This window comes from Acidobacteriota bacterium, assembly GCA_016196065.1.
Lineage (GTDB): Bacteria > Acidobacteriota > Terriglobia > Terriglobales > Acidobacteriaceae > Acidiflorens.
The window spans coordinates 1-57,671 of the sequence record JACPYL010000010.1 but is presented as its reverse complement, the minus strand read 5'-3'; the positions used below and the strand labels follow the sequence as shown (position 1 = coordinate 57,671).

Below are 57,671 nucleotides of genomic sequence, written 5' to 3'. Positions count from 1 at the left end.
GGATTGTGCGCCAGATGCTGCCGTAACTTCTCTTTCAACACTACGACGGTCGCAGGCTGCTGATCAGCGATGTTATGCGTTTCTCCTGGATCGGCGTCCAGATCATACAATTCGGGCTGCGGAGCATCGATGTAATGAAAGCGCTCGGACTCCAGCGCGTGCAGCGGGCTCCATCCAAACGAACTGAACGGGTAAAACGTTTCGCTGTACGCCGGTTCGTGTTTTTCTCCGTCGGGTCCGAACAGAGGCTTCGCCTGGAGCTGCTTTTCGATCGAATCCTTAACACCGGCCAGCCGCATCATCGAAGGCGCGATGGCGGCGGTTTCCACGGGTTCCACGCGGCGTCCAACCTGAATGCCGCTACCAGCCTGGGGTTTGACAATGAGCGGGACGTGTACGGTGGCGTTGTAAATGAAAAATCCGTGCTCGTCTTCGCCGTGCTCCGCCAGCGACTCACCGTGATCACTGGTGGCGACGATTACTGACGAGTCATACAACTTGTTTTGCTTGAGGAACGCGATCAGCTTGCCGAGTTCGTGGTCAGCGTAGGCGATTTCGCCGTCGTACAAATGGCCTTTGTACTCGCTGCTGTAGGGCTCGGGGGGATCGTAGGGATTGTGTGGATCGTACACGTGCAGCCACAAGAAGAAAGGACGTCGCGGAGTCTTCTTCAGCCAGGCGATCGCATGGGTCACGCTCTCTTCAGCGCGGCGATCGACCAGGCCGATATCTTTTTTCTGAAATGTTTCCGCGGAAAAAGCGTCGTCGTAGAGATCGAAACCGCGACCAAGGCCCCAACTACGATCAAGGACAAACGCGCTCACTACCGCTCCGGTGGCATAGCCAGCCTGCTGGAACGCCTGCGCAACCGAGCGAAAGTGGGGAGCAAGAGGCTGTCCGGTGAAATCCTGGACTCCATTTTGAAATGGGTACGTGCCAGTAAGAATCACTGCATGAGACGGCCACGTCAGCGGCACTTGCGAGATTGCGCGTTCAAAGACGATGCCGTCATGCGCGAGTCCATCGAGTGTTGGAGTTTTGACGGACTGAGCGCCGTAACAGGAGACATGATCCGCGCGCAGAGTGTCGATGGTGATCAGGATGACGTTCGGCCTGAGCGGCGCTTTCGTAGGCGGGACGGGCTTTTTGGACTGGCCATGCACCGCCGACGCAGTTAGCAGCACGCCTGCTTGAAGAGAAACGAGCAACCTGCGGAATTGTGGGAAGCTCGGGCGCATGGATCTATTGTGGCGGCGCGTGGGCGCGACGCATTTCCTGTTCTGCTTCTGCAGTGAGTCCCTTGGCAGCCAGCGCTTTAGCCAAGGATTCGTGAACACTCGGTTCCTGTGGCGCCAACTCCACTGCGCGACGTAATTCTACGAGTGCTTCGTCGAGCTTGTCCTGATAGAGCAACGTTTCACCCAGCGCGCGATGGCTGCGAGCTAACTCGGGATTGACCGCAAGCGACTTCCGAAATGCTTCGGCAGCAGACTCCAAATCTCTCTTCTGAATGAACGCCACTCCCAGATTGTACGCGGCCTCAAAGTTCGTGGAGTCGAGCGCCAGGGCGCGTTGCAAGGTCACAATGGCGGGATCGATTTGTCCAGCGTGGGCTTGCGCCATGCCAAGATCAAATACCGCGAGGGAATAGTCAGGACTCAGTTGAACGGCTTTTTGTAACTCCTCGACCGCCTCTGGAAACATCTTGCTGCGATAGTAGTTCTTGCCTTGCAGATAATGCGCCGGCACCGATTGCGGATCGGTCTTGAGTACTGTCTTCAATTTCTCAATCGACGACGGATAGCGGCCGTGCTGGCTGTCCGCGATCGCATCGGAAATCAGTTCGAAGGCGACAATGCGGTCTTTGGGGTCGGGCAGGCTACGATCGGTAATCGTAGGATCGCTGCCACCGGAAAATCCCGCATAGCCGAGGGACTTGAGGCGCTCCATCAGCGCGGGATCGAGAGGCGTCTTCTCAGCCATCTCTTTTCCGGCACTGTAATCCCGGATGAGTGCGGCTAGCTTCGCGCGCATTTCTTCGCCCACAGCCTTCTTATCTGGAAGCAGATTGTGCTGCTCGCCGGGGTCTTTCGCGAGGTCGTACAGTTCAGGGCGCGGTGCGTCGATAAAGTGGTACTTCACGTTCTCGGTGCCGCGGAGTTCGCTCCAATTGAAATGAATGCGCGGCAGGAAACTCTCGCCGTATAGACTGCGCTCGCGGTCTATCTTGTCGCCATGGATTGCCGGGAGGAGGGTGCGGCCCTGTACTTGCGACGGTATCTCCGCTCCGACAACCGATAGAACGGTTGGCATCAGGTCGACCAGCGAAACAGGGGCGTCAATTTTCATCGCTGCCGATTTTCCAGGGAGACGAATCATGAGCGGGACGTGCATGGTGGCGTTGTAGATGAAAAAACCGTGCGTTTTTTCGCCGTGTTCGCCGAGGCTCTCACCATGGTCTCCGCTCAAGACGATGACAGTGTTCTGATAGAGGCCCTTGTCTTTCAGGAAACGGAGAAGGCGTCCGACCTGCTCGTCGGCGAATGCGATCTCTCCGTCATACGGATGCGATGCGTACTCAGAAGCGTAGGGCTCGGGTGGTCGATAGGGAAAATGCGGATCGTACAGGTGCATCCACAGAAAGAACTTCTTTTGCGAATTCTTGTTGAGCCAATCTAGTGCCTGGTCGGCGACAAGGTTGCCGGGGCGTTCCATCTCATCGAGATTGGCTTCTTCCAGGCGGCTGAAGTCAAAGTGGTCGTAGTAGAAATCGAAGCCCTGGTTGAGTCCAAATCTGGAGTCGAGGACAGCGGCGGCGATAACCGCGCCGGTCGCATATCCGGATTGCTTGAGCACCGTCGCCAGCGTAGGCTGCTGCGAACTGAGTTTGTTGGCGGCAAAATCGTGCATGCCGCTGAGCATGGGATAAGTGCCGGTCAGCATCGCGGAATGCGAAGGGAGCGTGACGGGAACGGTCGTGAATGCGCGCGTGAAAAGCGCTCCTTCGGCAGCAAGTCCATCGATGTTGGGAGTCTTGATTTGCTGGTAGCCGTAGCAGCCGAGATGGTCGGCGCGAAGCGTATCAATGGTGATCAGGACGACGTTGGGAGAAGACTTCTCTGGCGTTTGCGCGGTAACCCTCAGCGCAGTCATCGCCGTGAGAAGGAGGAAGAATCGCCGGAAAAGGAGGCGCATCGCTGAAGACTGATTATCTCATGGCACGAATCTCTGCCTTCAGTCTTGGGGCGTCATTTGGTGTCGGTCACACTCACGATGAGTAAGACCAAGCCGATGGCAAATACCAGTCCGAAACTACACTGCGAGATTACCGGCAAGTAGCTATCCGGAAATAATTCCTTGTATTTTTTCGCAACTCTCCAGCCATCTCGGTTCCACCATGAAAAACGTTCCTCCGGAGGGAGCCGGTTGTTCACAGCAACCTTCATAGAAATGTCGGAAATCGACGCTATGGAAATTAGCATGACGAGGACAATCACAATGAGTGCCGGCATGGCAAAATCCTGGCATGATTCTGGAAATAAGAGAAGGCTCGACTTGGATTCGTCCCTCCCAGTTTTCCTGAAAGACTGTGATAGGCTGGCTTTCATGAGGCGATTGGCCCTTGTATTGTGCGCGCTTGCGCTGCTGACCCCTGCGTGGGGACAAGCGGCGGCACCGCGTCCCGCTGCTCCGGACGTGTTTCTGATCACAATCGATACGCTGCGGGCTGACCACGTCGGCTGCTATGGATACAAGGACATTGAAACGCCGGCATTGGACGCGCTTGCGGCCGACGGCATTCGATTCGCGCACGCGTACACGCATAGTCCGATTACCAACACGGCGCACACTTCGATTCTGACTGGCCTGTTGCCAAGCCAACATGGGGTGACCGATTTTGGAGTGCCGCTCGCTCCGCAACATGCTACATGGGCCGAGTTGCTGAAGAAGAAGGGCTATCAGACGGCTGCATTTATTGGCACCGTAATTTTGGACAGCAGTTCGCTGGCTCCGGGCCTCGACAAAGGCTTTGATTTCTATGACAACTTCCCCGCGAAGACAGAAAGTAAGGATCGTTTTGGTCGCGTCGAACGGCGTGGGATGGACGTTGTAAAGCACGCCGAGGGCTGGCTCGAGAAACACCGCACTGGCCAGAGATTTGTTTGGGTGCATTTGTTCGATCCGCACGACCCTTATGAACCACCGCCGCCTTTTTCGGAGAAATATAAGAACCCCTATGACGGGGAAATCGCATATGCGGACTCGGCCCTGGGAAACTTTATCGCCTTTCTAAAGAAGACCGGCGCCTACCCGAATGCGGTCATCATCGTTGTCGGCGATCATGGCGAGGGCCTTGGCGACCACGGAGAAGAGACGCATGGGCTCTTCCTTTATGACTCGACGCTGCATGTGCCGATGATCCTGAAGCTGGGCGGCTCCGCGCATCACGGCGTAGTGGTCGATTCGCAGGTGCGGAGTACCGATATTCTCCCGACCATTCTTTCGCTCACCAAGATTGCCGCGCCTGCCGAGTTGACGGGCGAATCGATGCTTCCGCTCATCCAACAACCGTCGGGCAGCCACGATCTATTGGCGGAGACCGATTATCCTCTGCGTTTTGGTTGGGCTCCGTTGAAGGCTTTGCGCGCAGGAAATGTGAAATTGATTGATGCGCCCCGTCCGGAGCTGTATGACTTGAAATCCGATCCGGGGGAAATGAAGGATATCTATCCCGCTGGCGGCGATTCGTTGAAGAGCATGCAAGCGGAGTTGGCCAAGTGGAAGCAAAAGGCTGGCGTGGACGAAGCGGCCAAACCTGGCGCAGGACTCCCCGATCCGAAAGACAAGATTGAAGTGCAGAATCTGTTGCACCGAAGCATGCTGGCGTCTGACGACAATCGCTCTGCCGACTCACGGGGGTTTCTGGAGAAAGCGCTGGCACTTGATCCCACGTCGCCGACCACACTGCGCCAACTCGGCGAAAACGAACTGGCGGCAGGAGATTTCGCCAAGGCCGCGATTCATCTGAAAAAAGCGCGGGAAGTGCGCCCGGAAGATTCGACGGCGGCATTCGAACTTGGAGAGGCGATGCAGAAGACCGGCGACTTCGCTGGAGCCCGCGACGCGTTGGAAGCCAGTTTGAAGATGGTCCCGAGCCAGATGCCCGCGCGTTTGCTGCTGGGCCGCGTGTATCTCGACCTGAAAGACCCCAAGAACGCGCAAGATCAGTTTGAAGCCGCATCGCTGGTCGATTCGAATAATGTCGACGCTCGACTTGGATTGGCCGAAGCGCAGATTCAGCAGTCTGATTTTGCAGGCGCATTGCCGGATCTGGAAGCATTGACGAAGAGTGATCCAGCGAATACTGCCAGCTTCAGGTTACTGGCGCGCGCCTATCGAGGGCTGGGACGGGAGCCGGAGGCGAAGCAGGCCGAGGCGAAAGCGGCCACGGCAGAGAAAAAATAGGACGCGGTGGCTTGGAATGAAGAGCATTCACAGTCTTTTCATATTCCCGGCCTATACTCTAGCCTGGCGTTCGCGCTCGTTTCCCCATGGTACAGACCCGCACATCCTCGAAAAAGAAAGTGAAAGGGGATTCGAAGCCCTCTCGCCCTGCGACGCGATCCAAGCCCGCCGCACCTGCTGAGATTGCTGACGACGAACTATCCGCGATGGTATTGCGCGCCTGTGGGATTGCCCGCGACTCCGTCTTCAACGTGCGCGATTTTCTTGCGGACAATTCCCGCATGGCGTTTCTCGCTATCAAGGAATGTGAAAAAGAGTTGGACCAGATTGAACGTAAGATTGACGAACTTCTGCCCGATGCAATCACGCGTGTCGACGAGGTGAAAGCGCGCCAGTTGCTCGCTTGCCTGAAATTCATCACGGACCTGGAACGTATCGGGGATCTCTCGTACAGCGCCGTCATGCAATTGCAGGCGCGTCGCGACAAACTGCCGGCAGAGGATTCCAGGCAGTTGATCGAGATGGCTACCTTACTGCATGGGATGCTCGACCAGGTACATCACGGATTTGAAAAGCGCGAGGTGAGTTACGCGCGCGACGTCCTGCAAACCGATCCGGAAGTGGACCGCATTTGCCATGCCCTGTTTCAGCGGCATCTGGCGGAAAACAGCGATGGCTCGAAGCACTTCGACATTCTCCTAACTGCGCAGGCTTTGGAACGGATCGGCGATCATGCCAAGAATCTCGCTGAGGAACTCTACGGCCTGGCCGAAGGCCGATCCCTGCGGCACAACGCAAAAAAACCGTCGTCGAACTAATGAAAATCGTGGGACGCGGTTTCGGCTTGCGTGACGCTCAAAGACGCCACTTTTTCCGCCTTGATATGAATCACGTTGTCCTGGTTCTGCAATATTCCCTCGATCATCAGGAAGCGTTCGGAAATTAGTAGGACGCGATTTTTTTGCAGCAGGTCGGGAGCGATAATTGCGTTGGCAATTCCAGTCTCGTCCTCCAGGCTCATGAACATCATTCCTTTGGCGGTGCCGGGACGCTGGCGAGCGATGACACAGCCTCCTACACGCAAGCGGCGTCCATTGGGGATCTGCGCGAGGTCGGAGGCACGATAAATTCCAAGTTTCTTCATCTCGGCACGGCGGTATTGCATGGGATGCGGGCCGATAGTCAGGCCAGTCCCGTTGAAATCTGCGACTAAACGCTCTTCTTGGTTCATGATCTGAAGCGGAGAGTGCGCATCAGATTCGGGGAGTTCATCGAGCAAAGGTCCCGACCAGCGGACGGCACGTTCGACTTGCCAGAGCGCGTCGCGGCGATGAAAAGAACCAGTGGTTAGTGGTTGGTGGTTAGCGGTAAGTTTTGATCTAACCACTGACCACTGACCACCGGCCACTGAATTCAGCGCGCCGATTTCCGCCAGCGTGGTTAATTCGGCGCGGCGCAATTCCGGAACGCGACAGGCGAGGTCATGAATCGAAGCGAACGGTTGCAGGCTGCGTTCCCGGACTAGCGCCTGGCCCGCAGGCTCGCGCAGGCCACGAGCATAATTCAACCCCAGACGGACGGATTGCTGAGTGCTGAGTGCTGCATGCTCCAGCGTGCATTTCCAGTCCGATCGTGTCACGTCGATCGGCAGCATTTTGAGTCCATGGCGCTGCGCGTCTTTTACGATCGTGGCGGGAGAATAAAAACCCATGGGTTGATTGTTCAGCAAAGCGGCTGTAAAGGCGGCAAGGTAGTGACACTTCAAGTAGGCGCTGGCGTAGGCGATCAGGGCAAAGCTGGCGGCGTGCGATTCGGGGAATCCATAGAGCGCGAATGACGTGATGGACTGGATGATCTGTTCCTGCGTTTCCCCACGGATTCCGTTTTGCGTCATGCCGGCCCGGAGTTTTTCTTCGATGGTCTTCATGCGCGCTTCCGAGCGTTTGAAGCCCATGGCACGGCGCAGTTCTTCGGCTTCGCCCCCGGTGAAGTTTGCGGTGATCATGGCCATGCGCAGCAACTGCTCCTGAAACAGCGGCACCCCGAGAGTGCGGCTCAATACATTTTCGAGCGATGGGTGTGGATAGGTGACGGCTTCCCTGCCCTGACGCCGCTTGAGAAACGGGTTGACCATGTTGCCCACGATCGGTCCGGGCCGAATGATCGCGACCTGCACGACAATGTCGTAAAACCGCTGCGGACGCAAGCGCGGCAGGCAGGACATCTGCGCCCGGCTTTCTACTTGAAACATTCCTACCGTATCGGCTTTTTGTAGCGTGGAATAGACCGCGGGATCGTCAGGCGGAAGATGTGCCAGATCTACTTCCTCTTTATTGTGATGGCGGATGAGTTCGATCGAGTCCTTCAATACGGCCATCATGCCGAGGCCGAGGAGATCGACTTTGATGATACCGAGGTCGGCGCAATCTTCTTTGTCCCATTGCACAACCACGCGATTGGGCATGGAGGCAGGCTCCAGCGGAACGACGGAATCGAGGCGGCCCTGGCAGATGACCATGCCGCCGGAATGCTGTCCCAGGTGGCGCGGGAGATCCTGCACGGCGAGGCACAACTCGAAATATTTTCGGATGCGCGGATGCTTGAGATCGAGCCCGGCATCGCAGAGACGGCGGTCGAGGGCATCGTGCTCGTCGCGAAACTCCCAGGTAGCAACCGCGGAGGAGATTCGCTTCAACGTGTCGGCGTCGAAGCCAAGCGCTTTGCCCATTTCGCGTGCGGCCATGCGGTTGCGATAGGTAATGACATTGGCGGTCATGGCGGCGCCGCGCTGGCCGTAACGTTGATAAAGATATTGGATAACGCGCTCACGTTCGTCACCGCTGGGTAGATCGAGATCGATGTCGGGCCACTCGCCGCGCTCTTCCGAAAGAAAGCGCTCAAACAATAATTCCATCGCTATGGGATCGACTGCAGTAATGCCGAGCGAGTAGCAGACGGCGCTATTGGCGGCCGATCCGCGGCCCTGCACGAGAATATTTTCCTGACAGCAGAAGCGGATCAGGTCCCAGACGATCAGGAAATATCCTTCGAGATGAAGTTTTTCCATTAACGCAAGTTCGCGCTCAATCTGGCGTCGGGCGCGCGCTTTCAGGTCGGGAGTGGCGCGGCCGTACCGGCTCTGAAATCCTTCGCGAGTGCGCTCGCGAAGAAACGACATCATCGTCTCGCCTTCAGGGACGGGATAACGCGGGAATTCGTATCCCAAATCGTTGAGCGTGAACTCCAGACGCTCGGAAAGCTCCTGCGTGTTGGCGATGGCCTCCGGGAAATCGGAAAAGAGAGCCTGCATTTCAGCCGGCGACTTCAGGTGACGTTCGGAATTTCGCGCGAGCAGGCGTCCAGCGGTGGCGAGCGTGCGGTGATGGCGGAGCGCGGTAAAAGCGTCGGCGAGTTCGCGCGCGCGCGGGATGGCATAATTCACACCGTTGGTGGCGAGCAGCGGGAGATTCAACTGCCGGGCGATTTGAACGGCAACGCGGTTGCGAGATTCTTCCTCTCGATGAGCGTGGCGCTGGAGTTCGACATAGACATTTTTCTGGCCGAATAATTCTGCCAGCCGCTGAACGATTTCCAATGCTGCCTGTGGGCCTTGTTGTAACGCTGCCGCGAGCGGACCTTCCTCGCCGCCGGTCAAGCAGATCAATCCACCGGCGTGCTCGGCGAGGTCCAGTCTGTCGGCGCAGGCGCCTTCTTTTCGCCCGACACGTAACTTCATGCGAGTGATGAGTCGGCAGAGATTTTGATATCCGGCTCGAGATGTTACGAGCAACGGAAGGCGGGATTCGCCACGGAGACGTCCGTCGGCTTCGTTCAGGACAGGGTGTGGTGAAAACGAATTCCATGTCACCTCCGCGCCGATGTGTGCTTTGATGCCTGCTTTCTGGGCGGCCAGATGAAAACGCGGCGAGCCGTAGACTCCATCGCGATCCAGCAGGCCCATGGCCGGCATACCCAGCCGAGAACAGGCTTCCATCAGCGACTCGGGAGCGGAGGCACCTTCAAGAAAGCTGAACGCGGAACGGGAATGGAGTTCAATGTACACAAACCTGTTGCTAGTTGCCAGTTGCTGGTTTCCAGTCTGTAAACTTCCGGCGACTGGCAACTAGAAACCAGAAACTAGTGACCGCCTTAGTCATACATTCCTTCCAGCCACCAGTTCCGCGACAACTTGTCTTCGACCAAGCGGTACAGGATGATTTCGTTTTCTGCGGGGACGGCGATGTCCCATTCTTCGCGGGACCATCCTTCCTGTTCATACCAGTCGCCGGAAGAGCGCCAGGGACCGGCCGTCCAGACGATTTCACCCGCGATTTCATGGGGAGGAAGGCATTTCAGGCGCATTGGCGTGCCGTTTCTCACATTTACGATGGCGCGCAGCGGTGGACGAAATAAGCGCAAGGCAATCACAGCACTCATTTTTTCCTGCGCGTTTTCCTGCTTGCTCTCTTCGAGGCGAATGCCGTCATTTTCTTGCATGAACATTTCTTTCTTCTTTTTGTTCGACGATTTCCTGATTTCAGGTTGAGCCGGAGCAAAGGGCTGTATCTGAAAGGCCCCGTCGCGATGCGTGTCCAGTAATTCGGCTGCACCTACTCTTCCCTGCCCGACGATCCCGGCAATGCGAGCCAGTGTCAGTTCTAATTTTTCTGGCTCAGGAAATACGGGAAGAAACAGTCCACTCTGCGCCGGCCGTGGACGGGCAGGCTCGGCGGCGAGATGGATTTTCAGGATCGGCGCACCCGGCGGGTGCGATTGCAAGTCCAGTTGCAAGAGCTTGAGAAACACTTTCGCATCCAGCATCGGGACAGGCAGACGCAAAGTGCGCGTGAATGTCGAGGTGTTTTCGGGATCGCAATCTTCTGCCTTGTCCACGAGTTCCAATTGCAACTGAATTTCCTGCACGGCCAGCGCGCGCGCATCCAGACGGGCACACAACTGCTCCAGCATGCGATTCAACAGAAATGCCAGTGGTTCAAGCAGCACAATCGGATGTTCGAGTTCGATGTCCTCTTGAAATACAGGTACGCATTCAAACAGGCAAAGATTGCGGGAAGCGCTGCCCCGCGCCAGTTTCAACAGACGGATGCCCTGTTGTCCAAGCCGTTCGGCGACGGGCACTTCGGGAAGAGCCGAGAGAGCACGCAGATTGCGGACGCCCCAGCGATCAAACGTCTCCAGCCAGCGCGCGGCCTCGTTTGCGTCGGAAGAAAAACTTTCCAGGAGCACATCGACCGGCAACTCACCGAGACGCTCTGCTTCGCGTCCTTGCGGAATCAACGTCACGCCAGGAAAACCGCGGGCCGCCAGCACGGCGGCATCGGGATTGGCGGCCACAGCAACATTTGCTTCCAGCCCCATGGAAGAACTGCGACGCGCCAACTCACAGGCAATTTTCGGCAAAGATCCGAACAACGGCTCCAGTCCCGCAAGGTTCAGAAGTATGGTGTCGGGCGCGGTATCTTCTACTTCTGGGGAAAATGACTGCGCACAATCGAGCAAGGCGGCGTGCGCGGATGTTTCCTGCAGTTCCGAACGCGAGCGGAACATGAGGTTCTCCCACGCTTCTAACTGCGATTTTGTAGCGCCGGTTTCGACGTCCAACTGACGGGCTTTCTCGTTCAGAGCCACAACTTTCTCGAGTGGCGCCCACCCGGCGAGTACGACTACGGGCTTTCCACGAAGCTCTGGTTCGGAGCGAATCAGTGCTTCGGCGGGAAAATTCGGAATGAAGAGGCAGGCAAACATGGAGCAGGTCACAGGTCTTAGGTCACGGGTGTCAGGCAGAGCTTTTAGCTTTTAGCTTTTAACTAATCCTTTTAACCTGACCAGGCGGCTCGGGTTGTAAAGTTCATTACGGATTTGGGCTGCTTGCGTTCCAAGCGCGAACGAAGGAGTTCAGCATTGATTTCGAATTCGTCGAGCAATTCGGTATGTGACAGTCGGCCCGCTATATGCGGCGTGCAGAATGCTGCGTGCTTCTTCCCAGTGATCTGTGATCTACGGCCTGTCACCTTCATTAATATTGACGAACAGCTGCCGGCGATTGGCTGCTGTTCCATGATGAGAAACACGGTCGGTGTGTGCTCGACGGCTCGGCGATAACGGAACCAGGATGCAAGCGGGATTCGACGCGCGCTGTGTGCCGGAACATCCGAAAGATCAAGTACGATCATTCCGAATCCATTGCTTTGCAGAAGCAGGTCGGTCACTTTCAGAACCTGCTCCAACGAAGATTCCCACTCCCGCCGATGGTTGTTGAAACCTGAATTGGAAGTCTTGGATTTGCGATCCCGCAGCGAACCAGCAACTGGAAACTGAAAACTGGGAACTGTTTTCCTGCATCGCACCCAGAGCAACCGTTCCATCGCCACCCCGGCGGCTGCAGCCGAAGCTGGATTCATGGCATCGCTGGCATCCACCAGCGCACAGACTTCTCCACGCCGGGTGGCACAAGCGAGCGCAGCGAAGAGCACGCTGGTTCGGCCAGAAGAAGCTGGTCCATAGATTTCCGTCAGACAACCGCGCGGAAAGCCGCCGGTCAACGCATCCAGTTCCCGAATCCCGCAGGAAACCATCTCGGGCGCCGGACGCACATGCAGACGCGAAGCCGGCGTGATGGCATTTGCGAATCGGGGGAGCGCTTCCAGCTTTGTCAGGAGCGCTGCGCTCGAACGAGCCGGAAAAATAAAAGGGCGGCTCATCGCCGCCGATGAAAACACCGGAGAAGCAGACATAAAACCCTCAGAATTTCAGAGAACACAACGGATTCGAGCAGGCTGTAGTTTCGCTTTTTATTCGCCTAAAAGATATTGATCTTCGTCCCCGGAGTTGTCAAGGGGCGAAACAAAAAATCGTGGAGTTTTGGCAAGTTGCAGGCTGGATTGGACTTCCGAGACGATCCTCTTTGCCGCAGAACAAATGAAGCGCGGGGATTGCGGCTGCGGCCACGGCTGAGCCCGGCCAGCTTTGTTATAATCACCTTCTGTCGTGGCCGGGGCGCTATCGTCTAGGGGTTAGGACGGAAGATTCTCAATCTTCAAACCCGGGTTCGATTCCCGGTAGCGCTACCAAATACCAACGCTTACCCCCGCCACCGCTACTTCTGTTCTTCTTCCCCTAACGCAAATGCCACGTACATCCCTCCGCTTGGATCCGTGGGTCGGCCTTTTCCGCCAGTGGCGTGCACAACTACAAACTGGCGTCCGTCTACTTCGTATGTAACCGGAGTGGCGTTGCCGGACATCGGCAGTGTCGTCTCCCACAGCAAGTTTCCGGTGGTCTTATCGAAGGCGCGAAATTTTCGATCGAAGTTGGTGGCTGCGATAAAGACCAGGCCGCCCGCAGTCACGATGGGGCCGCCGTAGTTCTCTGTCCCGGTGTCTTTGACGCCCTTGGCAGCCAACTCTGGATATTCTCCCAAGGGGATTTTCCATGCGTATTCGCCGGTGTTGACGTTGATCGCATTCAGCGTTCCCCATGGCGGGACGACTGCCGGGTAGCCATCGGGATCGAGGAACTTGTGGTATCCCGTGAACCGGTACTTTGCGGACGGGTCTACATCTCCGTCGACTTCGATTTCCTTGCTCCTTCCCGTTATGACGTAGTCGACGAGCGCGCTCACGTCTGCGGGAAGTAATGACGGAAATCCGGGCATTCGACCAGAGCCTTCCCGGACGATCTTCGCGACCTCTTCTTCACTTCGCTTCTGTCCGATGTTCACGAGTGAAGGCAATTGGGGAGGCGCGCCTGTGCGATCATCGCCGTGGCAACTGGCACAGTTGCGAAGGTAAAGTTGCCGTCCTGACTTGCCAGCCTCATTCTCCACAAGGCTCGACGTCCACGGGAGATCGTTGGCGTTTACATACAACAACCCGGTCGAGGGATCATAGGCAGATCCACCCCACTCGGCGCCGCCGTCAAATCCGGGGAAGATGACCGTGTCCTGGCCGACGCGGAACGGCACGAACTGTCCAGCGCTGTGCAGAGTGCGAAAGCGCTCGACCGCCCATTGATGCGCTTCCGGCGTGCGCGTGGTCAGCATGTCTTCGCTCAACAATTGGCGCGCGAATGGAGCGGGCTTGGCAGGCAGCACCTGGGTCTTGGCCGCCACCTCGCCGGGAGTAGAACTCGCCGGAGCGGATTGCGATTCCATCGGATAGAGCGGTGCACCAGTCTGCCGATCAAATAGAAATAACGACCCGTGTTTCGTGGTCTGCGCTAGGGCGTCGATGCGATTGCCATTTTGGTCGACCGTGACCAATGTCGGCGGCGATGGAAAGTCGCGATCCCACAAGTCGTGCTTCACAGCCTGATAGTGCCAGATGCGTTTTCCGGTCGCGGCATCGAGCGCCAGCAGCGTGTTTGCGAACAGGTTGTCGCCAACGCGATCCGCACCGTAGAAATCGGTGGCCGCCGATCCGGTTGGCACATAGACGATGCCGCGCTCCTGATCGAGCGCCATACCGGTCCAATTATTAGCGGATCCCGAGTAGGTCCATGCCTCTTTCGGCCACGTTTCGTATCCAAGTTCGCCGGGATGCGGAATGGTGTGAAAACTCCAGCGCAATTTCCCCGTGCGCACATCGTAAGCACGGATATCGCCGGGCGGCGAAGGGAGCGCCTCGGGATTGCGCCCGCCCACGATCAGCAGGTCTTTAAAAACGATGCCGGGGCTCGTGAGTACGATCGATTGCTTGGAGGGATCGCGTCCCAATTCTTCTCGAAGGTCGATTCGCCCTGCAACCCCAAATGTGGGGATCGGCTTACCTGTTGCGGGATCGAGCGCATAGACCCAGCTTTGCACTGCGGCAAACATGCGCTTGGTCTTTCCATCCGACCAGAACGTCAGGCCGCGATTAGGTCCGTCACCTTCCACTCCGGAGTCAAACTTCCATAGCAATTTTCCGGACGCACCATCGAGCGCGACCACGTGATGTTTCGGAGTGACGCCATACAGAATGCCGTCGATGACGATCGGTTGGGTCTGCGAGTCTCCACGCCCTTCGGCGGCGTCCCATGTCCACGCGACTCGCAGGCGCGCGACGTTCGAGCGATTGATTTGGGTGAGCGGCGAGTAACGCTGGCCGGAGGAACCACCGCCATACACGGGCCAATCCTTGCCAGGCTCCGCGCCCCAGCTAAGCGCCGAGACAAGAACGATCGCTGCGAACCATTTTCCAGTTGTGATTGTCATTCTCATTTCTGACTTGTATCAGATCCCTGCGTTGTCACTCCGACGGATTTTGCGCTGCCTTCTTCCTATCAATCGTGGCGTTGGCGATGAGCGGGTTGGCCCAAAAGCCGACACTGAGAACAATGGCAAAGGTGAAGTAGAGAAACGCCATGCCGCTGCGGAGGCCGACGTGATCTCCGATGCGCCCGACAATGAGCGGGACAACGGCGCCGCCGATTCCCATCCCCGTGCCGAGGATTCCAGCGAATGATCCGTGGTATTCAGCAACGGAATTTAACGCCAGCGAAATCACAATCGGCCACATGACCGACGCGAACAGGCCTATGGATGGAAAAGCGATGACGGAGATCCGTGCGGGTCCAAACAATGCCAGCGTCAGGCAGCACAACGCGCCGATGGAAATACCGATTAGAACTCTTCGGCTGTCGTAGATCTTGAGCAGCAACATTCCTACCAGACAGCCTGCCGTCATCAACCCCCAGAACCAGGAGACGGCTGCGGCGCCGGTCGTGTGCGGATCAAAGCCGTGATACTGCGACAGGAACTTTGAAATCCAGTCAGCAGTTCCCTGCTCGCAGCCCACATAGGCCAGCATCGCGATGAAGTACATCCAGACGACTTTCTTGCGCATGAGGTGGCGATACATGTCAAAGGATCCAGCGCGTTCCTCCGCGGTGTGCTGGACTTCTGGAAATTTTGAGGCACCCAAAACCGCCATCATTACGAGCGTGGCAGCGGCGAAGATCCAGTAGATGGAAGCCCAGGGAAGTTCAGCTGGCGTGAGTCGCCCTAGTAGATGCAAGAACGCATTCTGGTCCGGAGTACGATGAGTGAGGTTCACGACCAGATAGGAATAGATCCACGGGCTGAGAAAGGAAGCGCTGCCAAATACAAATTGTGCCAGCGATGAGTAGAAAGCGTAGTTTTCTTCGCCCCCGGAGACGCGCAGTACGGGATTGATGGCGACCTGCAACACGGCCATGCTGGCGCCGATCACAAAATACGAACCCATCGCCACGCGATACTGCGGAAAGAGAGCGAAGCTGAGCGATCCCGCGAGAGCGGCAGCAAAGGCACAGATCATCACTGGTTTTTCGGTGAAGCGCTCCATCAGGAAGCCGGCAGGGATGGACATCACTCCGAACGCGATGAAGAAGGCGAATGCCAGAAAGGCAGCGGCGGTCAGGCTCAGGCTGAAGCTGGTAATGATGTCGGGCACGATCGGCCCGAGAATGTTGGTCAACAGTGAGATCACGAAAAACGTGATCATGATCAGAGCGACCATGGTGCGGTTTCTTGTCATAGGAAATCTGGCCGTCAAACTTCGGGAGGATACTACACTTCTTGCGCAAACCTGTGATGCCAGACGCGGGCGGCTCCAATCAGGTTCGCATCGTCTCCAAGTGAGGCGAGGGCAAGAACTGTCTTTTCATAGGGAACAAAGCGGCAACCCCGGCAGATAGTTCGGCGAATCTCCTCGAGAAACAGGATGGCACACTTGGCCACGCTACCTCCCAGGACAATCATGTCAGGGGTAAATAGATTGATCAGATTAGCCAGTCCCAGTCCAAGATAGTGGCCTTCGCGTTGCACAACGCGGAGAGCGGAGGGATCCCCAGCGAGCGCCAGTTCACAGATTTGTTTTCCGCTAATGTTCTGCCGACGCTTGTCGTCAGTAGCCTGGAACCACGCGACCATCGCTGGACCCGCCGCAAGGGCTTCCCAACATCCGTGGAAGCCACAGGAACACAGCGGTCCCGAGGGATCAATTACCTGATGGCCGACTTCAGGGTGCGCGCCATCGACGCCGCGATAGAGTTTGCCATCGAGGACAATGCCCCCGCCGATCCCGGTCCCGATTGTGACGTAAATGAGGCGGGACTGCCCCTTCCCCGCTCCCCATCCTGCTTCGCCCAGGGCACCCGCATCGCCATCATTTTCGATGGCGACCTGCACGCCGAAGGCTTGGGCCAGATCCTTCACCAGGTTTTTGTGCCGCCAATCCGGAAGGAAATCGACTTCGCCATATTCTCCGGTCAGCGGATCGACGGGCCCGGTTGATCCTATGCCGATGCCGGCAATATTCGTGCCCGCTTGCTTTGCGGTTTCGCGCAGCATGCTGGCAGTACGCTCAAGGCCAACGGCATAGGTGGAATCGGAGCCAGTGGGTGCGTCCATCTTGGCCAGGACGACACCATTCGCGTCGACGATGCCGACCGAGAGTTTCGTGCCACCGATATCAACGGCGCCAATCATGGATGGGGAGGTCCAGGTGACGATTGAATAAACTAAGAGTGATTAGGGTTAACGGTGTGAGCGACGATGGGAGCGCTATACCAACGATACTGGGAGGGCAGACGCTTGTAAACAGCGTCTGCCCTCCAGCTTAGCTTAGCCTTTTATCGTTCTGCTGGCTTCGTCCCAGGTCACGGCCTGTTTACGAATATACGATTCGTTAGCCATGTGGCAGGCGAGAGCAGCGTGATGACCGAAGACTGCATCTTCAACGACCGGCTTGCGGGAACGCACGGCTTCGAAGAAGTTCCAAAGGTGCGGGTGCATGTCGTCGTAGTCTGGTCCTTTGTAGGTGATCGTCTCTGGCATCGGTTCGTGGCCGAGTTTCGGAGTGTTCTCCGCGCGCCACTTCTTCTCGTACGCATCGCGCATCGCATGCGGGAAGCCGCCAGCGTAGTAGCTGGGAGCGGTGTCGATGCCGGCTTGCGGAGTAAAGCTGAGACCGAACTCGCCCATCTCCAGAATGCCTTTCGAACCCTGGAAGCGGTAGGTCTCGGGCATTTCCGTGCCCAGGCTCAAGCGCATGTAGACGGGAATTTCGCCGTACTGGTAGAGGCTGGCATGGACGTCAGGCATATTGCGACCGTCTTTCCAGCGCAGTATTCCACCCATCGCCATCGCGCGTTCCGGCGCCTTGTTCCAGTTGAGAACGAACATCATGCCGCTGACCAGATGAACGAGCAGATCGCCTGCGACGCCGGTTCCGTACTCTTTCCAGCAGCGCCAGCGCGCGAAGATTTCAGGATTGAACGCCCGCTTTGGAACCGTGCCTTGCCAGGTATCCCAGTCCAGGTTTTGCGGTGAAAGATCCATGGGCGGCGGATATTCCCATGCGCCGGTCGGATCGTTGCGGCCGAGCCAACCTTCGACCATCATCAGGTCGCCGAGCATGCCCTGATCGACAATCTCCTTGGCCTTTTTGCAGATCAGCGAACTGACGCGTTGCGAGCCAATCTGCACGATGCGATTGTTTTTCTTCGCGGCCTCCGCCATATCAACGCCTTCGGCGGCGGTGTGCGACATCGGCTTCTCGCAGTAAATGTCTTTTCCCGCAGAGACAGTGTCGATCACAACTTGCTTGTGCCAGTGATCCGGAACGGCAGCTACGATGCAGTCGATGTTCTTGTCTTCGAGCAGTTCGTGATAGTGGCGTGTTGCCGGCAAATCGGCTTTGCCGGTGATTTCGCGAGCTAATGTGTGGCGCCCATCGTAAAGATCGCAGGCGCGCACGCACTCGATTCCGGGCAATTCAATGGACTGGGCGAGCAGGCCGCATCCCTGCATGCCGATGCCGATGATTCCAAAGCGCAGCCGATCACTGGCAGCAACAGCACGAGTGGATGCGAAAAGAGGTTCGGGTTCAAGCAGGATCGCGTTCGCAGCCAGCGAGACACCCGCGGCTGCGGCACTAAGTCCTAGGAACTTGCGGCGTGATAGAGAATCTTTGTTCGTCATGAAGCCTCCTGGGGCGTGAGTTGTCAGGCTGCTACTTTGTCAATTTCTTGATGGCGACTGACTTGAAGAACACGACGTCGGTGTCGCTGTGATTTTGCAATCCCATGTAGCCTTCCAGAGGCCGCGGGCCAAGTTGAGGCTCAAAGGGGAACTTCCGAGCCGGGACCGGATCGCCTTCCTTGTAGTCGGTCACTTTGACACCGTTCAGCACAACAACGGTATGCGGGCCGTCCAGAGTGATCTCCATCGTGTTCCACTCCGGACCAGGCTTGCCGGGCTTGGCCAGCGGCTTGGTCAACGAATAGAGAGTGCCGGTAATGTGATAGTCGTCTTCGTTGGATTTCTCCGGTTCGTTGTCGATTTGCACTTCGTAGCCGTAGTGCACGGGCATCCATTCTTCGCGGGGTTCGAGCGGAATGCGGATGAAGACACCAGAATTGCTGTTGTGGTCACGCATCCGGTATTCCACATGGATGACGCAATTGCCTAACTTGCCTCCCGTCCAGTAGAGCAGGCCCATGCCGCCTTCGCTCTTGATCAGTCCGTCTTCTACCCGGTGACTGCCGGGGCCGACGTGCTTCCACCCGGTCAAATCTTTTCCGTTGAATAATTGCTGCCACTCTCCCGCTTGCGCTTGCAAAGCGAGGGGCACAAACAAAAGAAGCGTACACAGACCAAGTTGAAACCGACTCATATTTTTTCCTCCGGCGATATTCTAGTCCTTATTTCGCATCCTTCGGCGCACTGACTTCTGCGGGCAACAATCCGAATTCATCTTCCACGACATAAGAGCAGAGGCGGAACGAGTCGGAATCCACTCCAGCCAATCGCGCCAATCGTTCAGCAGCAAGCTGGGCAGGGATCGCATCGACTATAAACTGCCAATCTGGCGGCATCTGCGGGATTTGAAAAACCAGATCGGCCGCGTCCGCTGGCAGATTCTGGCCCACCAGCAGGACTGGCGCGCCAAGTTTCTTCAGGTCGCGCGCGACCGCCAAGTCTGCCTCACGCATGCGATGGCCGTCGATCCAGAGTGCAAAGCGGGTCGTCTTGGTGAAGATCTCCTGCGGGCCGTGGCGGAAACTGCTCGCGCTCATGGCGGTGGCGGGTGATTTCGCGCCTTCTTCCCAGAGTAGACGAGCCTCATGGGCTGTGCCGAGACTGCATCCGCGTGCCAGAAAATAGACTGTGGCGCCGGGCGAGAGCCATGCGGTGTTCTCTATTTGCCGCTGCCAGCCGGGGATATCGCGCTCCGTCTGCGCAATTCCGGATTTGATGGCATCCGCCAGCCCAGCACTGAATTGATCGACCGTGGCTGCTGCCAGTGCCCCCACGGCGGTCGCGAGCGTGGAGTAAGTGTTCACCGAGATCGCGTGGTCAGGCTCGGCAGGAATGACGAGCGGGATCTGCGCCTGGGCGGCAAGGGGTCCCTCTGCTGCGTTGGTCACGCCGATCACGGGGATCGCAGCTTCCCTGGCCTTTGCCAGCAAGCTCACGATCTCCGTGGTGCGTCCGCTGCGGGAGATCGCAACAACTACCGAATCGCGGGGAAACTCCGCGCCGTACAACAACTCTGCGACGTCGCGCAGATACACCGGACACCTTCCGCGATAAAACAATGGCGCTGCGGCCAGCGCCGCGTGCCAACTGCTACCGATGCCGGTTAGAAAGACGTGGCGAGCGCCGCGTACCACGGTTGCGGCTTGCTGTAGTGTGGCGTTTCCGGGACCTGACAAGTGATCAACCGCTCGTTGTAGTTCGAGTGGCTGGCGAAGGATGTCACGCAGAAAGTGGGTCATATTGCATACCGCAGGCGAGGAGCGGTAGCCGATCCCCTTCTTGGAAACCGGTAATGAAACCGGTTTCGTTTCGCACACCCTTGTAAGCGGCGCGAGCCGCTGTTGTCAAGAGAGCTGCTTAACGTCCGACAAAATGCTCGAGGGCCTCGAGGTCGGCCGTGGTGCGGTCATAGTATTTCTGCGCCTTAGCGAGATCATTGTGCTCGGCGGCGTCCTGAGCGCGCGAGAGGTTGATCTTCATACTCTCCTCGCGCTCGGCCATATCGCCGCGCAGTCCGTATCCGGCAGCAGCCTGCTGCTGCTTGAGACGATCGAGGCTGGCATTGACAGAGGCAGCACGGGCGGCGAGATGGTCGATCTCGTCGCGAAGCTCGTCCAGTTGCTTCGCGGTCGTGTCTTCGCTTCCCTGCTTGGAGTGCATCTTGCCACCACCTTTGGCAAGGACGACAGGGGCCTCTGGCACTGGGTTTTCCACGACGGGTGCAGGGGCGGGTTCAACCGGAGCGGGCGCCGGGGCCGCGACGGCTTTTTGCGCCTGATCGTCGGCCTTCCCCCGTTTAGGGAGGTAGATTCCGGCAAATACCAAGCCCGCAAGTACGATAAGCGCTCCGAGCGTCATGTACAGGCCACGGTGACTGGCCGGGGCTGGAGGCGGAATTGGAATGCTTGGAGTCGCTGCCACTTGCGTTCCGGCGGGCACCGCAGCCGCGAAAGAGGCAATCTGGCTCACCGAAGTCGCAGGCGATGCCGGGCGGCCCATGGTCGCGGTCGCATCCCCCGTCGGAGCGAACGCAGGCGCCTGGACGTCCGCCACAGCAGACGTTCCCCGCACATTGTTCAGTGCGTTGCGAAATGCGGTTGCCGTCTGGAAGCGCCGGGCTGGTTCTTTAGCGATTGCGATCAAGATGATCTGATTCAGCGCAGGCGGAAGTTCCGGTTGAAACTCCACCGGGGGCCGGGGCACTTCGTTCACGTGCGCCGCCATAATCGAATAGTCGCTGCCGGAATTAAACGGCTTCTTGCCAGTCACCATCTCGTACAGACAGACGCCGACGGAATAAATATCGGAGCGCGGATCGGTGGCCTCGCCTTTCACCTGTTCTGGCGACATGTAATTCACGGTGCCCAGACTTGTCCCAGCCTGGGTGAGCGTGCGATCCGAATCCGAGCGGGCGATCCCGAAATCCATCACCTTCACGAGCCCCTGCGGAGTGAGCATCATGTTGCCGGGCTTGATATCGCGATGGATGACGTTATGCTCATGCGCGTAGCCGAGCGCGTTCAAAACCTGATCGATGTAATTGATCGCGTCGGCAACCGAAATCGGCGCGCCCGACAGGTGAGTCGCCATCGACACGCCTTCGACGTACTCCATGATCATCACCAACTGGTTTTCGTTGGTGAAGGCGGTGCGCAGCTGCGCGATGTTGGGATGGTTCAGGCTGGCCAGAAGCTTGATTTCGCGAAGAAAACGAGCAGCGAGTTCCTGGCGTCCAGCCAAGTCGGGCAACAGGATCTTCATGGCCTCGATACGGTCCGAAATCGTGTTGCGGACCTTGTATACCCGGCCCATTCCGCCTGCGCCTAGCTCAGAAAGAATTTCGTAGTCGCCAATTCGCTTGATTTCTTCGGTCACGTGGAACTCCTGGGAAGTCGGCTGGGGATGCCGCTTTTAGGACAGAAAACTAAGGCGGAAATTATCCCTCGGGCCGGGGGGTGGGTCAAGAGGATAGGTGGGCCCGTCGGCCCCAAAATGGCCAAATCAGCACGCCGGGACACTATTTCGGAGCCCCGACCTGCTTAACAAGCGCTCGAAATCGTGAATCACCATGCAGCGCGGCAAAACGATGGCTTTGCCCAATTGAGATTAAGTCGCCCACATCCTTCTCGTTGGCCTTTCCCAGCCAGTAAACTGCCTCACCCTTTTGGCCTAGCCCGGAATAAATCGTTGCCAAGTCCAGTGCGGCTCGCGATCGTTCCGGCCAAAGCTGCTTGAGGTCACGAATCGCTAGTTCCGCGTTGCCGCGATCTCCTGCCACGGCATAGGCATATCCAAGAAGACCGTGCATCTCCGACGATTCGCCGCCCAATTGCAGTGCGAGCTTATACTCGCGGATCGCCTCGGGATAGATTTTCTTGTCTTCGTACCACATGCCAAGTACGGCATGGGTTACGGCGGAGTTGGGATCAATCTCCAAAGTCTTCTTCGCCCGGTCGAAAGCTTTGTCGTACTCTCCGTTTTCCTGCAAGATTTTTGCCAGGTTCGCGCCGACAACTGGCGACAACGGATCCAGTTCCACGGCTTTTTCGGCCTCGGCAAGTGCCTCCGGCTTTCGGCCCATAAAGGACAGGTACATGGAATACCAGTGGTGCGCCGGCGCATAGCCGGGATTGAGTTGAAGAGCACGCTTGAATTCTTTCTCGGCGCCAGTCCAGTCCCTGTCGAAGCGGTACAGCAATTCCCCCAGGGAGTTGTGCGCTTCAGCAAGTCCGCTGTCCAGATCGAGCGCTTTTTGCAACGCTTCCCGCGCCAGGCGAGGGTTATCGGCGAGCTGGGCGATGTCCGCGAGGCCGGTATACGGGGGAGCATAGTTCGGATCCTTTTCGATCGCCTGCTGAAAGAACGATTGCGCTTTCTCGTTACTATTCCGCTTGTTAAAGAAGAAACGTCCTTTCAGGTAGTCTTCGTACGCTTCGGGATCAACCGCTTTCGTGCTTCTCAGTGCTGCTTGTTCGTTGGGGGTCAATTCAATCCGGATCTGGTCGGCGATCGCACTCGCCACCTGTTTTTGCAGCGACAAAGTGTTGCGCAAGTCGCCCTGGTAGCTCTCAGCCCACAGATGCTTGTCAGTAGACGCTTGGATAAGCTGCGCTGTAATCCGAACCTGGTTGCCCGAATGAAGGACAGTACCCTCGACGATAGCGTCTACATTCAGCTCTCGCGCGATCACGGGCAAGGGCCGTCGCGCCCCTTTGTAAGGCATCACCGAAGTACGGGAGATCACTCGCAGGGCGCTGATCTGGGCCAAGTCGGTGATGAGTTCATCGGTCATTCCATCGGCAAAATAATCCTGCGTATCGCCGGAAAGATTTTCCAGCGGAAGGACAGCCAGTGATCGAATGGGGCTCGACAAAGCATTCGTTGCGGAACGGTCGCGCCAACGCATGATCGCGACCGCGAGGAGAGCCAATAGAACGAGTGCGACTCCGATGAACTTCCAATTCAGTTTGGGGGAAGAGGTTTGCGGTGTAGCTGGCGCAGCGACCCCGGCATCATTCCGCGGGGAGTCTTCGCCGGGCTTTCCGGCGTCCCCGTGCAGCACGGAAACTTCAGCGAGAAATCGGTAGCCGCGGCGGGGAATGGTCTCGATAAAGCGGGGATTGTCGGCGGAGTCACCGAGAGCACCCCGTAGTTTCGCGATCGCGACGTTGACGGCCTGATCGAAGTCCCCGAAACTTTCTTCCGGCCAAACGCGGGAGCGTAATTCCTCCCGAGTAACAACCTCTCCGGGATGCTCCAACAATATTTCCAGAAGTTTGAGGGGTTGCTGCTGGACCTTGATTCTGACGCCGCCTTTACGCAACTCGCCAGCATGCGGATCGACTTCGTAGGTCCCAAATCGCAAGACCGAAGTGCTCCGCCACTTTTCCATTGCGCTCCTCGCGTCGGCTGGCAGTCTAGCACGATTCAACCCGACCGATTCAGGGGATATGTCTTGTCTTAATTTTATGAAAATAAATCGCTTAGCTGGAAAGGCACAGACTATTCGCAAAAAAGTCGGGGTGAATTGACCCTTTGCTTCCAGCCGCGTCATATAGCGAATATGCCAGACGATCCACCAACGCCGTGGTATTGGGAGGGGCATGGGACGGTGCTCGGGAAGGCACCGGGGGCGACACCCGTTCTCGATAGCCTGAAACTTGGCCATCGATCAACCCATGCTCCTCGAAGGGGAGAGGACTCGCATCGGGTACACATTCAGGATTTGATCCCGGGCGGGTAGCACACTGAGGCTCATATGGAATCTGCCGTGCTTGAAGAAACTAGATCATCAACTCGCGATCACTTTGATCCAGATCTGCAACTGGTCGAGTCAACCAGGAACGGCGACATAGCCGCATTTGAAGAGTTAGTGCGGCGATATGACTGCAGGCTCCTGAGAATTGCCCAGCAAGTAACCAACAATCTGGAAGACGCGCAAGAAGCCGTGCAGGAAACATTCCTCAAGGTGTTTCAAAAACTCGATCAATTTCAGGGGAACTCGAAATTCTCAACTTGGCTGATCCGCATTGCGCTGAATGAATCGATCATGAAGATACGGAGGCAGCGCTACAAATACGAAATCCCACTGGAATACGAGAGTCAAGATGGGGAACACACTCCGATGGATGTCGCGGACTGGTCTCCCAACCCGGAGCAACTTTACAGCCGTGCGGAACTGCAGGAGATTCTCCGCAAAGCCTTAGGCGGACTACTGCCCGCGATTCGCATCACTTTTGTGCTTCGCGACATCGAGGGCCTGTCGATCAAAGAAACTGCATCGGTTCTAGGCATCGAACAGACTGCGGTGAAATCCCGCCTGTTACGCGCGCGACTCCAGCTCCGCGAAAAGCTGAGCAAGCATTTCAAGCTGCCACCGACTACCCAACCGGACGGGGGCTGGCCTTGGAGGGTTTCGACGTCGCCCCTGGACTAGTTTCGCGCACCATTCCGACGGTGCACATCAACTCGCGAATTGCATGAGTTCCACCCCTCCTTCCTTTCCTTTCCTTTTGTTTCGATTATGATCTATTATCTTCGTTAGCAAACAGTCGCCATTCAATACTTGCTGTGCGAGGAGCGGAAATGAATCGACGCAGGTTCTTGCAGTCTGCTGCCGCCACTGGAATCACTGCTGGCTTGTGCCAGGCCACCGCCAACGCTTACACGCCGGAACACAACTGGGACAAGTACGATTGGGGATCGGGGCCTGCGGTGCCGGACCGGCTGTATCAAGGCCCGTTCCCGCAGTATGGTCCAGCAGCGGTTGTGCCTGAGAGCGAGGTCTGGATGGTCACTTCGCCATCCAAGGACATCGTCAGCAATTACGGCATGGGCCTTGTCGTCTATGCTTCCGACGACACAGGACCGCTTCACGTCGCCGGACAAACGCTGGAACGCACGCTTGAGGACCTGATCAAGCTGCCCTTCGCTCAGAAGATTTACATCCGTCCAAACTGGCGCGATGTCCAGAAGCAATCAGGCCGCCTCGACTTCTCGGAATCATGGAAGATCACGTTCGATCTTGCCCGCCGCTATAACAAGCGCATCGGATTCCGAGTGCAGTTGGAGAACCCTGACGTCCCTGAGCCGGGGATGCCGGATTTTCTTATCAACAAGGTTCCCTACGTCAAACTCAAAGGGGAGTGGAAGGGCAACCCTGCGGAGATGCGATACAAAAAAGACAATCGCGTACCGCAATACGATCACCCCGCGTATCAAGCAGCGTTTCGCGAATTGAATGGACTGTTGGCCGCTGAATTCAACGGTCACCCGCTGGTCGAGTTCATGGACACGATGATGTACGGATTTTGGGGCGAAGGGCACACTTGGCCCTACGAGGGCAATCCTTTCGCCAGCCCGTTGGTTGCGGAGCAGACTTGGGCCTCTATGTTTGAGACGCAACTCGAGCACTGGACCAAAGTTCCGCTGGCTACGAACACCCAGCCCGACTTCAGTAATGTTGGCAACTCCGACCTAGTCGATCGCACGCTGCGCACCGGCAACTGGCTGCGCACCGACACTATTTTCATTGAGAACACGCAAATCGAAGCACTGTCCTACCGCCCTCCCTGGGCCGCTGCAATCTGTGAAGTTGGTTTCACTACCGGCGATCCCAAGGAATTACAGATTGACGAAGACGGAATTACTTACAACGAGCAGATCATCTCCCACGCAGCCGACGTCGGTGTGAACTACCTGTCGCTTTGGAGTTGGCACAACCAGACTGTCGGCAACATCTTGAGCTACTACGACAAGTTCCCTGGGCCGATCGATGAAATGGCTCGCCAAATCGGCTATCGGGTTCGGCCGTCGTTCATTTGGACGTTCAAGCGTGACGGAGTTGCCGGACTCGTGCTCGGGCTCGCGAACGACGGCATCTCACCCGTGCCGGGAGTGCTTCGCCTCAGCGTGTTCAGCGAGGATGGCAAGATCAATGTTTCCGGTTGCGTTGACGCTGGGTATCCGAAGCCGACTGGCGTTCATCAAGCGATGCTGATGCTGCCCGCGGGCGTTCGACCGGAAGGGTTGCGGTTGAAAGCCGAACTCGAGGTCAAGGGCGTACGTTATCCGCTGCGCTGGGCATGCCGGCAGAAGGTCAATGCGGATGGCTCGCTCACCCTGCGCCACAATTACAACCCGGAGCAGCCGCTCGTGTAGAACGCGTTCGATTGCGCATCCCTTAGCTGGATAGCTTCAGTTCGCGAATTGCGTCTCCCGCGCCGCTCAGGTTGGCGAGCCGCATCTCGGAATACTTGCGCGACAAGATCACGCCGGGCGCACCCGCGCTGAGGGCCGCCGTCACGGCATCCTTCACGCTTTGCCGCGTGCGCTTGCTGTTAGGAGCCTCAGTCGGGATGTCCACATCAAGGCCGGCCCATATCTGAGTTTTCGTGCCGGCAACTCCCGCCAGTGCCCGCTTTGTTTCCTGCGTGACGTAGTCGGCCGACAGCCCTGTATACGGAATCTGGTCGTAGCCACGTTCCTTGAAGCCCATGACCTCGTTGTTAAACTCCGTGAATTGCTGTTTCGTGAGGTCCCCGAAGAGGGTTGAGCCGAGGTTGTCAACGTAAAGTGCCATTCGCTCGCCGCCGCAGTTGTTGTACATCACGACTTTGATGAAGTCGGAATACTTTGAGAGTTCCTGCCAGTCCTGTTCCGCGCGGTATATGGGATTGAAGGAAGTGTTGTGCCATATGTGCCAACCCACCGGAACCGCCGGCTTGGCCGTCTTTACAGTCTTGTAGAGTGCGGCATAGGTCTCACGTAGGCTATCGGTGAAGAGCATCTCCCAGGCAGCAAGTTCGGGATAGCGCAATAGAATCCGCCAGAATTGCACGTAATAACCGTCCGACGGACGTTTGCCGCTGCGTGCCGCGCGAACAAATTTTTCCAATTCCAGAAACCCCTGCTTCGCGCGTTCGGGATTGATGCCACGTTCTTTCGCTTTCTTCTGACAAAATTCGCAGAAGCAAGTTACGTTTCCTGGATCAATGGGCGGTGTGTCGTGGGTGGCGCCCAGGCTGTCCGAAAGCGCACCCTGCCGCTCGGATCCCCACATGATCCCATCGATGTCGTAGGAGCGCGCGAAGTCCTCGACCAGGCCCGTAAAGAAATTCAGGTAGTCGGGATTATTCACGCACAGCGTCTCCATATTCCGCCCGTACAGATCCCGCTCCTGCACTTTGTCGATGTTCGGCAGATCGGGGCGAAATACGTCTTCCATCCAGCAGATGACCTTCAGCCCTCGCTTTTTCGCGGCCGGAAGCACTTCGGCCAGGATGTCGAGGTCGCCGTGGTCGGGCGCGTGAGCGGGCTTTATTACAGTGTTCTTGTAATACTGCGGATGAGGCGTAGCGAAATTCCCGCCATGATAGTTGAGGTCGTATTCCTGCTTGCCGTGATCGGGCAGCGGGTATCCCGGAATCTGCCTTCCGGCGATGCCGCGGCCGTAGGTAAACACCGCAAGAAACAGGGTGTTCACGCAGGCGCGTTCCTGAAGGATATCCAGCACCCTCTCGGTGCCTTCATCGATGAACGAAATTGCTCCCACCTGGATGCCGATCATCTTGGATGAAACAGCACTCTGCGCCAGGTTTGGCACGGCCAGCGCCGCGCTAGTTGCAGCGGCGATCTTAAGGAATTCGCGGCGATTCACATCCAATTTCGACATGGATTACTCCTCTTGCGACGTTAGGACCGGCAACGGGCTTCTCTCTAACAACCTCGCTGAATGAAAATGATCGCGTTAAAGGAAGTCCGTCTGGCGCGTTTCCGGATGCCGACGAGACACGACAAGCCGCGTCTCGTCAGATGGATTGATCGAAGTGCGCTAAGCCGCAATTATGCCCATCGCAGTTTATCCAGGTAGTCGTGGCTGGCCTTGATCTCTTCGAAGGCCGCGCCCTTCGGGTAGTCGTCTTCGACGAAGTAATGCTTGATCCCGGCTTCTTTAGAGTGCTCGAAAATCTTTGCCCAGTTGATGACACCGTTGCCGACCGAGGTCATCTCCGGGAAGACTTTTTCAAAATCGACCGGCTGGCCGGGCGTCACTACGGGTGGCACGACTTTTACGTCTTTCACGTGAACCATCGGGAACCGGCCCGGGTACTTCTTGAAATAGGCCATCGGATCCTGCCGGGCGATGGTCATCCAGCACAGATCCATTTCCATCTGGACAAGCTTCGGATCCGTCTCTTCGAGGATGATGTCGTAAGCGTACTTGCCGTGAACCTGGATGAATTCGAAATGGTGGTTGTGATAGGCGAACTGAAGTCCGGCTTTTTTGCAGGCCTCACCGCAGCGGTTGAAGATTTCGGCGGAGCGCTTCCATCCGTCGGGGTCTTTGCGGACATCGTCGTCGATCCAGGGCATCACGATGTATTTGTGGCCGATGACTTTGCTGTCTTCGATTACCTTCGGAAAGCGGTCGACGGCCAGGCTCTTGTAGTCGACGTGGACAGCGGGAGCGGTGACGCCGTTCTTGTCGAGCAGGGCGCGCACCTGCTGGGGCGTGTGATCGAAATATCCAGCGAACTCGAATTCCTTGTATCCGATGGCCGCGACCTTGGCGAGCGTACCTTCGAAGTCGGTTTTCATCTGCTCGCGCACGGTGTAGAGCTGTATACCGATTTTCTCGACGCGGTTGGAACCAGCGGCCCATGTCAGGCGGGGCGCAAGAAGAGCAGCCGCTGCCAGGCTCCCCACAAAAGTGCGACGATCCCAATTCTGGCGATTCATATCTAGAGTTCTCCTTTTTTCATGGAGGCTACCGCGAAATCACACGCTCGCGCGGTCAAAGCCATATAGGTCAGAGACGGATTCACGCATGACGACGACGCCATACATGCGCCGTCCGTTACAAACAGATTCTTCGCGTCGTGTGCCTGGTTGTTGGCATTCAGCACCGACGTTTTGGGATCGCGTCCCATGCGCGCCGTTCCCATCTCGTGGATGGTGAGGCCAGGCGGGTTGTCTTCCACGAAGGGCATGATGTCGCGGGCGCCTGCGGCGGCCAGCATTTCCGCAGCGGCGATCGACATGTCCTTGAGCAGGGCGCGCTCGTTGTCGCTCCACGCGCAGGCAATTTTCAAAGCAGGAATACCCCACTCGTCTTTCACTTCCTTATCGAGTTCGGCAACGTTATCGGGATTAGGCAGGCATTCGCCAAAGCCATAAAAATCCATCATCCATGGACCGGGGTGTGTCAGTGTGTGCTTGAATTCGGGCCCGAAACCTGCAAGATCGCTGCCGCGTTCCCACGACTGGCGATAACCTCCACCCTGAAAGCCGTATCCGCGCAGGAAATTCGGGTGCTTGGTCTTCACGTTGCGGAACCGGGGTACGTAGATGCCATTAGGACGCCGGCCGTTCGAAATCTTATCTTCATTGCCGGGGATGCGTCCGGTCGCTCCGCCGCCCATGGTGTGGTCCATGAGATTGCGCCCAAGCTGGCCGCTGGAATTGGCGAGTCCGGTGGGAAATTCCGGGGTCGTGGAATTCAGCAGGATGCGGGTGGACTCCAGCGTCGAAGCGTTCAGGAAAACAATCCGTCCATGGAATTCAAGTGCAGCCTTGGATTGGCCATCGATCACCCGGACGCCAGTCACTTTGCGAGTCGCGGAATCGTAGATCAGGCTGTGCACAACGCTATGGGGACGGATGGTGAGCTTGCCTGTGGCAAGCGCGGCGGGCAGCGTGGAATTCAGGCTACTGAAATACGACTTCGTGATGCAGCCGTGGTCACACGGTCCGCAATAGTGACAGGCAGCACGCCCGCGATGGGGGCGTGTGAGCACCGCGCTGCGGCCGATCGTCATCATGCGTTCGCCGGGAAAGTATTTTGCAATGGCGTCCTTGACGAGGAGTTCGCTGCACGACATTTCCATCGGAGGAAGAAATTTCCCATCGGGAAGCTGCGGGAGTCCTTCCGCCTGGCCGCTAATGCCGGCGAAATCTTCGACGTGGTCGTACCACGGAGCGATGTCCTGATATCGAATGGGCCAGTCAACAGCGATTCCTTCGCGCTGGTTGGCCTCGAAATCAAGGTCACTCCAGCGATAGGACTGGCGTCCCCAGATAATGGAACGCCCTCCAACCTGGCGGCCGCGGATCCACAGGAAAGGCTTGTTGGCCGCCGTGGTGTAGGGATTCTGCTGGTCGTTGACGAAGAACTTGCTGTTCACCTCGTCGAGCGCGCCGCACTTCTGCTGAACGGGTTGCTCCCGGTTGAAGCGATTGCGGTCCCCCATATCACGAAACTTCTTCTGCCAGACGGGGACATGCTCGACGTAGTCTTTATTGGGCTCGATGGGTCGCCCCGCTTCGAGGACCAACGTTTCCAGGCCCTTCTCGGTGAGTTCCTTGGCTGCCCAGCCTCCAGTGATACCGGAGCCGATCACGATGGCGTCGTACGTTTTCACCGGCATGCTTATTTCGCAGCCTCCTCTTCTTCTGGCAACGGAGCACACTGTGAATGCTGCGAAGGGATGATCTCGTAATGTAGAGCTTGTTTGGCGCCGTCTTCCGATGTGAAGTACCCCATCAGCGTCAATTGCTTCATCGCATAAAAGAAGGAATTCTCGGCCACGGCGCGAGTGCGGCGGCGGCGCGCGGCATGAAGTTGCCCCTGGCGCAATTCGGTGAGTTCCTCATCGAAGACGGTCATCAAGTGCTTTTGCTGCGGGATCGGGCAGTCGACAAAATCCTTGCCGTACAAATCGTGGGATTTCACGTCCACGTCGGCGAGGCCATCGAGAAATTTTTTGCGGTCTTCGTCGTCATACCATTCGGACAGAATCAGGTCGATGAACTCGTTAACTCGAACTGCCTTTGCGCCCGGAGTATCTGTTTGCGGAATGATCCACTCGGCAATCGTCGTCACGGTGGCATCCTGATGCGAATTCAGAGTTTTCAGGGCTGGAGTTATGGGAAGGCCTTTGTGGACCTGCTGAAAAAGCGCAAACACTTCCCTGGGAAGCAAAGGCAAGGCTGCTGTCCCCATGAGAAGCCGGATGACTTCACGTCGCTGCATCGATTTTCTTCGACCCCGCAGAGAGGTTAGCCTAGCGCCGCGTGCGCGTCAATCATACAAGCGGTTAGGTAGTGCATGAGCGGGCCTCGCTCTCATTCGTGCCGCAAAGCTTCAATGGGATCGAGCCGGGACGCACGGATTGCAGGGATCGTTCCGCTTACCAGCCCGACGACTCCAAGGATGATGGTCGCGACGATCAAAGTGACCGGATCGATCAACAAGCGTATGTCGCCGGCTTCGGCGTGCTTCGCCAGGGCGCTGTACAACGTAAGGCGCCCAACGGAAATGGAGATGGTGTAGGCGAGAAGAATTCCCAGGACTCCGCCGAAGAAGCTGATGGCGAGGGCCTCGGCGAGAAACTGCATGAAAATATCGCGCCGGCGGGAACCCAGCGCTTTTTCCACGCCAATTTCGCGCGTACGCTGCGTTACCGAGACCAGCATGATATTCATCAGGCCAACGCCGCCAATGCCGAGCGTAAGCGTGCCGATGAACGCCAGCAAAACTTTCAGGCCCATGGTGATGATCTGGAACTGGTGGACCTGTTCCATCAGGTTGAACACCAGCACTGCACGCCGATCCCCGACATCGAACTTGTGCTGCTGCGCAATCACGCCCCGGACGGCGCGCTCCAGGCCTGTGTAGTCATTCACTTCATAGGTGATCCAGATTGCTCCGATGTAGTGGGTATCGGTCAGGTCGCCAACGGAGGTGAACGGGACGTAGATAATGCGGTTAATGTCGTTATCGCCTTCCTGCATTTTGGGCTGCAAGACTCCAATCACTTCAAAGCTGAGGCCATTGATGCGGATGCGTTCGCCAAGAGCGTTGCGTCCAGAAAAGAGTTTTTCTTTCGCCTCGGAACCAATGACGGCGACACGGGCACGTTGCATCTGGTCCTCGAGATTGTAAAAACGGCCTTGCGCAACATCGAGCACACGGATCTGGGCAACCGTGGGGTAACTGCCCGACACATTGAAGTTAAAGGTGCGGGTGTCGTACTGAACGCTGAAGTCCCTGCCTACATCCGGGGTGATGCGAGTGATCTGCGGGACATTGGAGCTGAGCAGCTCCACATCTTCCATCGTGAAGCGCAACTTCGCGCCCGCTTTTTCGCCCCCGGCCTGCATGGACGTGCGGCCCGGAACGATGATCATTGTCTTGGTGCCAAAGGTGGCGAAGATGTTCTCGCAGGCCTTGGCAAATCCATTGCCATAAGCGAGCAGTAGCACAACCGTGGCGATACCCCAGGCCATACCCAGCATGGTCAACGCAGTGCGGCGCTGGTTATGGCGCAACGCATTCCAGGCTTCGCTGACGACATCACGGGTCATAGATCTATTCTTACCTCTGTCAATTCACTATTCCTGCCGCAAAGCTTCCACTGGTTGCAGCAGCGCGGCTTTGCGGGCGGGATAAAGTCCGGCAACCACTCCTGCGATGGTCAGGGATCCGATCGCGAGCACCGCCGTTCTCATTACTAGCTTCGGCGGATCAAAACCGCCTGGGCCTTGAATCGTGCCCAAGGCTGCCATTATGCCCGCCGACAATCCCATGCCGATCAGTCCACTGACCACCGTCAACAAAATCCCTTCCATAAAAAACTGAAAAAGAATGCTGCGATTGGTCGCGCCCAACGCCTTTCGGAGGCCAATCTCCCGCGTGCGCTCTGTGACGGACACGAGCATGATGTTAACCACGCCGATCGCACCCAGTGCGAGCGTGACCATGCCCACTCCACCGAGGAATACGCTCATGGCATCAAAGATTGCGCCTACCATTTCCGATTGCTTGATCGTGTCCCAGCCTTCGAAAGCGTTGTCGTCGCGATAATCGAATCCGTGATTCCGGCCTACAACCTTGCGCACTTCCATGAACGCTTCGGTGTGTTCTGCGCGTATTCGAGGCTGGTAGTTGATGAAGCTGATCGCGCCTTTCTGCTGTTCCCACTTGAGCGGAAAATATATCGCCATGACCTGGTACGGAATATATCCACGGGCGTTGGTGGAGTTGTTGTCGCCGCGCCCCACGCGCTTGAGCGTGCCAATCACTTCGAAACGAAGTCCGTTCAACACAATGGTCGCGCCCAGGGCCGGACGTCCGACAAACAGGTTGCGAGACATTTCATCGCCGAGCACAATCACGTTGCGCTTCTGCGCGCAGTCCAGATCGTTGATCCAACGTCCTTGCTTCAGAGGGAGAAAACGAATGTCGGCGAATTGTGGTTCGATGCCGGTGATCTGCCCGGCGGCGCTGGCGTAGTCACTCACTGCGCGCAGGTCATCGCGCGTCAGGACCGGTGTCGCGTTGCGGATGTAAGGCGCGTTGCGGATGTCGAGGTAGTCCTGGTAGGTCAGATGATAATTACGTGCGGACTGCATACTCCCCTCAACCACCGGAGCGCGACCGGGGAAGAGAAACATTATGTCCTTGCCGAATTCCTCCATCTCACGCTTGTTGCCCGAGCGGAAACCTTCTCCGAGGCCTACCAGCAGCAAAAGCGATCCAATGCCCCACGCGATGCCGAACATGGTGAGGAACGACCGCAGCTTGTGGGCCCACAAGGTACGGAAGATCTGCGCGAGGGTGTCGGCCAGGTTACGCATAGACAAACGAGACTACATTTTACATTCGAGGCGCGCGACGCGGGAAATCGCGCCCTGCGCACGTTTTGCCGCAACTTGCCTGATAAGCTGTTGTTCGCGTGGATCAGCAATACGACGCCATCATCCTCGGAGCAGGCGCTGCCGGACTGATGTGTGCCATCGAGGCCGGAAAGCGTGGCCGTCGCGTGCTTGTCCTGGAGCACGCCGATCGCATCGGAAAGAAAATCCTGATCTCGGGCGGCGGACGCTGTAATTTTACGAACCTGCACACGACCGCGGCGAACTTTCTTTCGGCGAATCCTCATTTCGTGAAGTCCGCGCTTGCTCGCTACACACCCGCCGACTTCATTGCCCTGATCGAGAAACACGACATTGCCTACCACGAGAAAAAACTTGGCCAGTTATTCTGCGACCGGTCCGCGCAGGAAATTGTCAGCATGCTGGAACAGGAGTGCCGGGACGCAGGCGTCGAAACCAAAACGGGCGTCACCATTCGCGAAGTACATAAAGTCGAGGGGTTTGTCGTGCGAACCGATTCGCAAGACTTGCGTGCTCCTCGTATCGTGGTTGCGACCGGAGGCTTGTCGATTCCTAAAATTGGGGCCACCTCATTCGGATATGACCTTGCCCGACAATTTGGTCTGAAGATTCAGGAGCCTCGTCCGGCGCTGGTTCCGTTGGTGTTCAGTGACGTGGACAGCAAACGGTGGAGCGGCTTAGCCGGGGTCTCTACCGAAGTCATTGCTTCGGTCCCTGGCAGCAAACAGTCTTTCCGCGAAAAAGTGCTGTTCACCCACCGTGGACTCAGCGGTCCCGCCATTCTTCAGATTTCGTCTTACTGGGATAGTGGCGAACCCGTCGTTCTCGATCTTGCACCGGAACGCGACCTGGTCCGCGAATTCCATGCACTCGGACTCCGGGACCCGGCGAACTGGAAATCGCTTTTGCGTGACGTTCTTCCGCGAAGGCTCGCGGACCGTTGGCTGGAAGTGCAACCGCTCGGCGGTATTTCTGATCTCGCTCTTGCCGAAGCGGAAAGTCAACTCCACGGATGGAAGATTCTTCCCGCGGGAACAGAAGGTTATGGCAAGGCGGAAGTGACAGCCGGCGGCGTCGATACCGACGAACTCTCCGCCAAGACGATGGAAAGCAAGAAGGTTCCCGGATTGTTTCTCGTTGGAGAAGTTGTGGACGTCACGGGACAGCTCGGGGGGTTCAATTTCCAGTGGGCGTGGGCGTCAGGATTTTGTGCGGGTCAGGCCTTGTGAGGACAGCAGCAAACGTGCGGTATCCTAGCTCGCCTCGTCCCCGAGCGGTGCGCCATCCTGCATGAAGGGCATTTGGGCCATGATGTTTGCGGCTTGTTCCAGGCGCTTCAAATCATCGTTGGTAAAATCCGTACCGGCAAGCGAGGAATCCAAGCCTTTGCGCGAAACCTGAATCGCACCCAGCACTTTCCCGTCTCGAGCGACTGGGACCGACATGATCTTCTGAATCGGCATCTGCTCGGAGCCGGAGTTGTCTTCCGACGCACCCAACTTCACCGACTCAAACAAACTCACATGTTTTACGCGGGCAAAAGAATTGGACAGTAGGGACGTCCCGGTTGCAACGGTGCGCGCGGCGACCGCCGAACTCGACATCGGAATTACGCCCGCGGCTCGCAGTTCGGGCGGAAACACGAAACGCAAGCTTCCTTTTTCTACCCGCAGCAACGCAACCTCATTGCGGGATACATTCAGAATCTGAGCAAGTTTGGCGCTTACCCTCTCCGGACTGGGAGATTCCGCAAGCATTTTCTCGAGATCTTTGAGGACGATGGCGAGGTCTTTGGCCGCCTTCGCCGCAGCACCCGAATTACCGAAAGACGACATAGATGGAGCCCAGTCCTCTGTTTATCCTGAAGTGACGCTAGAGTCCTGACAAGTTACCGGAGTACTCCGGGTTGAGTTCGGCCAATCGCGTACGAACCCGCACATTTGCCGAGATGGTTTGTACAGGTAAAAGCGCAGTTTGTGGTGTGTCTGCGTGATTTCCACAGGCAGGAAGTTTATACTTAAGTCATTAATTACTACGAAATATGCCCGAAAGAACGTTGAGAAGAGCCGTAATATGCATTTTATTGATCACTTTCGGCCTTTACTAGATCTAGGGAGATGCAAGGAGTACGTTATGGCAATCAAGAACAGTGAAACCAGCAAACGACGCGTTCGCAAAGCAACATCCGTCGCTCCACCAGTGGTCACGGAGCCGCGCCAGGAAGTGGCACTGAGTAACAAGCCTGCCGTCAACAACATCGAAGAGGAAATTCGCCGCCGTGCTTATGAACTCTACCTGGAGCGCGGAATGACTCCGGGTGACCCGGGCCAGGACTGGCTAGTCGCGGAGCAGCAAGTCCGCTCCCACCACGCGGGATAGTTCGATCCTCTTCGGCGGTCAGAGTCCTGCCACTTTACCTCGCAGGACTGTGATCGACGCCTTCGGCAGCACAAAAGTGCCTTGAGGGCTTCCTGTGACTACCGTTGCCATGGGAGGTCCGTCGGGATCGGCATGGCTGGCGGGACCCTCATCCTTCCAAACATATTGCTCGCTACCGAAAGTTGTGACCTTCACCGGCCCTGAGAACGACAATTTCCGCCGCTTGGCTCCCGAAAACTCCACCTGCACATTGTGAGCCTTGCTCTGGTCGCGATTGACCAGCATCAGGGACCAATCCCCGTCCGGTCGATGGACAGCGTAGGACGTTACCAGCACATTTCCCTGTTCATCCTTGATATCCGTCATGGCCGGAAACAACTGGTGTGTGCCGGAGCGATGCTGGACCCACTCCAGGTTGATCATGTGCGCGGCAAAGTACAGAGCCGTGTATCCGGTAATGTTGTAGTCGTTGTCCGCCACAAAATTCGACCAGCTTGCCCAACCCAGACAACTGTTTTGCACCCCTTGCGGCTGAATTGGCGAATGATGGAAGACAGCGCCGCCGCCTTCAAAAAAAGATCCCACGTTATCGGCAAGCCATAGCGCCGAGAACATCGTACTCATCGGGCCCGTCAGTTCGGCGGCTAGGTGGTCTTCCGTGATCATCAGTGGAACATCGGAGGGCACGCCGTCATCTCTCCAGACCTGCAGGATGTGCTTCATCAACTGCGGCTCAGCATAGAGCGACTCCCATTTGACCGTGCAGGCCTCAAAGGGATAGTGCTCGAACGACACGAACGACAGATCGGCAAGGCGTCCATGCGACTTCAGGTAGGCAACGAAGCGGCCCATCCACGAAGTGCGGCCTTGTGCGTCAGGCCAGAGGCGGATGTCTTCGTTGACGCCTTCGAAAATCGGCCCCCCAAGTTTCAGTTTCGGATCGACCTTGTGGAGAGCGGTTGCCCATTGCAGGTAAAGTGCGGCGTAGTCTTCAGGCATCGCATGCTTGCCGTCGGGCTCCTCGCCCATTTCGATGTAGCTGATGGGATAGCCGCGCTTCTCGATGTAAGCGATCTGCGCCGCGGCGTCTTCAGGAGTTCCGTACAGCATGGTGACCGGAATCATCGCCGGTAGATTGTTGGTGATGCCGCTGGTAAAGAAGAGATCGAAGCCGGTGTGCTGGTATTTCCCATCGTCGCGCGCATCGGTGGCGGAGTGCCAGGGATCAATCGAAGACGCACAGAAAGTCGGCTGCAGGTTGCCCTTGGCATCCAACACGGCGTTGGTGAAAGCACCGCCCGCATCCAATGTGCCGGCATCGATGGATTGAATCGCGTACCCAACGCAGTTGCGGATGTCGCTGGAACCGTGAAGATCGCAAGTATTCGATGACTCGGTCATCAGAACGCGCACAAATTGCGTCGAGACGGGAGCGTCGGAAAGCTTGAGAGTGACCGTGCCGCCCGTGGAATTTTTGATCGCGCCGGACGAAAATACTTTCCACCGGCCATCTGGTCCGCGATCAAAATCGAGAGCGTCCTTCCCTTCCCAATATTCGACTTGATATGTCACCGCGTAAGGACTTTCCCATGCGATGCGGACGGCATTCACCGATTGCAGCGTGCGTAGATCTACCACGACCCATTGCGGGTGCAGCGCATCGCTCTCACCGGTAAATCGGCTGGTGAGATAGGGATTGCTCTTCCAGTAGCTGAGGTTGGGCCCGGGCACGGGAGCGTCTCCGCTGGTCGCGAAACCTCGATGAGGCAGTGCATAGGCAAGAATGTAGCGCGTCGGGTCCTTGAGGTCGGTACTGCCGGTAAAGTATCCGCTCTGGTGGGCTGCGTCGCTCCACGTCCCGTTTTCAGTCCAGTGCCAGGCACCCATGCGGAGTTCGGTGTTGTTCCGGTACGTGATTGGTCCCCACCCCGCCGAGAGCGATTCCTGCACGATATGCGGGGAATGAACTTTGTCGATTCCGGCGCGCGACAAGACGTCGAGGGAACTTCCCAACGCGCGATCGGGATCAAAGGAGTTCAGGACGTGCTTCGGGTCCGCGTCGACGCGTACCGTTCCAACCCGGGCGGTGGGATTCTTCTCGACTCCAGATTGAGCCGATGCGTGTCGGCCGGACAATAGGATCACGCAAACAACTAGAGTTGTCATCACTGCACGATTCACGTCGTTCCTCTTTCTTCGGGAGCGCCAGCGGTCCAGAAACACCATGGTCGCTACCCATAGGGTACCCGTCAGATAGCCTGCAATCACGTCGCTCGGATAGTGCACGCCGAGATAGATACGCGATAGTCCAATGGCAAGGATCAGGACAGTCGCAGCGCTCCAGATCGCGATGCGTGCGGCGCGCGAGCGGATTCTGACAACCAGCAGTCCCGCGAGCACTCCATAAAAGCAAAACGAAAATAGCGAATGCCCGCTGGGGAAACTGTACGTGCGCGGGATCGGCCCAAAGAAGGGCGTGGGCCGTGCCCGGTGAAAACCATATTTGAGCGCCAGATCCAGAAAGATCGCTCCCGCAAATGTGACGACCAGCCACAATGCGGCGCGGCGCCGGTGGAAATAGAGAAAGAGTCCGAGAGATACAAATGCAGCCAGCACCAACCCGTCGCCGCCCAGAAAGGTGATCGCGAACATCGCCTTCGTCAATCCTGGGGACGCATACTGGTGAACGGCCGTACGCACGCTCAGATCAAAACTCTGGGTGCGATTGTGCTCCATGCTGTCTGCAATCCACGTAAACAAAAGAAGAGAGAGCACAGCTAGCACAAGGCTCGCAACCACGATCGTCTCTTCAAAGAGAGTGGGCCTGGTCAGGTCCTCAAAGTCGGGCGGAAGGTTGGAAGGACTTTCGTTCATTTCTTTTGCCGCCCTCCGCCAGGACGGGACACAGAATACTCCGCGATCAGCGTGTCGAGCTTCGCCAGCAGCGCCTGATTCCCTTGCCGCGGATAGCTCGTGAGATTTTCCCGGTAGTGCGGCAAATTGTAGAGGAAGGCTTCCACTCGCTCCCGATTTAACTCCTCCCAAAACGCGCCGTAGCCCGCCTTTTCGAGCCAGTACGCATTGAAGACCTGCTCAAACTGGTGCTCGACCGGAATCGCGAGGTACGGTTTACCGAGGTGAAGAGCCTCTGTAACCAGGGAGAATCCGGCATTGGCGACGACGGCCTTCGCGTTGATCAGGTCCTGCGTGAATCCATCGACGCTCGGCTTTTTGTATAAAACATTTCCTTCCTGCCATTCTTTTCCAAAACCGTACGCCACGAACCGGCACCGAACTCCCGCCAGTATCTTCGCCAGCGCGGGCGCGGGAGAAGTCACATACACCAGTACCTGCTCACCAGCAGTGGGCTTCGCTTGCAGCACGCTCTCGCGCAGGATCGGGGGAAACAGGAAAGTATTTCGCCGCTTCGCCCTGACAGTAAAAAATGACGTCACCAGGTAAGCAACCGCGCGCGGAACCATCATGCGAACGACCATCTTCGTTGCCGCAGCGTCGGCACGATGCTCGCGCGGGAGGGCAACGTCGAAGTTTGTGATGCAGTGTTGATTGTCGATCGAGATCACGGGTACATGGCGGCGACGTCCCTCATGACAGGACAGCGGCTCAAAATCCGTGACGACCAGGTCGATTTTCCATTCTTCGCCAAGCTTCTTGAGGAGTGCCATGCTGGCCGCAGTTTTGCGGGCTCCCAGCAGGTTCTTGGCGATGGTGCGCTGGTATCTGACCTGGTTGTTGACATAGGCAAGCCGCCAGCCGTGGATCTCCGTGACTTCGAAGTCGCGGCGCAGATTCGTAAACCCACGATCGAAGGACACGACATGCACAGCGTGTCCCTTCTGTTGCAGATGAGTTATGACTTCCTTGGCGCGCGTGGAATGGCCCGCCCCTTCGCCGTTAACCCCATACAGTATGTTGGCCATTGTTCTCTGGGCGTGAGTATATCGCGGCGGATTCAAAAAACGGACGCCTCGCGGTTTCTACTTTTCTGAATCTTGCATCACAATAGAGGAGACCTTGGAGTCACTTTTTGTGATGGATTCAGAACGACGCTTGGCCAACTCCCTCCCCACCCGGTCTCAGATCGAGGGAGCGCGATGTCTCCGCATCGCATGGGCTGCTCTGGCGCTGGTTGCTACTTTGCTCAGTACTCGCGCTTCGGCCCAGCTATCCAACAGTGAAAGCGCCGGCGTGGTTCGCGGAGTTGTGGTCAATAAAGTTACTCGCGCCCCCATCGCCCGGGCGCTGGTTTCATCGTCGGACCAGCGACTCGCCGTCCTGACGGACAGTGAAGGGCGCTTTGAGTTCAAGTTGCCGGAGACTCGCGCAGGCGACGGTCCCGAGAACTCCGCTAACGTTTCAACATTCTTCTTCGCGCGCAAGCCGGGATTCCTGCCGCAAAACGGCAATGCTTTTGCCGGAGGCAGAGACCTGACCCTGACCCTCGTGCCGGAAGCAGTGATCGTCGGAAAAGTGACACTGCCGAATTCCGAAGCTCCCGATAGTATCTTTCTGCAGGTTTTTCGGGAGCAGGTAATGGACGGGCGCGCGCACTGGGTCGCTGTCGGAGGCACGCAAACTCGTTCGGATGGAGAGTTCCGGTTTCCCGAGCTTCGCGCCGGCACTTATAAAGTGCTTACACGGGAGTTGCTCGATCGTGATCCGCTGAGCGCTGATCCGCAAGGACAGTTATACGGTTATCCCCCGGTGTACGGACAGAACTCGCCGGACTTCGGCTCGGCGGCTACGATCCAGGTATTTCCGGGAATCACCACTGCCGTCAACCTTTCCGTTGCGCGCAAGCCCTACTATTCCGTCCACATACCGGTCATGAACGCGGCGCCTAACACGGGACTCAACGTCAACGTGTCCGTGTTGGGACGCGGGGGGCCGGGATATTCGCTCGGTTACAACAATCGTGAACAAGCGATCGAGGGCATGCTTCCTAACGGAAGTTACACACTCGAAGCGCTCGGATATGGACAAAATGGACTTGCGGGAACGTCCACAATTACCGTCAACGGAGCCGCCGTACGGGGGCCCTCGCTCATGCTCGTGCCGAACGCTTCCATCCGGGTAGATGTGAACGAGCAATTTACTTCGACCGACAATTCGGGGTCGATCACGTTCAACGGCACCCGTGCGATCACCCTGAAAGGCCCTCGACGTTACTTGAACGTCATTCTCGAGCCGGCTGACGATACCGCGCAAAGCGGCGGTATCACGCTACGAAATCCCACTCGTAATGGCGACGAGGCCCTGGTCATCGAAAATGCGTGGCCTGGACGGTATTGGGTTCGAGCAACGTCTTCGCGCGGATATGTCGCGTCGGTTCGCTCGGGAAGCGTCGACCTGCTGCATGAACCGCTGGTCGTCGCTGGTGGCAGCTCTCCGCCTCCGCTTGAAATCACAATGCGCGACGATACCGCGGAGATTAACGGCACGGTAGAGGGAATCCCCGCTCCGTCAAGTGGTGCTCGCAACGCCACCGATTTGAGCAATCGAGCCGTGGCTTTCCTTTATTACATTCCGACTGCAGACAGCAGCGGCCAATTCGCGGAGAGTGCGTCTCCGGATGGAACATTTTCATCGCCGCCCTTGGCTCCGGGCGCGTATCGGGTGCTTGCGTTTGATCGTCCGCAGCCGGAACTGGAATATCGGAACCCGGAAGCGATGGAGGCCTACTCGGGAAAAGGTCCGACGGTCCGAGTGGCCGGTGGCCAGAATGAGCATGTGCGTTTGCAGTTGATTTCATCGAGTGAAGAGTGATGCCTGGTAGTTTTCGATCTCGAATGGTACTTGCAGCGCTGATCGCTGGGGTATCGCTGTGCAATCCCGCCCACGTCTGCGGACAGGATCCGCAAATCGGGCAGATTCCCACCGGCTCGTGGCGCATTGCCGGTACGGTGGTCAACGCAAATACCGGAGTGCCCCTCGCGCGAACCCGCCTCACAATTCAAGACACGAAAATTCGCCGGAACACGCAGAACACCATCAGTTCGGACTCCGGGCATTTTGAGTTTCACGTTCCGGCTGGGAAGTTCGCTCTGCAAGGGGCAAAGCGCGGATTCATCACTGGCGCGTACAACCAGCACGACCAGTATTCGACGGCAATCGTGACTGGAGTGGCAGGCGTGGATTCCGGGAATCTCACGCTGCGTCTTGCGCCGAATGCCGTGCTGTCGGGGAAAGTTCTGGACGAGTATGGAGAGCCCGTTCGGCAATCACAAGTCATGGTGTATCGCGAGAGCCGTTTCTCCGGTGTAAGCCGGATTACCCGTTTTCGCGGGACAGTCACCGACGACCTGGGCAGGTACGAAGTCACGCCGCTCGACTCCGGTACTTACTTCGTATCGGTGAAGGCATCACCGTGGTACGCAATGCATCCACCCTCGAATCGCGAAGGTCCGAATTCTCCCGTCCAAGTTGATCCGGGGCTGGATGTCGCCTATCCCGTGACGTTTTACGGTGATGCCACCGAGGCGGACGAAGCCACGCCCATTCCGGTGCGAGGCGGCGACCACCTGGAGGCGGACATCCACGTGAATCCCACTCCTGCCCTTCACCTGCTCTTTCATGCTGGAGATAACGGCTCGCCCATTGCCTATCCCGAACTGCAACGGTCCGTGTTTGATGGCCTCGAAGAAGTGGACGGCGGTAACTTCGAAATGGTTTCTCCGGGGATGTTTGAGCTGACCGGCGTTGCCACGGGACGGTATCTGGTACGGATGCCGGATTCGAACGGTCACCTCAAGGAACCGATTGCGGCTAACCTTACGAACAGCCAGGAATTGGACACGGCTGCCGGCAATTCGACCAGCACCGTAAAGGTGAAGGTCGAATTAACAGGAGCGAACGCGCTCCCAGCGCCAATCCAGATCGGGCTACGCAGCAGCCAGGGCGCCGTCATCGCCTCGCGAACCGATGCCAAGGGAGAGGCTACATTCAGCGAAGTCATCCCCGGCAAGTACGACATGATGGCAGGTTCGCCGAATGACAATTACACAGTGACTCGTGTCAGAGGAGAGGGCGGAGCGATTGCGGGGCGAAGCCTTAATGTTCCGGCAGCAAGTTCCGTGTCAGTCACCGCCACTTTGATCGGAGGCTCGGTCACGATCGATGGATTCGCAAAGCAAAACGGCAAGGGATTCGCCGGCGCAATGGTCGTCCTGATCCCGGACAATCCCGAAGCGAATATCGATCGTTTCCACCGCGACCAGACCGACCTCGATGGCAGCTTCACGTTGTACAACGTAACCCCCGGCACATACACCGTGATCGCCATTGAAAATGGATGGGATCTGGATTGGGCCAAACCCGCAGTCCTGGCCCACTACGGCAGCAACGGACCATCCGTCACGGTGCAAGCCAATCAAAAAGGTACGGTGCACTTAGCGGCCACTGTGACGGTCGCGCAGAAGTAAGAAACCGCAAGGAGCCTAGAAAATTCTAGGCGTAGAGACGAGGCTTGCCTCGTCTCCTTTCGCACCGGGAGACGCGGTGAGCCGCGTCCGAACATTAAGAGTCTTGAGATTGGCGGAAGCGTGTGTGAGTCGAACTCTCGTGCAAACGTAGTTACAACAACTTACAGCGCGGCAGATGGCATCTATCGCGGCTAATTCAGCCCAGTTCCGTGTTAACGGCACGGGAAAGAACAAGCGAAGTAACAATCAAAGACGAAGAAACTTGATCTCGGCCGATTACTGGAACCCGCTCGGGCGGTGCGCCACGTTTAGGCTAGAGGGGTATTGTTTTTCCTCTTCGCGAGACTTAATTTGAAAGCTCCTGCCACAGTCCCGATAGCGGTTCCTTCCGACGGGGGACAGAACACGATCTACATGGCCGGTGTTATACCCATCTCTCAGTTCTCTCTTTGCCACGCGTTGCCTCGAAAATCGAGCGAGTATCTTTTTTGGCGATTCTAGCCATCTTTCTCGGCCGGTCACCGCTTTCACCATCGTTCAAAAGGTTCTCGGCGTTGCTGATTGTCTCGTGCCGGACCACGCCATTCCAAGTCCCCCCAGTGCGTCGCGCAACTGGAGGCGGGCGCGAAGAAGTCTGGTCTTGACGTTCGCTTCCGACAGAGAAAGCGCCTTAGCTGTTTCCCGGATGCTGAGGTGCTGCACGTCGCGCAGCATCAGTACCGCGCGATAGTTATCCGGCAGTGCCGCGACCGCATCGGTGAGGACCTTGCGAAGTTCCTTCTGCTCCAGAGCCTCCGATGGTATTTCACGCCAATCGGCAAAATCGGTGGGGACGTAGTCGCCTTCGTCCGTCCTTTGCCCCTCGTCCAGAGATTCATAAAGATGTCGGCGATCCTTACGCAGCTTCATCCGGGCTTCGTTGATGGTGATCTGGGTGAGCCAGGTGCTGAACCTGGATTCACGGCGGAACGAGGCCAGGTTCTTGAAGGCCTTGAGGATCGCCTCCTGAGCTACATCGTCTGCGTCGGCCTCCATCCTGAGGATGGAAAATGCCGACAAGTAGATCAGGCGCTCATAGGGCTTGAGAAGTTGGTGGAAGAGATCATGGTCGCCTTCAAGGACTCGCTCGATCAAGGAGTTCTCGTCGTCCAGAGACGGAAGGTCCCTCGACGGGGCGGTGGCGCGGAACGAAAACTCAACATTCAGTAGAGGTTCGTGAATCGGAAACGTTGACATGGAGTGCCCTCCAAAATTTTCAAGCTCTCCTGCGATGCCCCGCAGTCTAGGCAATGGGACTAGCCGATTCAATTCACGAAACGTCTAATGGTGGTCTAGAAAGTGTCTCCAGATATCACTAGATTAATCAGATAGTTAGCGGGATATATCTCCGACTTACAGGGCCCTTGCATGGTAGACTCTTGGGCACTTGGACCCCGTTCCTCACGCTCGACGTCGGTTGCGCTTTGGAGTTTTCGAACTCGACCTCGTGTCGGAAGAGCTTTTCAAGCGTGGAATCCGGGTGAAGATTCAGGGGCAGCCCCTTCAGGTTCTGGCGGTCCTGCTGGAACGTCCGGGCGAGATCATTACCCGCGAGGAATTGCGCAAGCGGGTCTGGGATGACGACACCTTCGTTGACTTCGATCACAGCCTGAACATCAGCATTAACAAATTGCGCGATACCTTGGGCGACTCGGCGGCCACGCCCCGCTTCATTGAGACCTTGCCGAGACGCGGGTACAGATTTCTGGCGCCCGTCAGCCTGGAAGTGCCACCGGAATTCTCCCCCACAACTCCTGGTCCCGAGGCGCCGCTTTCGGCGGTGTCCGAGGCCGCCTTCCCCAAGCTAGCGACGGCTGTTCCAACGAAGGAGGAAGGCAAGGCCATCCGGTTGCGTCCGAGTATCTGGATCACAATTGCGGGCGGCGCCGTCTTGCTCGTGTCCTTCGCTCTATGGCTGTGGCCCCTTGGAGACCGGTTAGGAACCTCACATCGCAGACCGATGCTGGCGGTTCTGCCATTCGACGACCTTACAGGCGATCCACATAACGAATATTTTGTGGCCGGACTGCACGACGAGCTGATTTCACAACTTGGACGGCTCGATGCTTCGCATCTGGGAGTGATCGCGCGGAGTTCCGCCGTCCAGTACTCGAACACACACAAGTCCATCGACCAGATCGGACGCGAACTGCACGTCGACTACATCCTAAACGGCGCGGTACGGCAGGGGGCAGGACACTTTCGCATCACCGCGGCTCTCATTAAGGTGTCGGATCAGGACCAGCTTTGGGTCGAGACCTACGAACCCGACATGGGGGAGATTCTTTCCTTGCAGAAGGATCTGGCACAAAAAGTCGCGAGTGCTCTCTCCATGGAGTTCCAGCCCGCGACCGAAAAAAAGATGCGCGAGGCAACTACGCAAAACGCAGCGGCCTACCAGGCTTACCTCAAAGGGCGGTTCCTCTGGTATGAGGAGACGCACTCAAGCCTGCGACAATCCGTGGCTGAGTATCAACGCGCTCTTGCATTGGATCCGAACTACGCAGCTGCTTATGTCGGCATGGCGGACGCGTATAACGTCCTGGGAGGCTATGGGTTTGAACCTCCCGAGGAGGCCTTTCCCAAGGGCAAGGCGGCCGCCGCCAGGGCATTGGAGTTGGCGCCGGATCTGTCGGATGCTTACGGGTCGCTGGCTTTCGCTGGTTACTACTACGATTGGGATTGGGGCAAGGCAGAAGAGCTTTTCCGCAAGGCGCTGGTTCTCAACCCGAACAACCAGGTTGCACACGAGTTTTACTCCTCGTTCTTGCACCTGAGAGGACGGCTCGACGAAGCGCAGGCAGAGAATCGGGCGGCACAGCAACTGGATCCCGTGTCAGGGTGGCTGCACGACGATCTGGGATGGATGCTCCTATCGCAGCACAAACCGGAAGCCGCCATTGCCGAGTTTCAGCGCGCAACGGAACTCCTGCCTAATTTTCCCGCCGGCCACCTGAGTCTGGCGGTCGCATACATGCGGACGCGGCAATTTGACAAAGCGCTGGCGGAGGTTCGCAAGGCGGAAGCTCTAGGCGGCGAGCCGACTCGAGTGCTGGAAATCATGGGATCGGTGCAGGCGCTTTCCGGAGACACTGCCGGAGCGCAGACCACCGTCGACAAGCTGCGGACTGGCGCGGTTGCAGGACGCGTTTCTCCCTACAGTGTTGCGCTGATCTACACCGCAATGGGAAAGAAAAGCGAGGCCCTTGACTGGCTCGAACGGGCCTATCAGGAAAAAGACCCGTGGATCGTGTGGGTCGGCGTACTCACCGAGTGGCAAAGTCTGCGGACCGAGCCCCGCTTCATGACCCTTCTGCAAAAACTCAAACTGTAAGGCCTTCTCACGGGCGTATTCCTGCGATGTTCAACCGGACGCGGTAAAGGCCAGTCTTGGCACAAAGGTAAAGAGTCTTGCTGTCGTCGTCGCCCCACGCGAAGTTGTGAGCATGCTCGGGTCCGATGATCGTGCCGAGGTGTTTGCCTTCCGGAGAAATGATCCAGAGCCCGCCTGGACCGGATGCGTAGATATTTCCTTTCTGATCTACCTTCAGTCCGTCGAGGGCGTCTTCGCCTTCCGCGGCGGTCATGTCAAAGAAGACCTTCCCGTTCGCTATTGTGCCGTCGGCGTTGATTTCGTAGCGCATGATGATTTTCTTAGCGGTGGCCCAGTCGTCGACGTAAAGGTATTTTTCGTCGGGAGAAAATGCCAGGCCGTTGGGGCCGGTAAGGTCGGTGGTAAGGAGTGTGATGTCCTTGCCGTCGGGCGACACCCGGTAAACGCCGCTAAAAGGCAATTCCTTGCGGGGATCGTCGAAGGACTTCGGGAGCCCGAAGGGCGGATCGGTGAAGTAGAGCGCGCCGTCCGACTTGTAGACGAGGTCATTCGGGCTGTTCAGGCGCTTTCCCTGATAGTGATCAGCCAGAACTGTGAGTTGCCCGTTCTTCTCCATGCGAACCACGCGGCGATTGCCATGCTGGTTAATGGTGAGCCGTCCTTGCTTGTCGAGCGTGAGGCCATTCGAGCCGGGCTGTCCGTATTCGCCGATATCCATGCCGCGGTAGCCGCTCTTGGTCATGAAGATAGAGAGCTGGCCGTCTTGCGTCCATCGATAGATGAGGTTGTTGTTCGGATCGCTGAAGAGAAGATAGCCGTCTGTGTCGTCAGCTCGAGGAACCCAGATTGGGCCCTCGGTGAAGAGAAATCCGCCGGCGAGCTTCTCGATCTTTGCATCAGCGGGAAGGATTTCATCGAATGCGGGATCTTTGCGGATGATCTGCGGCGCCGTTTCGCTCACCACCACCTTGGGTGATTTGTAGAAATCCAGCGTGGCGGACTTGATCCAGATGAAATTCTGCGGGCTGAAAGAAATCGGCCCGTTGATGCCAAAGACGGCCAGTTGAATTTGCTGGCCAGGTTGGGCATTGCGAGTGAGGATCACGCGGTTCGGAGCATTGAAGCCTTTGATCACAGGACCGCCGAGTTGTCCGAGGACGCGCGGCATATTCCCGCTCACCCAGACTTCGGCGTAGTCGTCGATGACAATTTCAAAAACGACAGTAGAACCCGCCGTGCTGACGTTGCCGACCTTTTCCGGGATCGTGACGTTGATGCGATACCAGTTGAAGCAGACTTTGGCCGTCGACCGCCGTTGGTCGAGCGTGATCGGATCGATTTTTTCCCACTGCGAGTCGTCGAAGTCAGCAGGGCCGGCGTGCGGAGTGTAGTCGTAGGTCTTGATCGGGGCGCCGCTCGGCTTTAGATCGGGACCGACAGCGCGGGAGTCCGCATCCACGATATTCACGCCGTGATAGCGCCACTGACCTTTGATCAGTTCCACGCCTTCGCGCGAGGCCAGGTCGACGATCGCGTCGGGACGTCCGGAGGGCGGGTCTTGCACGACCTGGCCGAGCAGCGGCGCGGCCTGAAGCAGGAGCACGAGCGCAGTTGGCACTAGAAATCGCGACAACGTTTTTGACGGCATGTTGTTCTCTTTTCGCTCAACGAACTTTTACGACGTAATAGAGGAATGGGTTGGTGACTTCGGCGAACTGGTGTGCGACTCCACGGGGCACGATGATCACGTCGCCCTTAGATATCTTTCTCGTTTCGCCGCCTTTGATACTGGTGCCGCGAAGTTCATCGGGAGCGATGGTCTTGGTGTCGACGGCTCCGCCTCCCGTGATGAAGGTTGCGGTACCCTGCAACACGTAGATCACGTCGGCATCTTTGCTGTGAACTTCGGCCAGGCCGGGCTTCTCGCGACGGCTGGCGTGGACCATGTAGTTGCGGCCGTCGCTGGCACTGAACAGTACCGCCCCTTTGGCGAACGCTTCTTCAACTTTGGCATTGTCCCAGTACGAGACCGGCGGGGCAGGATCATTCATCGATGTCATTCCGGTTTCGAACGCCTTCGATCCTGCGATGGCTAGTTCCTCGTCCTGTGCGGCACTGGCTGCTCCACTGACACCGACGCCGCCGACAATCTGTCCGTCGACGGAGATGGGAATGCCGCCAATTAAGGGCGTGAAATCGTTTAAGGCGGTCATCACGGTGCGGCCTTTGCCGCTGGAGTTGATGAGTTCCTCGAAAAATCGCGTGGGCTTCTTGAACAGAACCGCAGTGCGCGCCTTTCCAATCGAAATGTTGGCGCCGGCGGCGAAGGTTCCATCCAGACGCTCGAGGGCCATCAGGTTTCCGCCGTCATCGACGACCGCGATCACTCCGCCCGGCGCTTGAAGCCTTTGTGCTTCCGCTTTGGCGGCTGCAATCACACGTTCGGCGCCTTGCAGAGTTAATGTTTGTTTCGCAACAGTCTGTGCGTTGACGGCGCTTCCGACGCAAAGGATGAGTGCGGCAATTCCGAAACAGCGAATCGAGTCATGCTTGTTCATGTTGATCCTTCTTTCTTGGCGACGAGGGGCGAGCCGTCCAGGTTCGAATCGGGTCACGCCCTCTCGGTTGACAGTTGTCTCACTTCACCGGGGAACTGAAGCTGGCTTCCCCGAGGTTGGCCTCGGCCCACGCACAATAGATCACGACCTTGGACACGTTCTTCACGTAGCTCGGCACGACGATTTCCTTTTGATACTTGTCGCCGATGAAGGCTTTCTTCTTGAGTTTGTCGACGAGGTAAGTGTTGCCGTCGGAATCGACCAGCTGCCAGTGCGGATCGGGTGTGTCTGGAACAACGAAGTCGTCGGACAGCGTAAGGACGCTCTTGCCATCGCGGTTGCTGTGCGTGACTGTTCCCTTGTTAGCCTTCGGGCCCTGGAACTGGTTCGAAGTGTGAGTTTGAGCGGCGGCCGAGACAGCGAGCAGCATGGTCATCGCCAGGATTGCGAAAAGCGAAGATTGAATTCTCTTGGTCATTTCGTTTTGATTCCTTCTTGAATTGGGATTTGTGTGAGCGCGCACGCAGCAATCAGAGGAATCGTTAACGATTCGCGAACTCAGGTTCTGCCTGCAGTTCATCGGCGGTGCTGGGTGTCTGCTCACGGGCAGTGGGATTCGGAAACGTCGCGGAGGTTACAGTGTTTGCTGATCAGCCCGTGCCGAACGCGGCATGTCACTTTGAGGGGGCTACGGCATCCAATCGGCTGGAATATTTGTGGGCCAAAGTCAACCGATTGAAGTCGATTGCTACCTGGTTCGCCGCGAACTGGTGAATTGGATGGAAGGCGATCTCACGCCAGAGTTGCGAGCCGACATCGCTCTCCATCTCAAGAACTGCGAGCACTGCACGGCTGTTTATGACGGCGCTCGCAATGTGGTTCGGCTGCTGAGCGACAAGAACGCCATCGACCTGCCGCCCGGGTTCAGCCAACGCTTGTATGTGCGGCTGATGCGAACGCAGTAGTTTCTTCCCTCTTTAGAACACTCCGTGTCACTTTCCTGAAGTCGGTGAATCACACCGCCCATGAACGGCATCGAGCACAACCTGGTGGCGGACGCGTCAAACCTGGCGCTGGCGCCCGAACCGCCGATGGCGGTATCGCTTTCCGCGCCTGCACGGGGCGCACTCGCTTCACTGCTTAGTCATTGGCCAGAGTATCTGATGGAAGCAGGTTTGCTCGGTGCCTTCATGGTGTCTGCGTGTGTCTTCGGAGCGCTGTACGAGTTTCCTCAGTCCCCAGTCCATCAGGCAATCCATTCCGGTTTTCTGCGGCGTGTGCTGATGGGATTGTCGATGGGGCTAACCGCCATCTCGATCATCTATTCGCCGTGGGGCAAACAATCGGGAGCGCATATCAATCCTTCAGTGACGTTCACTTTCCTGCGGCTCGGCAAGATCAAGTTCTGGGACGCAGTCTTCTATATGACGGCTCAATTTACCGGCGCGGTATTGGGAGTGGTGCTGGTCGCTCGGTTTCTGGGCACAGAAGTTTCCGATCCGGCCGTGCGCTATGTGGTCACAGTGCCAGGACCGCAGGGAATCTGGGTGGCGTTGGCGGCGGAATTTGTCATTGCATTCGGACTGATGTCAGCCGTTCTTTACTTTTCGAATCACCACCGGCTCGCGCCATATACAGGTCTCTTCGCGGGACTGCTCGTCGCGACCTACATCACGCTAGAAGCGCCTTTCTCGGGAATGAGCATGAATCCGGCGAGAACGTTGGGCTCGGCACTTCCTCCCATGATCTGGGACGGGATATGGATCTATCTCACCGCGCCGCCTCTCGGCATGCTGGCAGCCGCCGAATTCTATCTGTGGCGGCACTGGCGAACGGGAGTGAAGTGCTGCAAGCTCCATCACCAAAACAACAAGCGCTGTATTTTCTGCGGAGCCAACGGAGGGTTCGCATCATGACTGACCATCACTACGACGTGATCATTATCGGAACCGGCGCGGGTGGTGGGACGCTGGCGTATCACCTGGCTCCATCCGGCAAACGAATTCTGATTCTCGAGCGTGGCGACTACGTGCCGAGAGAAAAATCCAACTGGGACCCCCAGCTGGTGAACGTTGACGGCCACTACAACACAAAAGAGTCGTGGCTCGACAAGGACGGCGAGAACCTTCATCCACACACGAACTACTACGTTGGCGGGAATACGAAGTTCTATGGCGCAGCATTGTTTCGTCTGCGCAAGGAAGACTTCGGCGAACTTCGTCACCACGGCGGCATCTCGCCGGCGTGGCCGATCAGCTACGACGAACTGGAGCCCTACTACACACAGGCGGAGCATCTTTACCAAGTACATGGCAATCGCGGTGAGGATCCCACCGAGCCCGTGGCCAGCGCGCCGTATCGGTACCCTGCGGTGAGCCATGAGCCTCGCATTCAGCAGCTCGCCGACGACTTTGCGCATGCCGGCCTCAAACCGTTTCACGTGCCCGTCGGAGTCATGCTGGACGAGAAGAATCCGCAGAAGAGCCACTGCATTCGTTGCAATACGTGCGACGGCTTTCCCTGCCTGGTCGGCGCCAAATCGGATGCGCAAGTGGTATGCATTGATGAGGCGGTCAAGTATCCCAATGTGACTCTGCTCACGCGGTCAGAAGTAAAGCGCCTGGACACCGACGCCTCAGGCCGAGAAGTGAGCGGAGTGCTTGTGGAGCGCAACGGCAGTTTGGAGACCTACTCCGCGGATATGGTTGTGGTGTCTTGCGGGGCGATCAACTCCGCCGCCCTGCTGTTGCGTTCCGCCAATGACCGCCATCCACGTGGGCTCGCCAACCGTTCCGACACGGTCGGACGCCACTACATGGGCCATACCAATTCGGTGATTATGGCGATTTCGAAGTGTCCCAATCCAACAATATTTCAGAAGACGCTGGGCGTGAACGACTTCTACTTTGGCTCTGACGACTGGCGGTATCCGATGGGGCACATTTCGTTCGTGGGCAAGCTGGATGCAGTGACGTTACGAGCAGGAGCACCGGCCATCGCTCCGAATTTCACGCTTGAATTGATGGCGAAACATTCGCTCGATTTCTGGCTTACGTCGGAAGACCTGCCGGATCCGGACAATCGGGTGACGGTCGATCGTAACGGCAAGATCGTTCTGAGCTATACGCCCAACAACCTGGAGGCGCACGATCGCCTTCAGGCCAAACTCAAGCAGGCGATGAAACAGACGAACTGCGAAATGCACGGCCACGAATGCCATCAGGGTTTGTTTTCGCGCAATCTGTTTCTTGGGCAGAAGATTCCGCTGGCCGGCGTCGCGCACCAGAACGGCACGATTCGCTTCGGGCATGATCCAAAAGCTTCCGCGCTGGACGTCAACTGCAAAGCGCACGACGTTGACAACCTTTATGTGGTCGATGGAAGTTTCTTCCCGTCGAGTGCAGCGGTGAATCCGGCGCTGACGATCATGGCAAATGCGATGCGGGTCGGAGATCACCTGCTGGAGCGGATGGATGTGTCGCAATCTGTCATGCAGTCCGCACTGGCACAAGTCTAGAGTTGCGCGCCGCCCCGGCGACTGTCCCGAGAGCACCCTGCCCTCGACGGTGGAGGCGAGGCGTCCCCACGACAGCCGGCAAGGTGCCGGCGCTACGGTTAAGAGGAGTCTTCCGATGAACTACTGGGTACGAACCCGTCAATTTGTGATCGCTTCGGCGCTGTTTTGGACGCTGGGCCTTCCGCAGCTATTCGCTCAGCGCGCAGCACTGGTCGATGGCGTCGACGCGGTCGGCATCACCGTATCCGACATGGATCGCGCGGTGGACTTCTATTCTCGTGTGCTCACGTTTCAGAAGATCTTGGACGTCGAAGTTGCGGGCGAGGACTACGAGCAACTCGTGGGCGTGTTCGGCGTGCGGATGAGAGTTGTGCGCATGACACTGGGCGACGAGTCGATCGAATTGACCGAGTTCGTGGCTCCCAAAGGACGTCCGATACCCGTTGATTCACGCAGTAACGATCGGTGGTTTCAGCACATCGCCATCATCGTCAGCGATATGGACAAGGCGTATCGCGTGCTACGCCAGAACAAGGTAGAACACTCATCGACCGGGCCCCAGCGCCTTCCGGAATGGAACAAGAACGCTGCTGGAATTTCGGCGTTTTACTTCAAGGATCCGGACGGCCATCCAGTGGAAATCCTTCAGTTTCCTTCTGACAAGGGACTGGCGAAGTGGCATCGGCCGACGGACAGAGTTTTCTTGGGTATTGACCACACCGCCATCGTGGTTGGGGATACGGACGCGAGCCTCAAGTTTTACCGTGACCTGCTCGGCATGCACATCGCAGGCGAGAGCGAGAACTACGGGACTGAGCAGGAACATCTGAACAACGTTTTTGGAGCTCATCTTCGGATCACCGCATTACGTGGCGAGAAGGGGCCGGGGATCGAGTTACTCGAGTACCTGGCTCCGCGCGACGGCCGGCCTTTCCCCACAGACGAACACGCAAACGACATCGTCCATCGGCAAACAATTCTCCTGTCGCACGAGGGCGAAGCGGTTGCCCGCGAGGCCCGCGATGCAAAAGTCAGTTTTGTTTCTTCGGACATAGTTGCGAATCAGACAAGGCAACTGGGGTTCACGAAAGCCCTGGTCGTTCGAGATCCAGATGGGCACGCGGTTGAGATCGAGGAGAAGTAGAAGAGGACGAATATGAGCAACGGCATCCTGCAAACTGCGCTGACGAGAGTACCGCTGGAACTGGAGTATCGTCCGCATTCCACTTCCGACGAGGGCAATGCATTTTTAGGACCAGCCTGCAACATGCTGGCGTTCCGCCAGGATGACAGCACTCTTCGCGACGAATTCGAATATCTGCTGAGCGCGATTTAACGAGGAGAACAATGAAAGCTATTAGTGTGTTCCCGGGAAAACCGGACAGCGTCCACATTGCCGATCTGCCAAAACCCGCTCTGGATCAGGTTTCCAACGGGCGGGGCGTCCTGGTGAAGGTTCTACGCGTGGGCGTGGACGGCACCGACAAAGAGATTAATGCCGCCGAATATGGCGCTGCGCCTCCGGGGTACGATTTCCTCGTCATAGGGCACGAGGGCTTCGGACAAGTGGAAGCGGTTGGTCCGAATGTCACCGAACTGAAGCCAGGCGACTACGTCGTGGCGACCGTGCGCCGGCCGGGCAAGAGCATCTATGACCTGATCGGCACCAACGACATGACCACGGATGACACCTATTACGAGCGCGGCATCAACTTGCGACATGGCTACCTGACCGAATACTACGTCGACGACATAGAATTCATCGTGAAGGTCCCGAAAGGACTGAAGCATGTCGGTGTGCTGCTTGAGCCGACGACCGTGGTGGAGAAGGGCATCCACCAGGCCTACGAGATTCAGCGGCGTCTGAAAGTCTGGAAGCCCCGCAAAGCAGCAGTCATGGGAGCCGGAACCATCGGCCTGCTGGCAACCATGGTCCTGCGCCTGAAGGGGTTGGACGTCACTACGTTTGCCCGGACGGATAAACCGTACTTGAATGCCGACCTCATTGAGGAACTGGGCGCTCGCTACATTTCCACCAAGGACACGCCCCTGCTCGAAGCCGCGAAGGAACACGGTCCCTTCGACTTGATCTTTGAAGGAACTGGGAGTTCGTCGGTCGTTTTCGACAGCATGCAGGCACTGGGCAAGAACGGAGTGCTTGTACTCTCGAGCGTGACAGGTGGGGACAAGATGATCTCGATCCCGGCAGATCGCATTAACCTGGAATTCGTGCTCGGCAACAAGGTGATGGTCGGAACGGTCAACGCGAATCGCGAGTACTTCGAGACCGGTGTAGGACACCTGTCGCAAGCGGAGTTGGAATATCCGGGCTGGCTGAGCAAACTTCTGACCGACCCGGTCAAGGGCCTTGAGAACTATGGTGAGTTGTTTCAGAAGTTGACCTCGCCGAATGGTGCGATCAAAGTCTTTTGCCAGGTGGCGGAACTCTAAGGAGCGGGAAACATCCGGAAAGCGTCTCAAGAGAGGGAAGCGGTCATGATTCAGTTCAAGCAGGAAACATGCGGTGATCTCGATGCAGCCCTTCGCCGCGAGTGGCTGGAGACAAATGGTCTGGGCGGTTTTGCTTCCTCCACGATCATCGGCCTGAATACACGCCGCTATCACGGCCTGTTGGTGGCGGCCACCAAACCGCCGGTTGGCCGCTTCGTGCTGCTTTCCAAATTGGAAGAAAATCTGATCATCGACGGCCAGATGTTTCATTTGTCCGCCAACCGTTATCCCCACACCGTGTACCCCCAGGGTTTTCAATACTTGAAAGAATTCCGTCTCGATCCATTCCCCGTTTTCACGTATGAGGTTGAGGGGATCGAAATCGAGAAGACCGTTTTCATGGTGCAGGGCGAGAACACCCCGAGTCGCCGAGGAACCTCGCGCTCGAGATTCGTCCCCTGGTTGCCTTCCGTGACTACCACAGCACGACGCATGAAAATGGCGCGATCAACTCGGCGGTCGAAGAGAATTCCGGGCTGGCCACGGTAACGCCTTATCAGGGACTGCCCTCGTTGCATCTGGCGCACAATGCCGTCGAACTCCGAAAGACTGGCGATTGGTATCGCAACTTTGAGTACGACGCAGAACGGGAACGTGGCCTGGATTTCTCTGAAGACCTCTTTAATCCCCTCGTTCTTCGGTTTGACTTGAAGTTGCGACGGCAGGCTTCGGTGATTGCATCGACGGAAAAACGCGACGTGGCAAACGTGGCGGAGTACCGTCAGGCTGCGATCATGCGGCACAGCAACGCCGCCGTGTCGTCGCCAGTTGAAGATGATTTCGCGCAGGCTCTGGCTGCCGCTGCCGACCAGTACATCGTCGCCCGTGGAGATCAGAAGACGGTGATTGCAGGCTACCACTGGTTCGGAGACTGGGGCCGCGACACCATGATCGCGCTGCCGGGCCTGACGTTGCCGACGAAGAAGTACGATATCGCGCGAAGTATCCTGCGGACGTTTGCCAAGTATGTGGACCAGGGAATGTTGCCCAATCGATTTCCTGATGCGGGCGAAACACCGGAATACAACACGGTCGACGCGACTCTGTGGTTCTTCGAAGCAGCGCGAGCGTTTCTTGAGTACACGGGCGATGAAGAGTTTGTGCTCGCGGAACTTTACCCGGTATTTGCAGACATCATCAGCTGGCACGTTCGCGGTACTCGTTATGGGATCAAAGTGGACCCCAGCGGACTACTGGCATCGGGCGAGCCCGGCGTGCAACTCACCTGGATGGACGCCAAAGTCGGCGACTGGGTTGTGACGCCGCGCCGTGGCAAGCCGGTCGAGATTCAGGCGCTCTGGTACAACGCACTCTGCATCATGGAAGATCTCGCGCGCAGACTGGGAGACGAGACCAGTCAGAAACGTTATCGCGGAATGGCTACCGTCGCGAGCTGGAGTTTCAACCGCCTTTTCTGGAATGAGAAGGACGGCTGCCTGTTCGACGTGACCAACGGCGCGCCTCCAGATTCGTCCATCCGTCCCAACCAGATCTTTACCGTCAGCCTGCCCTACAGCATGTTGACGCCGGATCGCGCGAAGGCGGTGGTGGAGAAAGTTCGCGCGCATCTGCTCACACCCTACGGCCTGCGCAGTCTGTCGCCTAGTGATCCGCAATATCGCGGACGCTACACCGGTGGTCCGGCAGAGCGCGACGCCGCGTATCACCAGGGAACCGTGTGGCCGTGGCTGATGGGACCATTCATTACTGCCTACGTGAAGGT

General features: G+C 57.3%; 43 protein-coding genes, 1 tRNA gene and 1 pseudogene (1 of these 45 running past the window's edge). 18 read left to right on the top strand and 27 right to left on the bottom strand.

Going from position 1 to position 57,671, the window contains the following annotated elements; translation table 11 throughout:
* The 3 genes in view from HY010_03730 to HY010_03720 are tightly spaced (at most 53 nt apart) and all read right to left on the bottom strand, a layout consistent with a single transcriptional unit that may run on beyond the window.
* A protein-coding gene (locus HY010_03730; GenBank protein MBI3474815.1) for a sulfatase-like hydrolase/transferase crosses the window boundary here: on the bottom strand, positions 1-1,238 show its 5' portion. It extends 886 nt beyond the left edge of the window; 1,238 of the gene's 2,124 nt are visible here — the first part of the coding sequence; it begins with the start codon at positions 1,236-1,238; the stop codon falls past the left edge of the window.
* A gap of 4 nt (positions 1,239-1,242) precedes the next feature.
* On the bottom strand, positions 1,243-3,195 hold the full coding sequence (locus tag HY010_03725; GenBank protein ID MBI3474814.1) for a sulfatase-like hydrolase/transferase: 1,953 nt from the start codon (positions 3,193-3,195) through the stop codon (positions 1,243-1,245).
* Between the two features lie 53 nt (positions 3,196-3,248).
* On the bottom strand, positions 3,249-3,512 hold the full coding sequence (locus HY010_03720; GenBank protein MBI3474813.1) for a hypothetical protein: 264 nt from the start codon (positions 3,510-3,512) through the stop codon (positions 3,249-3,251).
* Positions 3,513-3,606: 94 nt separating this feature from the next.
* Between HY010_03720 and HY010_03715 the strand changes: the two genes are divergently transcribed.
* Together HY010_03715 and HY010_03710 are read left to right on the top strand one after the other, a co-directional pair.
* A complete protein-coding gene (locus HY010_03715) occupies positions 3,607-5,466 on the top strand; it encodes a sulfatase-like hydrolase/transferase (protein MBI3474812.1) in 1,860 nt (619 codons plus the stop codon).
* Between the two features lie 119 nt (positions 5,467-5,585).
* A complete protein-coding gene (locus HY010_03710; GenBank protein MBI3474811.1) occupies positions 5,586-6,284 on the top strand; it encodes a hypothetical protein in 699 nt (232 codons plus the stop codon).
* Here the strand turns inward: HY010_03710 and HY010_03705 are convergent.
* From HY010_03705 to HY010_03695, 3 genes are all read right to left on the bottom strand, one after another.
* Entirely contained in the window at positions 6,281-9,550 is a 3,270-nt protein-coding gene (locus HY010_03705) for an error-prone DNA polymerase (protein MBI3474810.1), read from the bottom strand. The genes HY010_03710 and HY010_03705 overlap by 4 nt on opposite strands.
* 65 nt (positions 9,551-9,615) lie before the next feature.
* Positions 9,616-11,232: a DNA polymerase Y family protein gene (locus HY010_03700; protein ID MBI3474809.1), complete on the bottom strand. Its 1,617-nt coding sequence runs from the start codon at positions 11,230-11,232 to the stop codon at positions 9,616-9,618.
* 71 nt (positions 11,233-11,303) lie between these two features.
* A complete protein-coding gene (locus tag HY010_03695; protein ID MBI3474808.1) occupies positions 11,304-12,221 on the bottom strand; it encodes a hypothetical protein in 918 nt (305 codons plus the stop codon).
* A gap of 261 nt (positions 12,222-12,482) precedes the next feature.
* Between HY010_03695 and HY010_03690 the strand changes: the two genes are divergently transcribed.
* Positions 12,483-12,557: transfer RNA gene (locus HY010_03690), tRNA-Glu, on the top strand.
* 26 nt (positions 12,558-12,583) lie between these two features.
* On the opposite strand, the gene HY010_03685 is transcribed toward HY010_03690, so the two are convergent.
* The 8 genes from HY010_03685 to HY010_03650 form a co-directional block, all read right to left on the bottom strand.
* Entirely contained in the window at positions 12,584-14,680 is a 2,097-nt protein-coding gene (locus HY010_03685) for a PQQ-binding-like beta-propeller repeat protein (protein MBI3474807.1), read from the bottom strand.
* A 34-nt stretch (positions 14,681-14,714) separates the two neighbouring features.
* Positions 14,715-15,983, bottom strand: a complete 1,269-nt coding sequence (locus HY010_03680; GenBank protein MBI3474806.1) for an MFS transporter — start codon at positions 15,981-15,983, stop codon at positions 14,715-14,717.
* Positions 15,984-16,015: 32 nt separating this feature from the next.
* Entirely contained in the window at positions 16,016-16,936 is a 921-nt protein-coding gene (locus HY010_03675; GenBank protein ID MBI3474805.1) for an ROK family protein, read from the bottom strand.
* A gap of 135 nt (positions 16,937-17,071) precedes the next feature.
* Positions 17,072-18,430: a Gfo/Idh/MocA family oxidoreductase gene (locus HY010_03670; GenBank protein MBI3474804.1), complete on the bottom strand. Its 1,359-nt coding sequence runs from the start codon at positions 18,428-18,430 to the stop codon at positions 17,072-17,074.
* 31 nt (positions 18,431-18,461) lie between these two features.
* A complete protein-coding gene (locus HY010_03665) occupies positions 18,462-19,124 on the bottom strand; it encodes a DUF1080 domain-containing protein (GenBank protein ID MBI3474803.1) in 663 nt (220 codons plus the stop codon).
* A 28-nt stretch (positions 19,125-19,152) separates the two neighbouring features.
* A complete protein-coding gene (locus HY010_03660) occupies positions 19,153-20,229 on the bottom strand; it encodes an SIS domain-containing protein (GenBank protein MBI3474802.1) in 1,077 nt (358 codons plus the stop codon).
* A gap of 118 nt (positions 20,230-20,347) precedes the next feature.
* Positions 20,348-21,865, bottom strand: coding sequence for a serine/threonine protein kinase (locus HY010_03655; GenBank protein MBI3474801.1), 1,518 nt, complete (start codon positions 21,863-21,865; stop codon positions 20,348-20,350).
* A gap of 142 nt (positions 21,866-22,007) precedes the next feature.
* Positions 22,008-23,882 (bottom strand): winged helix-turn-helix domain-containing protein, encoded by a 1,875-nt coding sequence (locus HY010_03650; GenBank protein ID MBI3474800.1) that lies wholly within the window; start codon positions 23,880-23,882, stop codon positions 22,008-22,010.
* Positions 23,883-24,248: 366 nt separating this feature from the next.
* Here HY010_03650 and HY010_03645 point away from each other — a divergent pair, with 366 nt between their 5' ends.
* Positions 24,249-24,926, top strand: a complete 678-nt coding sequence (locus HY010_03645) for a sigma-70 family RNA polymerase sigma factor (protein ID MBI3474799.1) — start codon at positions 24,249-24,251, stop codon at positions 24,924-24,926.
* A 149-nt stretch (positions 24,927-25,075) separates the two neighbouring features.
* The gene (locus HY010_03640) at positions 25,076-26,650 is read left to right on the top strand and encodes a hypothetical protein (GenBank protein MBI3474798.1); all 1,575 of its coding nucleotides are present in this window, start codon (positions 25,076-25,078) and stop codon (positions 26,648-26,650) included.
* 22 nt (positions 26,651-26,672) lie between these two features.
* Here HY010_03640 and HY010_03635 read toward each other — a convergent pair whose 3' ends face one another.
* The 6 genes from HY010_03635 to HY010_03610 form a co-directional block, all read right to left on the bottom strand.
* A complete protein-coding gene (locus HY010_03635) occupies positions 26,673-28,163 on the bottom strand; it encodes a twin-arginine translocation signal domain-containing protein (protein ID MBI3474797.1) in 1,491 nt (496 codons plus the stop codon).
* Between the two features lie 170 nt (positions 28,164-28,333).
* A complete protein-coding gene (locus tag HY010_03630; GenBank protein ID MBI3474796.1) occupies positions 28,334-29,230 on the bottom strand; it encodes a sugar phosphate isomerase/epimerase in 897 nt (298 codons plus the stop codon).
* Positions 29,231-29,232: 2 nt separating this feature from the next.
* Positions 29,233-30,918 (bottom strand): GMC family oxidoreductase, encoded by a 1,686-nt coding sequence (locus HY010_03625; GenBank protein MBI3474795.1) that lies wholly within the window; start codon positions 30,916-30,918, stop codon positions 29,233-29,235.
* A 2-nt stretch (positions 30,919-30,920) separates the two neighbouring features.
* Positions 30,921-31,523 carry a gluconate 2-dehydrogenase subunit 3 family protein gene (locus HY010_03620; GenBank protein ID MBI3474794.1) on the bottom strand — a complete coding sequence of 201 codons (603 nt, stop codon included), beginning with the start codon at positions 31,521-31,523 and terminating at the stop codon, positions 30,921-30,923.
* Between the two features lie 92 nt (positions 31,524-31,615).
* On the bottom strand, positions 31,616-32,857 hold the full coding sequence (locus HY010_03615; protein MBI3474793.1) for an ABC transporter permease: 1,242 nt from the start codon (positions 32,855-32,857) through the stop codon (positions 31,616-31,618).
* Between the two features lie 27 nt (positions 32,858-32,884).
* A complete protein-coding gene (locus HY010_03610; protein ID MBI3474792.1) occupies positions 32,885-34,129 on the bottom strand; it encodes an ABC transporter permease in 1,245 nt (414 codons plus the stop codon).
* Positions 34,130-34,278: 149 nt separating this feature from the next.
* On the opposite strand from HY010_03610, the gene HY010_03605 reads away from it, so the two are divergent.
* The gene (locus HY010_03605; GenBank protein MBI3474791.1) at positions 34,279-35,397 is read left to right on the top strand and encodes an NAD(P)/FAD-dependent oxidoreductase; all 1,119 of its coding nucleotides are present in this window, start codon (positions 34,279-34,281) and stop codon (positions 35,395-35,397) included.
* 24 nt (positions 35,398-35,421) lie between these two features.
* Here the strand turns inward: HY010_03605 and HY010_03600 are convergent, their stop codons facing one another.
* Complete coding sequence (locus tag HY010_03600; protein ID MBI3474790.1) at positions 35,422-36,003, bottom strand: GAF domain-containing protein; 582 nt, start codon at positions 36,001-36,003, stop codon at positions 35,422-35,424.
* Between the two features lie 298 nt (positions 36,004-36,301).
* Between HY010_03600 and HY010_03595 the strand changes: the two genes are divergently transcribed.
* Positions 36,302-36,547, top strand: coding sequence for a DUF2934 domain-containing protein (locus tag HY010_03595; GenBank protein MBI3474789.1), 246 nt, complete (start codon positions 36,302-36,304; stop codon positions 36,545-36,547).
* Between the two features lie 18 nt (positions 36,548-36,565).
* On the opposite strand, the gene HY010_03590 is transcribed toward HY010_03595, so the two are convergent.
* Positions 36,566-39,421 carry a phosphatase PAP2 family protein gene (locus HY010_03590; GenBank protein MBI3474788.1) on the bottom strand — a complete coding sequence of 952 codons (2,856 nt, stop codon included), beginning with the start codon at positions 39,419-39,421 and terminating at the stop codon, positions 36,566-36,568.
* A complete protein-coding gene (locus HY010_03585; protein MBI3474787.1) occupies positions 39,418-40,488 on the bottom strand; it encodes a UDP-glucuronosyltransferase in 1,071 nt (356 codons plus the stop codon). The genes HY010_03590 and HY010_03585 overlap by 4 nt, the downstream gene beginning before the upstream one ends.
* A gap of 112 nt (positions 40,489-40,600) precedes the next feature.
* Here HY010_03585 and HY010_03580 point away from each other — a divergent pair, with 112 nt between their 5' ends.
* The gene (locus HY010_03580; GenBank protein ID MBI3474786.1) at positions 40,601-42,334 is read left to right on the top strand and encodes a hypothetical protein; all 1,734 of its coding nucleotides are present in this window, start codon (positions 40,601-40,603) and stop codon (positions 42,332-42,334) included.
* Positions 42,335-42,357: 23 nt separating this feature from the next.
* Positions 42,358-43,989 (top strand): carboxypeptidase regulatory-like domain-containing protein, encoded by a 1,632-nt coding sequence (locus HY010_03575; GenBank protein ID MBI3474785.1) that lies wholly within the window; start codon positions 42,358-42,360, stop codon positions 43,987-43,989.
* A 537-nt stretch (positions 43,990-44,526) separates the two neighbouring features.
* Here the strand turns inward: HY010_03575 and HY010_03570 are convergent.
* Positions 44,527-45,225, bottom strand: a complete 699-nt coding sequence (locus tag HY010_03570; GenBank protein MBI3474784.1) for a sigma-70 family RNA polymerase sigma factor — start codon at positions 45,223-45,225, stop codon at positions 44,527-44,529.
* A gap of 190 nt (positions 45,226-45,415) precedes the next feature.
* On the opposite strand from HY010_03570, the gene HY010_03565 reads away from it, so the two are divergent.
* The gene (locus HY010_03565; protein MBI3474783.1) at positions 45,416-47,362 is read left to right on the top strand and encodes a winged helix-turn-helix domain-containing protein; all 1,947 of its coding nucleotides are present in this window, start codon (positions 45,416-45,418) and stop codon (positions 47,360-47,362) included.
* Positions 47,363-47,369: 7 nt separating this feature from the next.
* Here HY010_03565 and HY010_03560 read toward each other — a convergent pair whose 3' ends face one another.
* The 3 genes from HY010_03560 to HY010_03550 all read right to left on the bottom strand — a co-directional run bounded on the left by HY010_03560 (position 47,370) and on the right by HY010_03550 (position 50,398).
* Positions 47,370-49,010 carry an SMP-30/gluconolactonase/LRE family protein gene (locus tag HY010_03560; protein MBI3474782.1) on the bottom strand — a complete coding sequence of 547 codons (1,641 nt, stop codon included), beginning with the start codon at positions 49,008-49,010 and terminating at the stop codon, positions 47,370-47,372.
* 16 nt (positions 49,011-49,026) lie between these two features.
* The gene (locus HY010_03555; protein ID MBI3474781.1) at positions 49,027-49,920 is read right to left on the bottom strand and encodes a heme-binding protein; all 894 of its coding nucleotides are present in this window, start codon (positions 49,918-49,920) and stop codon (positions 49,027-49,029) included.
* A gap of 79 nt (positions 49,921-49,999) precedes the next feature.
* Complete coding sequence (locus HY010_03550; protein ID MBI3474780.1) at positions 50,000-50,398, bottom strand: hypothetical protein; 399 nt, start codon at positions 50,396-50,398, stop codon at positions 50,000-50,002.
* Positions 50,399-50,636: 238 nt separating this feature from the next.
* On the opposite strand from HY010_03550, the gene HY010_03545 reads away from it, so the two are divergent.
* The 8 genes and pseudogenes from HY010_03545 to HY010_03510 all read left to right on the top strand — a co-directional run.
* Positions 50,637-50,885 carry a zf-HC2 domain-containing protein gene (locus HY010_03545; GenBank protein ID MBI3474779.1) on the top strand — a complete coding sequence of 83 codons (249 nt, stop codon included), beginning with the start codon at positions 50,637-50,639 and terminating at the stop codon, positions 50,883-50,885.
* A gap of 198 nt (positions 50,886-51,083) precedes the next feature.
* Positions 51,084-51,836, top strand: coding sequence for an aquaporin (locus HY010_03540; GenBank protein ID MBI3474778.1), 753 nt, complete (start codon positions 51,084-51,086; stop codon positions 51,834-51,836).
* Positions 51,833-53,437 (top strand): GMC family oxidoreductase, encoded by a 1,605-nt coding sequence (locus tag HY010_03535; protein ID MBI3474777.1) that lies wholly within the window; start codon positions 51,833-51,835, stop codon positions 53,435-53,437. Before HY010_03540 ends, HY010_03535 begins: the two co-directional genes overlap by 4 nt.
* Positions 53,438-53,552: 115 nt before the next feature.
* A complete protein-coding gene (locus tag HY010_03530; protein MBI3474776.1) occupies positions 53,553-54,581 on the top strand; it encodes a VOC family protein in 1,029 nt (342 codons plus the stop codon).
* 12 nt (positions 54,582-54,593) lie between these two features.
* On the top strand, positions 54,594-54,773 hold the full coding sequence (locus HY010_03525; GenBank protein MBI3474775.1) for a hypothetical protein: 180 nt from the start codon (positions 54,594-54,596) through the stop codon (positions 54,771-54,773).
* An 11-nt stretch (positions 54,774-54,784) separates the two neighbouring features.
* Positions 54,785-55,888 carry a glucose 1-dehydrogenase gene (locus HY010_03520; GenBank protein MBI3474774.1) on the top strand — a complete coding sequence of 368 codons (1,104 nt, stop codon included), beginning with the start codon at positions 54,785-54,787 and terminating at the stop codon, positions 55,886-55,888.
* Between the two features lie 45 nt (positions 55,889-55,933).
* A pseudogene (locus HY010_03515) lies at positions 55,934-56,308 on the top strand (glycogen debranching enzyme N-terminal domain-containing protein).
* A 29-nt stretch (positions 56,309-56,337) separates the two neighbouring features.
* Positions 56,338-57,671: glycogen debranching enzyme N-terminal domain-containing protein (locus HY010_03510; GenBank protein MBI3474773.1), on the top strand; the 1,334-nt coding region annotated here is incomplete at its 3' end.

Excerpts from the sequence above, each read along its gene's own strand:
- HY010_03725 (MBI3474814.1), bottom strand. The coding sequence starts at position 3,195 with ATGCGCCTCCTTTTCCGGCGATTCTTCCTCCTTCTCACGGCGATGACT.
- HY010_03720 (MBI3474813.1), bottom strand. The coding sequence starts at position 3,512 with ATGCCGGCACTCATTGTGATTGTCCTCGTCATGCTAATTTCCATAGCG.
- HY010_03715 (MBI3474812.1), top strand. The coding sequence starts at position 3,607 with ATGAGGCGATTGGCCCTTGTATTGTGCGCGCTTGCGCTGCTGACCCCT.
- HY010_03700 (MBI3474809.1), bottom strand. The coding sequence starts at position 11,232 with ATGTTTGCCTGCCTCTTCATTCCGAATTTTCCCGCCGAAGCACTGATT.
- HY010_03695 (MBI3474808.1), bottom strand. The coding sequence starts at position 12,221 with ATGTCTGCTTCTCCGGTGTTTTCATCGGCGGCGATGAGCCGCCCTTTT.
- HY010_03685 (MBI3474807.1), bottom strand. The coding sequence starts at position 14,680 with ATGACAATCACAACTGGAAAATGGTTCGCAGCGATCGTTCTTGTCTCG.
- HY010_03680 (MBI3474806.1), bottom strand. The coding sequence starts at position 15,983 with ATGACAAGAAACCGCACCATGGTCGCTCTGATCATGATCACGTTTTTC.
- HY010_03675 (MBI3474805.1), bottom strand. The coding sequence starts at position 16,936 with ATGATTGGCGCCGTTGATATCGGTGGCACGAAACTCTCGGTCGGCATC.
- HY010_03670 (MBI3474804.1), bottom strand. The coding sequence starts at position 18,430 with ATGACGAACAAAGATTCTCTATCACGCCGCAAGTTCCTAGGACTTAGT.
- HY010_03665 (MBI3474803.1), bottom strand. The coding sequence starts at position 19,124 with ATGAGTCGGTTTCAACTTGGTCTGTGTACGCTTCTTTTGTTTGTGCCC.
- HY010_03660 (MBI3474802.1), bottom strand. The coding sequence starts at position 20,229 with ATGACCCACTTTCTGCGTGACATCCTTCGCCAGCCACTCGAACTACAA.
- HY010_03650 (MBI3474800.1), bottom strand. The coding sequence starts at position 23,882 with ATGGAAAAGTGGCGGAGCACTTCGGTCTTGCGATTTGGGACCTACGAA.
- HY010_03645 (MBI3474799.1), top strand. The coding sequence starts at position 24,249 with ATGGAATCTGCCGTGCTTGAAGAAACTAGATCATCAACTCGCGATCAC.
- HY010_03640 (MBI3474798.1), top strand. The coding sequence starts at position 25,076 with ATGAATCGACGCAGGTTCTTGCAGTCTGCTGCCGCCACTGGAATCACT.
- HY010_03635 (MBI3474797.1), bottom strand. The coding sequence starts at position 28,163 with ATGTCGAAATTGGATGTGAATCGCCGCGAATTCCTTAAGATCGCCGCT.
- HY010_03630 (MBI3474796.1), bottom strand. The coding sequence starts at position 29,230 with ATGAATCGCCAGAATTGGGATCGTCGCACTTTTGTGGGGAGCCTGGCA.
- HY010_03625 (MBI3474795.1), bottom strand. The coding sequence starts at position 30,918 with ATGCCGGTGAAAACGTACGACGCCATCGTGATCGGCTCCGGTATCACT.
- HY010_03620 (MBI3474794.1), bottom strand. The coding sequence starts at position 31,523 with ATGCAGCGACGTGAAGTCATCCGGCTTCTCATGGGGACAGCAGCCTTG.
- HY010_03615 (MBI3474793.1), bottom strand. The coding sequence starts at position 32,857 with ATGACCCGTGATGTCGTCAGCGAAGCCTGGAATGCGTTGCGCCATAAC.
- HY010_03610 (MBI3474792.1), bottom strand. The coding sequence starts at position 34,129 with ATGCGTAACCTGGCCGACACCCTCGCGCAGATCTTCCGTACCTTGTGG.
- HY010_03605 (MBI3474791.1), top strand. The coding sequence starts at position 34,279 with ATGTGTGCCATCGAGGCCGGAAAGCGTGGCCGTCGCGTGCTTGTCCTG.
- HY010_03600 (MBI3474790.1), bottom strand. The coding sequence starts at position 36,003 with ATGTCGTCTTTCGGTAATTCGGGTGCTGCGGCGAAGGCGGCCAAAGAC.
- HY010_03595 (MBI3474789.1), top strand. The coding sequence starts at position 36,302 with ATGGCAATCAAGAACAGTGAAACCAGCAAACGACGCGTTCGCAAAGCA.
- HY010_03590 (MBI3474788.1), bottom strand. The coding sequence starts at position 39,421 with ATGAACGAAAGTCCTTCCAACCTTCCGCCCGACTTTGAGGACCTGACC.
- HY010_03585 (MBI3474787.1), bottom strand. The coding sequence starts at position 40,488 with ATGGCCAACATACTGTATGGGGTTAACGGCGAAGGGGCGGGCCATTCC.
- HY010_03580 (MBI3474786.1), top strand. The coding sequence starts at position 40,601 with ATGGATTCAGAACGACGCTTGGCCAACTCCCTCCCCACCCGGTCTCAG.
- HY010_03575 (MBI3474785.1), top strand. The coding sequence starts at position 42,358 with ATGGTACTTGCAGCGCTGATCGCTGGGGTATCGCTGTGCAATCCCGCC.
- HY010_03570 (MBI3474784.1), bottom strand. The coding sequence starts at position 45,225 with ATGTCAACGTTTCCGATTCACGAACCTCTACTGAATGTTGAGTTTTCG.
- HY010_03560 (MBI3474782.1), bottom strand. The coding sequence starts at position 49,010 with ATGCCGTCAAAAACGTTGTCGCGATTTCTAGTGCCAACTGCGCTCGTG.
- HY010_03555 (MBI3474781.1), bottom strand. The coding sequence starts at position 49,920 with ATGAACAAGCATGACTCGATTCGCTGTTTCGGAATTGCCGCACTCATC.
- HY010_03550 (MBI3474780.1), bottom strand. The coding sequence starts at position 50,398 with ATGACCAAGAGAATTCAATCTTCGCTTTTCGCAATCCTGGCGATGACC.
- HY010_03540 (MBI3474778.1), top strand. The coding sequence starts at position 51,084 with ATGGAAGCAGGTTTGCTCGGTGCCTTCATGGTGTCTGCGTGTGTCTTC.
- HY010_03535 (MBI3474777.1), top strand. The coding sequence starts at position 51,833 with ATGACTGACCATCACTACGACGTGATCATTATCGGAACCGGCGCGGGT.
- HY010_03530 (MBI3474776.1), top strand. The coding sequence starts at position 53,553 with ATGAACTACTGGGTACGAACCCGTCAATTTGTGATCGCTTCGGCGCTG.
- HY010_03525 (MBI3474775.1), top strand. The coding sequence starts at position 54,594 with ATGAGCAACGGCATCCTGCAAACTGCGCTGACGAGAGTACCGCTGGAA.
- HY010_03520 (MBI3474774.1), top strand. The coding sequence starts at position 54,785 with ATGAAAGCTATTAGTGTGTTCCCGGGAAAACCGGACAGCGTCCACATT.